The 57,671-nt window shown below is 60.5% G+C and carries 48 protein-coding genes and 4 tRNA genes (1 of these 52 running past the window's edge); 12 read left to right on the plus strand and 40 right to left on the minus strand.

The features are described 5' to 3' along the window. Positions 1-1,632: 1,632 nt before the first annotated feature. The 3 genes from VGF98_01530 to VGF98_01540 form a co-directional block, all read right to left on the minus strand. Positions 1,633-1,708 (minus strand) — tRNA-Phe (locus VGF98_01530). 4 nt (positions 1,709-1,712) lie between these two features. Next, positions 1,713-1,789 (minus strand) — tRNA-Asp (locus tag VGF98_01535). 61 nt (positions 1,790-1,850) lie between these two features. Further along, a tRNA-Val gene (locus tag VGF98_01540) sits at positions 1,851-1,925 on the minus strand. Positions 1,926-2,023: 98 nt separating this feature from the next. Here VGF98_01540 and VGF98_01545 point away from each other — a divergent pair. Next, positions 2,024-2,455, plus strand: coding sequence for a thioesterase family protein (locus VGF98_01545; GenBank protein HEY1680307.1), 432 nt, complete (start codon positions 2,024-2,026; stop codon positions 2,453-2,455). A gap of 1 nt (position 2,456) precedes the next feature. Here the strand turns inward: VGF98_01545 and VGF98_01550 are convergent, their stop codons facing one another. After that, entirely contained in the window at positions 2,457-2,657 is a 201-nt protein-coding gene (locus VGF98_01550; GenBank protein ID HEY1680308.1) for a hypothetical protein, read from the minus strand. Positions 2,658-2,980: 323 nt separating this feature from the next. On the opposite strand from VGF98_01550, the gene VGF98_01555 reads away from it, so the two are divergent. Continuing rightward, a tRNA-Val gene (locus VGF98_01555) sits at positions 2,981-3,055 on the plus strand. Between the two features lie 60 nt (positions 3,056-3,115). On the opposite strand, the gene VGF98_01560 is transcribed toward VGF98_01555, so the two are convergent. From VGF98_01560 to pstS, 11 genes are all read right to left on the minus strand, one after another. Further along, positions 3,116-4,108: an NHL repeat-containing protein gene (locus VGF98_01560; GenBank protein HEY1680309.1), complete on the minus strand. Its 993-nt coding sequence runs from the start codon at positions 4,106-4,108 to the stop codon at positions 3,116-3,118. Positions 4,109-4,201: 93 nt separating this feature from the next. Continuing rightward, positions 4,202-6,259 carry a S9 family peptidase gene (locus VGF98_01565; GenBank protein HEY1680310.1) on the minus strand — a complete coding sequence of 686 codons (2,058 nt, stop codon included), beginning with the start codon at positions 6,257-6,259 and terminating at the stop codon, positions 4,202-4,204. A gap of 131 nt (positions 6,260-6,390) precedes the next feature. Further along, entirely contained in the window at positions 6,391-6,753 is a 363-nt protein-coding gene (locus VGF98_01570) for a hypothetical protein (protein ID HEY1680311.1), read from the minus strand. 80 nt (positions 6,754-6,833) lie between these two features. Further along, entirely contained in the window at positions 6,834-7,238 is a 405-nt protein-coding gene (locus tag VGF98_01575) for a helix-turn-helix transcriptional regulator (GenBank protein HEY1680312.1), read from the minus strand. Continuing rightward, the gene (locus VGF98_01580) at positions 7,235-8,953 is read right to left on the minus strand and encodes an alpha/beta fold hydrolase (GenBank protein ID HEY1680313.1); all 1,719 of its coding nucleotides are present in this window, start codon (positions 8,951-8,953) and stop codon (positions 7,235-7,237) included. The genes VGF98_01575 and VGF98_01580 overlap by 4 nt, the downstream gene beginning before the upstream one ends. Next, positions 8,953-9,708, minus strand: a complete 756-nt coding sequence (locus VGF98_01585) for a beta-ketoacyl-ACP reductase (protein HEY1680314.1) — start codon at positions 9,706-9,708, stop codon at positions 8,953-8,955. Before VGF98_01585 ends, VGF98_01580 begins: the two co-directional genes overlap by 1 nt. A 43-nt stretch (positions 9,709-9,751) precedes the next feature. Beyond that, positions 9,752-10,495, minus strand: coding sequence for a 3-oxoacyl-[acyl-carrier-protein] reductase (gene fabG / locus VGF98_01590; GenBank protein HEY1680315.1), 744 nt, complete (start codon positions 10,493-10,495; stop codon positions 9,752-9,754). A gap of 57 nt (positions 10,496-10,552) precedes the next feature. Further along, entirely contained in the window at positions 10,553-11,332 is a 780-nt protein-coding gene (locus VGF98_01595; GenBank protein ID HEY1680316.1) for a phosphate ABC transporter ATP-binding protein, read from the minus strand. Next, complete coding sequence (gene pstA / locus VGF98_01600) at positions 11,329-12,171, minus strand: phosphate ABC transporter permease PstA (protein ID HEY1680317.1); 843 nt, start codon at positions 12,169-12,171, stop codon at positions 11,329-11,331. The genes VGF98_01595 and pstA overlap by 4 nt, the downstream gene beginning before the upstream one ends. Next, positions 12,168-13,121, minus strand: coding sequence for a phosphate ABC transporter permease subunit PstC (gene pstC, locus VGF98_01605; protein HEY1680318.1), 954 nt, complete (start codon positions 13,119-13,121; stop codon positions 12,168-12,170). The genes pstA and pstC overlap by 4 nt, the downstream gene beginning before the upstream one ends. 16 nt (positions 13,122-13,137) lie before the next feature. Beyond that, positions 13,138-14,163: a phosphate ABC transporter substrate-binding protein PstS gene (gene pstS / locus VGF98_01610; protein ID HEY1680319.1), complete on the minus strand. Its 1,026-nt coding sequence runs from the start codon at positions 14,161-14,163 to the stop codon at positions 13,138-13,140. A 172-nt stretch (positions 14,164-14,335) separates the two neighbouring features. Between pstS and thrS the strand changes: the two genes are divergently transcribed. Genes thrS through VGF98_01625 form a run of 3 tightly spaced genes read left to right on the plus strand, consistent with a single transcriptional unit; the run spans position 14,336 to position 18,277 of the window. Continuing rightward, positions 14,336-16,069: a threonine--tRNA ligase gene (gene thrS / locus VGF98_01615; protein ID HEY1680320.1), complete on the plus strand. Its 1,734-nt coding sequence runs from the start codon at positions 14,336-14,338 to the stop codon at positions 16,067-16,069. Then, complete coding sequence (locus VGF98_01620; GenBank protein HEY1680321.1) at positions 16,066-17,010, plus strand: hypothetical protein; 945 nt, start codon at positions 16,066-16,068, stop codon at positions 17,008-17,010. The genes thrS and VGF98_01620 overlap by 4 nt, the downstream gene beginning before the upstream one ends. Positions 17,011-17,014: 4 nt before the next feature. Continuing rightward, positions 17,015-18,277 (plus strand): MFS transporter, encoded by a 1,263-nt coding sequence (locus VGF98_01625; protein HEY1680322.1) that lies wholly within the window; start codon positions 17,015-17,017, stop codon positions 18,275-18,277. Between the two features lie 21 nt (positions 18,278-18,298). Here VGF98_01625 and VGF98_01630 read toward each other — a convergent pair whose 3' ends face one another. Further along, a complete protein-coding gene (locus VGF98_01630; protein HEY1680323.1) occupies positions 18,299-18,937 on the minus strand; it encodes a hypothetical protein in 639 nt (212 codons plus the stop codon). A 62-nt stretch (positions 18,938-18,999) separates the two neighbouring features. On the opposite strand from VGF98_01630, the gene tsaD reads away from it, so the two are divergent. The 3 genes from tsaD (at position 19,000) to VGF98_01645 (ending at position 22,366) form a co-directional block, all read left to right on the plus strand. After that, positions 19,000-20,010 carry a tRNA (adenosine(37)-N6)-threonylcarbamoyltransferase complex transferase subunit TsaD gene (gene tsaD / locus VGF98_01635; GenBank protein ID HEY1680324.1) on the plus strand — a complete coding sequence of 337 codons (1,011 nt, stop codon included), beginning with the start codon at positions 19,000-19,002 and terminating at the stop codon, positions 20,008-20,010. Between the two features lie 210 nt (positions 20,011-20,220). After that, positions 20,221-21,378: a homoserine dehydrogenase gene (locus tag VGF98_01640; GenBank protein HEY1680325.1), complete on the plus strand. Its 1,158-nt coding sequence runs from the start codon at positions 20,221-20,223 to the stop codon at positions 21,376-21,378. Between the two features lie 37 nt (positions 21,379-21,415). Further along, the gene (locus VGF98_01645; GenBank protein HEY1680326.1) at positions 21,416-22,366 is read left to right on the plus strand and encodes an alpha/beta fold hydrolase; all 951 of its coding nucleotides are present in this window, start codon (positions 21,416-21,418) and stop codon (positions 22,364-22,366) included. Positions 22,367-22,372: 6 nt separating this feature from the next. On the opposite strand, the gene VGF98_01650 is transcribed toward VGF98_01645, so the two are convergent. Genes VGF98_01650 through purM form a run of 4 tightly spaced genes read right to left on the minus strand, consistent with a single transcriptional unit; the run spans position 22,373 to position 27,509 of the window. Then, the gene (locus VGF98_01650) at positions 22,373-24,892 is read right to left on the minus strand and encodes an amylo-alpha-1,6-glucosidase (protein HEY1680327.1); all 2,520 of its coding nucleotides are present in this window, start codon (positions 24,890-24,892) and stop codon (positions 22,373-22,375) included. Positions 24,893-24,946: 54 nt separating this feature from the next. Beyond that, positions 24,947-26,074 carry a formyltransferase family protein gene (locus tag VGF98_01655; GenBank protein ID HEY1680328.1) on the minus strand — a complete coding sequence of 376 codons (1,128 nt, stop codon included), beginning with the start codon at positions 26,072-26,074 and terminating at the stop codon, positions 24,947-24,949. A gap of 8 nt (positions 26,075-26,082) precedes the next feature. Beyond that, complete coding sequence (locus tag VGF98_01660; GenBank protein ID HEY1680329.1) at positions 26,083-26,463, minus strand: hypothetical protein; 381 nt, start codon at positions 26,461-26,463, stop codon at positions 26,083-26,085. Further along, complete coding sequence (purM, locus tag VGF98_01665) at positions 26,460-27,509, minus strand: phosphoribosylformylglycinamidine cyclo-ligase (GenBank protein HEY1680330.1); 1,050 nt, start codon at positions 27,507-27,509, stop codon at positions 26,460-26,462. Before purM ends, VGF98_01660 begins: the two co-directional genes overlap by 4 nt. 94 nt (positions 27,510-27,603) lie before the next feature. On the opposite strand from purM, the gene VGF98_01670 reads away from it, so the two are divergent. Then, positions 27,604-29,145, plus strand: a complete 1,542-nt coding sequence (locus VGF98_01670; protein HEY1680331.1) for a leucyl aminopeptidase — start codon at positions 27,604-27,606, stop codon at positions 29,143-29,145. 7 nt (positions 29,146-29,152) lie between these two features. Beyond that, positions 29,153-30,007, plus strand: coding sequence for a 3-methyl-2-oxobutanoate hydroxymethyltransferase (gene panB, locus VGF98_01675; protein ID HEY1680332.1), 855 nt, complete (start codon positions 29,153-29,155; stop codon positions 30,005-30,007). Between the two features lie 9 nt (positions 30,008-30,016). Here panB and purF read toward each other — a convergent pair whose 3' ends face one another. Both purF and VGF98_01685 read right to left on the minus strand, forming a co-directional pair. Continuing rightward, on the minus strand, positions 30,017-31,402 hold the full coding sequence (gene purF, locus VGF98_01680) for an amidophosphoribosyltransferase (protein HEY1680333.1): 1,386 nt from the start codon (positions 31,400-31,402) through the stop codon (positions 30,017-30,019). A gap of 15 nt (positions 31,403-31,417) precedes the next feature. After that, a complete protein-coding gene (locus tag VGF98_01685) occupies positions 31,418-32,095 on the minus strand; it encodes a Bax inhibitor-1 family protein (GenBank protein HEY1680334.1) in 678 nt (225 codons plus the stop codon). Positions 32,096-32,196: 101 nt separating this feature from the next. Here VGF98_01685 and VGF98_01690 point away from each other — a divergent pair, with 101 nt between their 5' ends. Beyond that, positions 32,197-33,153: an alpha/beta hydrolase gene (locus VGF98_01690; GenBank protein ID HEY1680335.1), complete on the plus strand. Its 957-nt coding sequence runs from the start codon at positions 32,197-32,199 to the stop codon at positions 33,151-33,153. Positions 33,154-33,328: 175 nt separating this feature from the next. On the opposite strand, the gene VGF98_01695 is transcribed toward VGF98_01690, so the two are convergent. The 16 genes from VGF98_01695 to purB form a co-directional block, all read right to left on the minus strand. Then, positions 33,329-34,966 (minus strand): N-6 DNA methylase, encoded by a 1,638-nt coding sequence (locus VGF98_01695; protein HEY1680336.1) that lies wholly within the window; start codon positions 34,964-34,966, stop codon positions 33,329-33,331. Between the two features lie 1,008 nt (positions 34,967-35,974). Next, a complete protein-coding gene (locus tag VGF98_01700) occupies positions 35,975-37,705 on the minus strand; it encodes a DEAD/DEAH box helicase (GenBank protein ID HEY1680337.1) in 1,731 nt (576 codons plus the stop codon). A gap of 148 nt (positions 37,706-37,853) precedes the next feature. Next, the gene (locus tag VGF98_01705) at positions 37,854-39,242 is read right to left on the minus strand and encodes a hypothetical protein (GenBank protein HEY1680338.1); all 1,389 of its coding nucleotides are present in this window, start codon (positions 39,240-39,242) and stop codon (positions 37,854-37,856) included. A gap of 528 nt (positions 39,243-39,770) precedes the next feature. After that, positions 39,771-41,042: a phosphoribosylamine--glycine ligase gene (gene purD, locus VGF98_01710; GenBank protein HEY1680339.1), complete on the minus strand. Its 1,272-nt coding sequence runs from the start codon at positions 41,040-41,042 to the stop codon at positions 39,771-39,773. Between the two features lies 1 nt (position 41,043). After that, positions 41,044-42,585: a glutamine-hydrolyzing GMP synthase gene (gene guaA, locus VGF98_01715; GenBank protein ID HEY1680340.1), complete on the minus strand. Its 1,542-nt coding sequence runs from the start codon at positions 42,583-42,585 to the stop codon at positions 41,044-41,046. 8 nt (positions 42,586-42,593) lie between these two features. Then, complete coding sequence (gene tpx / locus VGF98_01720) at positions 42,594-43,136, minus strand: thiol peroxidase (GenBank protein ID HEY1680341.1); 543 nt, start codon at positions 43,134-43,136, stop codon at positions 42,594-42,596. 26 nt (positions 43,137-43,162) lie between these two features. Continuing rightward, complete coding sequence (locus VGF98_01725; protein HEY1680342.1) at positions 43,163-44,302, minus strand: DUF1297 domain-containing protein; 1,140 nt, start codon at positions 44,300-44,302, stop codon at positions 43,163-43,165. After that, on the minus strand, positions 44,299-45,294 hold the full coding sequence (gene cydB, locus VGF98_01730) for a cytochrome d ubiquinol oxidase subunit II (protein ID HEY1680343.1): 996 nt from the start codon (positions 45,292-45,294) through the stop codon (positions 44,299-44,301). Before cydB ends, VGF98_01725 begins: the two co-directional genes overlap by 4 nt. Further along, positions 45,294-46,625: a cytochrome ubiquinol oxidase subunit I gene (locus tag VGF98_01735; GenBank protein ID HEY1680344.1), complete on the minus strand. Its 1,332-nt coding sequence runs from the start codon at positions 46,623-46,625 to the stop codon at positions 45,294-45,296. The genes cydB and VGF98_01735 overlap by 1 nt, the downstream gene beginning before the upstream one ends. Positions 46,626-46,632: 7 nt before the next feature. Continuing rightward, positions 46,633-47,760, minus strand: a complete 1,128-nt coding sequence (locus VGF98_01740; GenBank protein HEY1680345.1) for a hypothetical protein — start codon at positions 47,758-47,760, stop codon at positions 46,633-46,635. Continuing rightward, positions 47,741-48,763, minus strand: coding sequence for a formate--phosphoribosylaminoimidazolecarboxamide ligase (locus VGF98_01745; protein HEY1680346.1), 1,023 nt, complete (start codon positions 48,761-48,763; stop codon positions 47,741-47,743). The genes VGF98_01740 and VGF98_01745 overlap by 20 nt, the downstream gene beginning before the upstream one ends. Further along, complete coding sequence (locus VGF98_01750) at positions 48,760-49,200, minus strand: hypothetical protein (protein ID HEY1680347.1); 441 nt, start codon at positions 49,198-49,200, stop codon at positions 48,760-48,762. Before VGF98_01750 ends, VGF98_01745 begins: the two co-directional genes overlap by 4 nt. Then, positions 49,197-49,964, minus strand: a complete 768-nt coding sequence (purQ, locus tag VGF98_01755; protein ID HEY1680348.1) for a phosphoribosylformylglycinamidine synthase I — start codon at positions 49,962-49,964, stop codon at positions 49,197-49,199. Before purQ ends, VGF98_01750 begins: the two co-directional genes overlap by 4 nt. Then, positions 49,961-52,162, minus strand: a complete 2,202-nt coding sequence (gene purL, locus VGF98_01760) for a phosphoribosylformylglycinamidine synthase subunit PurL (protein HEY1680349.1) — start codon at positions 52,160-52,162, stop codon at positions 49,961-49,963. The genes purQ and purL overlap by 4 nt, the downstream gene beginning before the upstream one ends. Further along, on the minus strand, positions 52,155-53,357 hold the full coding sequence (locus VGF98_01765) for a phosphoribosylaminoimidazolesuccinocarboxamide synthase (GenBank protein HEY1680350.1): 1,203 nt from the start codon (positions 53,355-53,357) through the stop codon (positions 52,155-52,157). The genes purL and VGF98_01765 overlap by 8 nt, the downstream gene beginning before the upstream one ends. Next, entirely contained in the window at positions 53,354-54,790 is a 1,437-nt protein-coding gene (purB, locus tag VGF98_01770) for an adenylosuccinate lyase (GenBank protein HEY1680351.1), read from the minus strand. Before purB ends, VGF98_01765 begins: the two co-directional genes overlap by 4 nt. Between purB and VGF98_01775 the strand changes: the two genes are divergently transcribed. Beyond that, on the plus strand, positions 54,789-56,519 hold the full coding sequence (locus VGF98_01775; GenBank protein HEY1680352.1) for a peptide ABC transporter substrate-binding protein: 1,731 nt from the start codon (positions 54,789-54,791) through the stop codon (positions 56,517-56,519). The two genes, purB and VGF98_01775, sit on opposite strands and share 2 nt — an antisense overlap. A gap of 9 nt (positions 56,520-56,528) precedes the next feature. Here the strand turns inward: VGF98_01775 and VGF98_01780 are convergent, their stop codons facing one another. Both VGF98_01780 and mtnA read right to left on the minus strand, forming a co-directional pair. Next, a complete protein-coding gene (locus tag VGF98_01780; protein ID HEY1680353.1) occupies positions 56,529-57,569 on the minus strand; it encodes a hypothetical protein in 1,041 nt (346 codons plus the stop codon). After that, on the minus strand, positions 57,566-57,671 hold the end of the coding sequence (mtnA, locus tag VGF98_01785) for an S-methyl-5-thioribose-1-phosphate isomerase (GenBank protein ID HEY1680354.1). Its footprint extends 872 nt past the window's final position; 106 of the gene's 978 nt are visible here — the last part of the coding sequence; the start codon falls outside the window, past its right edge — the gene reads right to left on this strand; the stop codon is at positions 57,566-57,568. Before mtnA ends, VGF98_01780 begins: the two co-directional genes overlap by 4 nt.

A 57,671-nucleotide genomic window follows, 5' to 3' on the forward strand; every position in this document is an offset into this window, starting at 1 on the left:
CGACGTCTGGAACGTCCATGCCGTTGTACTTCGATTTCCAAAGCCGAATCGTGTTCGCGTGGATGCCGTGTTGGCGAGCTAGCTCGCCAACCGAAGCTCCGGCGTCGTACTCACCAACGATGGCGACGATCTGCGCTTCCGTGAAGCGACTCTTGCGCATGCGTGGATCTCCTTACGTGCCCGTTTGGGCGGAAATCCACAGTAATCCCTGGCTCCCGATTCAGGGCCTATCCCATTGGCTTCCCTCGAAAAGTGGGAGATATCGAACGATCACTTTAATCGCGCATGCGAGCCGTACGGTTGAGTTTGAACCAAAACGCGCAGGTCCGCACAGCGTCGACATTTTCACCCAATGGACAACTGGCGAAGCAGATTGGCTTCAACGTAGTTTGATCGAAGGTTTCATATGTGGTTTTCGCCGGTGGGACAGGCTTGTGCCGCGCCACGAAGTGAAGCTTACAATTAGTCGGTATTCTTGATCCCTGGAAAAGCCTTTTTCGCGGTTAAGCAGAGAAATTTTGACGTACTTACGGCGAAGGGTCGATCTTCGAGCGCATACGCCGTGGAAAGGTCTACTTCGTCGCCACGATATCGTTGACGGAAAATGGACGCCGGCGACGCGAAATCTGGTGCGCCGACGAGACGGCCGCTCGTGAAGCGCTAAAAAGTCCCAAGGACGCGCGCGTGAAGGGCCGCAGGCCTTCGGCGAACGTCAGACCGTCGGGGAACGGCTGGAGCCTGGCTCGATCAACGCAAACCGAATCCAGCTCCATCGATCGGTATCCATTACGAGCGCGTTTTTCGACTGCATATCAAACCGTACGTCGGGCGCCTCAAGCTCGACGCCGTACGCCCGATCGATCTCTCCAACTTCTACGCGGAGCTTCGGCAGCGTTTCACCCTGCCAGCCACGGTGAAGCGCGTGCATATCATCCTGCACAAGGCGTTCTCAGATGCCGTGCGCGCCGAACTCGTCGATCGCAATCCGTAAACCGTGGACGAGCCCAAGCCGTTCATCGATGCCGATGCAATCGACCAGCTCGAGGCGCTCTGGATCGTTGCACTATTGTCGCAGGCCCGGGAAGCCGAGCTGCTCGCATTGCTCTAGACCGACGTCTACTTCGAGACGAATACGATCTACGTTCGTCGGGGGCTGCAAGACGTGACGTACAGCGAGCGCCGTGTGGCGCAGCCGGAGACGCCGAGTTACGCCGACGGATCTAACTGCCGGCGATGGCGATAGCGGCGCAGCGGCGCCAACGTAAGCGCGCAATGGAGACGCTGGTATTCCCAGGCACTCGCGGCGGCCATCTCAGGCGCCACAACCTCTCACGCCGACATATCTATCCGCTGATGGTCGGCGCCGGCCTTCGGCGCATTGCGTTGCATGCGCTCCGGCACCGCGGCGCCACGCTTCTCGCCGATCACGACGACGCGAACTTATACGTTCATCGATCAAGGTCGATGGGCACGGACGGTCGTCTTCGAGCAGCTGGAACAGCTTTTTTCGGCGTCCGAAAAGGCAGAAGTCTGGAAGACGGGTGGGACGGCTGAAAAACCGGGCTCCAACACAGAAACGAAAAAGCGCCTAAAACGCCTTATCCGATATAAGGGTTCTAGACGCTTAGCATTTGGTGCCAAGGGCCGGAATCGAACCGGCGACACCGCACTTTTCAGGCGCGTGCTCTACCGACTGAGCTACCTTGGCGGAATGGCGACGCTGATGGGGCTCGAACCCACGACCTCCGCCGTGACAGGGCGGCGCTCTAACCAACTGAGCTACAGCGCCAAGCGCCGGTGGGCGTGTTTGGCACTCGTCCGAGTCGTCACCTGCGGACGTCAATGCCGGATGGTGGGCACGGTTGGGATTGAACCAACGACCCCCCGCGTGTGAAGCGGATGCTCTCCCACTGAGCTACGCGCCCTCTCCGGCGAGGCCGAGTTTTAGACCACCGCGACGCGTTACCCTACCGAGCCTTCGCTTCGGCGCGGACTTCAAGGGTGCGCGGCGAAGCTGCGCTCGATGCTCGACGGATTTCCGCTCGTTTCGCGCTTCAGCATACCGTTTGCCGACATCGATATGATGCAGCACGCGAATAACGTCGCCTATATTCGCTGGGCGGAGATGATGCGCTCCGAATACTTCGCGCAGGTGATGAACGTACCGATCAACGGCCGTCACGGGATCATCCAAGCCACCATCGACTTTACGTACGAACGCCAACTGCACTATCGCGAAAAGATTGCGGTCGGTTGCCGCATCGGTCGCATCGGAACGAAATCGTGGGATTTCGAGTACGAGATTTGGAGCGAAAGCCACCAGCATCGTGCCGCTCGCGGAATCACGACCGTCGTCGCCTATGACTTCGGCGAACAGCAATCGATCGCGATCCCGCAGCATTGGCGCGATGCGATCGCGACCTATCAGGCCGGACCGCAACGCGAGTTCGTCTAGGTTATGCCGGGTCGCCGTCGCGCAGTGTGCGCGCCAGCGAAGCCAATGCTTCGCTCATCGCTTGAGCGCCGTTGGCGATTCGTCCACGGACGCCGGGACTTCGGCCACCCTCCGCAAGGCGCAACGAGCGACTGCGGTGAGCGGTTTCGATGGCGTCTTCGCGGCGAATCCGGGCTTCGGTTTGATACCAGAAATCCATCATCTGCCTTTCGTTGACGGTTTGAGAAATGAAAAGGCCTCCGGTCGTATCGCGGAGGCCTTCGAACATCAGAGGAACCGGCGATTGCGCTATGCCGGCCCGCAGTCCGAAGGTCTAAAGCGATTCGACCCGCCGCTCAAAAGCGGCGCGATCGTACCGAGACTGATTACAAGCTTCATCGTGCCTCCTTTTCTTGACGAGTTGATGGCGCGTACGAGCGCGCTCAGCGACTTTAGCACACCCGATAAAGGTCTGTCAAACCGCGTGCGTTGACGTTGCGAGGACGCACGCGCTATACTTCCGAAGTTCTCGAGTCCCAGAACCGCGGGCGGTTAGCTCAGTGGGAGAGCACTTCCCTGACACGGAAGGGGTCATTGGTTCAATCCCAATACCGCCCACCATTTGAAAAGCCTCGACGTTACCGTCAAGGCTTTTTTAAATTCGGATAACGGAGCGCGGCGCTAGAACGTCCACACGCCGTGCGGCTTTGAAATCAAGGTCTTGGAACCGGCGAGCGCAGTCTTCGGAGCGGCATTACCGGATGCGCTCGCGGCGTAACTGGTGATGGTGCTCGACAACGCATTCCCCGTGAATATCGTTCCGCCCGTTCCGAGCGCTACGCCGGACGGGCCGTCCAACTTCGTTTTGGTTCCGCCGATCGTACGCAGCGGTTTGGCATCGTTATTGGCCGTAGACTTGAATTCGAGGAGGCTGTCGCTGCCGTAGCTTGCGACGTAGATGTTTCCGCTCGTGTCGAATGTCACGCCGCCCGGCTGATCCAGCGTGGTCGCGGGACCGCTGATCATGGCAATCGGTGCAGCGTTGTTCTTCGCGCCGGCGGCGTAAACGGTGAGGGCATTGGATTCGACGTTTCCGACGACGAGTTGATCGGAAGTGTTTAGCGCTAATCCCGACGGCTCCAACAACTCGGTCAACCCTCCGCTCAACGTTCGCGATGGTTTCACGTTTCCGGTTGCGCCGGCAGCAAAAACTCCGATCGAATTCGTGTTGGAATTTGCGACGTAGATATCCCCTTTCGAGTCGACCCCGACGCCGACTGGGTTGCTCAGCATCGTTTTGTGTCCGAAAATGTTTTGTATGGGCTTTTGATTTCCGCTTGCGCCCGCAGCATACACTTCAATCGAGTTGTTTCCGAAAGAGGTCACATAGATTTTTCCAGCAGAATCGGTGTAGACGGCGGTAGGCTCGTTCAACTGTGTTGCGGATCCGACGATCGTTGCGGAAGGTGCTACGTTGCCGTTTGCCGTTTGAGCGAACGACAGGACCGAGTTGTTATCCGTATCCGCGATGAGTAGCGTACCGGTTTTGGCCGCGGGTGCCGGCGCCGAGCGGTCAGGCACGCTCAGAACGGCCGAGGCCGCCCCGTTCGAACTGCAGCCGGAAGCGAACGCCACGAGAAGAACGGCGGTGGAGGCGACGGGCGCTAAGCGCATGGCAAAGCCTTTCCTTGCGAAGAGGAACACCCAATGCGGACGCTTCGTCCCACCAGGGGCGGCCCCTTCCGGGAAACGCTCCGGCGAGGGCCGTTATGTTTTCAGATAACGAGCGAACCAGTCCGAGAGCAGATGCATGCGCTCGACGCGATGGATCGGCGATCCGGTTCGAGAGAGATCGTGTGTCTCGTTCGGAACGTCGACGTACGTTATCGTACGACCGAGAATCTTCATCGCCGTGAAGAACTGCAGGGTTTGATCGATCGGCGTGCGCGTGTCGTTATCGGAGTGCAGGATCAACAACGGCGTCTGAGCGTTCGCGACGTACGTTAACGGCGAGAATTTGGCATAGCTCGTGCTGGCCGGATCCCATGCGGGCCCCATCGAGTACTGGCCACCGGCCAGGCCGCCTTTGCCGGCGAAATCGGCGCCGAGGTTTTCGCTTTGCAAGAAGCTTACAACGCGCTCGGCGGCTGCGGCTTTATAACGATTCGTATGCGTGATCACCCATAGCGTCGCGTAGCCGCCGTACGAACCTCCGGTGACACCGAGCCGGTTCGGATCGACCTCAGGCCGTTTCACGGCCGCATCCATGACCGACTGCGTGTCTTGGAACATTGCGTCGCCATAGTCGCTTTCTAGCGCCTCGGTAAAGGCGTAGCCGTGACCGGTGCTGCCCGCCGGATCGCAAAACACGATGTTGTACCCGAGCCCCGCATAGTACTGAAACTCGAGGAAAAACGTGTCACCGAATTGCGTCTCGGGACCGCCGTGGATGTTCAGTAATGTCGGGTGCGGACCGCTCCCGCCGATCGCCGGCATAAACCACGCCTGCACCGTGCGGCCGGACGTGCTCTGCACGGAAAACTCTTGCGGGGTCGCGAGCGTGGCGTGTGCCAGCCACGCAGCGTTGACGTTCGTCACCTGCCGCGGCGTGCCGCCGCTCATACTCGAAATCCACACGTCGGCGGGATGCGTGAAATCGCTGTATAGGTACGCGACGGTCTTGCCGTCGAGCGTGGTGCTGCACGACCACGCTTCGCCGCGCGGCGGCGTTACGTTGCTGAACGTTCCGGTCTTGGTGTCGAGCGTGCGGATATTGGAGTAGCCGGGTCCGTCCACGTTCAGTACAAAGTTGCCGTCGGGAAGCGGCGCGCCGCACAAGCCTCCGCCTTCTTTCATATCAGCCAGAAGGCTATCGCCCCAACCGGTCGTGTTCTTTGCAACCGCCACGCGTTGGTTGCCGCTGGAATCGGAGATCACGAGCTCGGCCTGCTCGGCGTTGTCCTGAACGCCGCCGCGCAGCCATGCTAGTTGGCCGGTACTCAGATAGCTTAGCCCGTTGTTGGACTCTTGCGACGAAGCGATCTTTTGCGGCGTGCCGCCGGCGGATGAAACAATGTAGACATCTCCGGCGCCGCCGTCGACCGACTCGCGCTGCAGCGAGTTGAACGCGATCGTGCGATCGTCGGGCGACCACCCGACGATGCCTTCGCCCCAGCGTCCGGTTGTCAACTGCTTCGGATTGGAACCGTCGGCGTTGACGATCCAAATGTGCGGATGATCGCGATAGACGAATCCTGCTCCATTGCCTTCGAAGAACAGCTGATCGATCTGCTGGATATCGCTCTTCTTCTCGTCCGCGGTCGGCGTGAAGCCCGCTTTAGCAAAGTCGACATGCGCGTTGGGCGCCTCGTCCTGATCGTTAACCGACAGCGCGATCCGCCGGCCATCGTGCGACACCGTAGGACCCGATACGCCCTTGGCGATGTTGGTCAAACGGACAATTTTCTTGGTCGCCAGCGTATACCGGTAGAGCTGCGGCTTTTGCTTGGGCATGGTACGCACGAAGACGAACGTCGCGCCATCCGGCATCCACGCAAAATCGCCGTCGCCGGTACGCCCAGTAACGCTGGCCATCGTGCGGCCGGTCGCAACGTTCACCAAATCGATGGTGCGGTCGTAACGATTCTTCGGACCGTTGGAACGCGACGTTTGCGTCAATACGTAGGCGCCGTCGGGCGACAGCGCCGCCGAATCGATAAGCGTCAGGTGAAACAGATCTTCCGGAATGACCGGAGCGGCCGACGCGGGACCCGCGAGGGCCACCGAAAAGAGCAAGCCGGCTACAGCAACGAGCGGATACTTCATACGGCCAGCGTTCAATCGACGCTTCGTTGCGCCCCTTCCACGGTTTGCCGGGCGCGCCTCAAAAACTCATCAAAGAAAAAAGCCGCGCGATCTTTCGATCGCACGGCCTTTCCGTTCGAGGTTGGTGAGGACTACTTGCCGACGGGCTTGGCGGCCGGGGCCGTCATCGTGTTGCCGTTGGCAACCGTGTTCGTGGCCTGGCTGAAGCTGCTCTCGGCCTGCTTCTGCACATCGACGAACATCTGGGCGACCTTCAGCGTGTAGGCCTTGCGGAGCTCGAGCATCTGCGATGCGAAGCCGAACGACATCTCGACGAACTGGAACGGGGTCGGAACGTTCTCAAAGGTCGGGATCGTGCCGGGCTTAACGGCGAACTCGGTGCTCAGGGCGCGAAACTTGGTCATCGTCTCGATGTTCGCGTCTTGGCTCTGTTTGAGCGCCTCGAGGCCCTCTTGCTGAAACTTGGTGAAGTAGTCGGTAACGTTGATGGTCATTGTGTATCCCCTTCTCTTATCCCACTAATGCTTGGTTTGCGTCTCTCTGTGCTAAGTCTACCAAGCGATGAGCGAGGTTGTCAAGGACCTATGCCGAGAAAACTTCGGTAAATTCTGATGATCGTATCCTTCTGATCGACAGTCAGACGGGGATCGAGGCGGATCGCGGCTTCGACGTCGCGGGCGTCGCCCTCAGCGGGCGGGGTATCGTCGAGCAGCCCAGCCTGAACGTACATCGTCTCGGCCGAGAGGTGGAGAGCCCCGGCGATCTGCTTGAGGACGTCGGCCGACGGCTTGTACAATCCACGTTCGACCTGGCTGAGATAGGGGTTCGAAATCTTCGCGATTTCAGCCAACTGCCGCATGGACAGGTTGGCCAGCTCGCGCTGGGCACGAATGAACGTTCCCAGCCCGTTCCACCCTGGTGCCTGCTCGTTCGCCGGGCCGCCGGTCTCCGATTTGGGGCGTTCCGACTCGTCGCTCACGATGTTGCCGCCTTCGCGACGCCAAACGGTTCTCCGATTTCGTTACGGACGTATTTGCCAGGCGCAGCTTCGCCGGTAGGCAGCGCATAGGGAGCGACCTCCGGTCCGGCCCTCTCGCCCGACCAAACCGCCCAATCTTCCCACCAGCTGCCGGCGTGACGATCGGCGGTCGCCAGCCACTCATCGGCCGACTCGCCGCGGACGGCTTGCGGCTTCACGTAGTACATGCTCTTCTTGCCGCCGGGCGGGTTGACGATGCCGGCGATGTGACCGGCATTGGTCAACACATACTTCGACGGTCCGCCGACGTGCTGCGTCGTCAGATAGGTCGCGTGCCACGGAGCGATATGGTCGTTCTCCGCACCCAGCACGTACAACGGCGTTTCGATCTTCCCGAGGTCGATCGGCGTGCCGTCGATTGTGAACGCGCCGGGACGAACGATCGCGTTATGCAGATAGCACGAACGCAAATACTGCGAATGCATCTCGACCGGCATGCGCGTCGAATCGCCGTTCCACGCCAAAATGTCGAACGCTGGAGGCCGCTTGCCCTTGTACCAGCTGTTGATGACGTAGCTCCAGATAAGATCTTGCGATCGCATCCAATCGAACGTCTTGGCCATCTCGGCCGAATCGAGATATCCGCGCTTGCGCATGCGCTGCTCGAGTCGATCGATGGTCGCCTCATCAGTAAATATCCCCAGATCTCCCGGGATGCTGAAATCGATGAGCGTGTTGGTGACGGTCGCACTCTTGACGCGGTCGCCCTGGCCTTTCGCGGCCAAATACGCTAAACCGATGAGCGCTAGCGTGCCCCCCAAGCAGAGCGCACTCACATTGACCTGCTTGCTGCCGGTGATTTCTTGCACCGCATCGATCGCAGCGAGAAATCCCAAGCGCAAATAGTCGTCCATCTTGTAATGAGACATCGACGCATCGGGATTGCGATAGCTGATCGCAAACACCTGATGGCCGTGGCGCACGGCCCACTCGACGAACGACCGCCCCGGCGAAAGGTCCATGATGTAGTACTTATTGATCCACGGCGGGCTGAACAGCATGGGAACCGCGTGAACGTTCGGCGTCTGCGGCTCGTACGCGATCAATTCGATGAGATCGTTGCGCATCACGACGCGACCCGGAGTAGCGGCGATATTCTTACCGACTTCAAAGCCGGCGGCGTCGACTTGGCGTGGATAACCGCCGTTATCTCGCAAGTCGTCCATAAAGTTTTGCATGCCTTGCAACAGGCTCGCGCCGTTCGTATCCACGGCTTCTTTGATAACGCCCGGATTCAACCACGGAACGTTGCTCGGCGACGCAGCGTCCAGCATGAGCTGCATCGCGAATCGCGCCTTGCGACGCGTCGCTTCGGAAACTCGAGCGCCATCGATCAGCGCCATCGCCGCTTGCGAACGGATACGAAACTCTTCGACCACGCCGGCTAACATCGGATTGGAACGCCATTCCGCGTCGGAAAAGCGCTTGTCGGCGGGGTCGAGAACGACCGGCATGATCGGTTCCTGACCGCTGAAGCGACGCAGCATGTTCAAGCCGACGTTTTGCTCGGCTAAGGCAAATCCCGAAAGCCATGCGCTCAGGCGCATCGGATCGGAAAGCGCGTCGTTCATGACGTCGCGCAGCGCATCGCCCATCGACGCCGGGTCCACCCCGGTCATTTCGATTCCGTAACCTAGATCGTCGGCCGCAATCATCACATGTACCATCCGCCATTGACGTTATACACCGCGCCGGTAATGTACGCGGCTTTGTCATCGACCAGGAACCGTACGACGTGGGCAACCTCGTCGGGTTGTCCTAAGCGACGCTTGGGCGTTTGCGAGATCGCCATCTCGATCGCTTCCGACGGCATCGCCTTGGTCATCTCGGTTTCGATGAAGCCGGGCGCTACGGCATTCACCGTGATTTGACTCTTCGCAACTTCGAGCGCGACGGTTTTCGTGAGGCCGATCAAGCCGGCTTTCGCAGCAGCGTAGTTGGCCTGTCCAAAGTTTCCACTCTCGCCGACGACCGAACTGATGTTAACGATCCGGCCGAACTTTTGTGCGATCATCGGTTCGAGAACGGCTTTCGTCATGAAAAACGGCCCGGACAGATTGACCTGCAGAACCGTTTGCCATTCGTCTTCGGTCATCTTGCGCACGGTGTGATCGCGCGTGATGCCGGCGTTGTTGATCAGGTAGTCGATCCGGCCGTGCTGTGCGAGAATCCGCTCGATGGACTCGCGACAGGATGCGGGAACGCCGACATCTCCTTCGTAAAAATGAACTCGCGATGCGCTCCCGTTCAGGTGACTGCGCAAGGTGTCGGTCCGCTCGCGGTCGATCGGTAGACCAAGGACGGCGACCGTTGCGCCGTCAGACGCTAGGAGGCGGCTAATCGCTCCGCCGATGCCGCGAGAACCGCCCGTTACGACGGCGACGCGATGTTCGAGTGGTAAACTGCTCACGCGCTAGATTTACAAAGCGCGACTTCAATTTACCTTTAGTCGCCTACATATCCAGGCCGCCGTTGACGGCGAAGACGGCTCCAGTGATGTAGCTCGCGTCGTCCTCAAGCAAGAACTGAACGACCCGCGCGACTTCTTCGGGCTTGCCGAGACGGCGTTGCGGAATTTTCTCGATCACTTTTTCGAGCGCGGCTTCCGGAATCGCCTGAACCATCTCGGTAGCAATGAAACCGGGCGCGACGCAGTTGACGGTGATCCCTTTCGGAGCCATCTCGAGCGCAAGGCTTTTCGTGAATCCAAAAAGACCGGCTTTCGAGGCCGCATAATTGGCTTGGCCGATGTTTCCGGTTTCACCGATGACCGAGCTAATCATGACGATGCGCCCGGAACCGCGCGCAATCATGTGCTCGAGCACCGCCTTGGTCATATTGAATCCGCCCGACAGGTTAACGTCGAGCACTTGGTGCCAATCCTCGACGGTCATCTTCCGAACCGTTTTATCGATCGTGATGCCGGCATTATTGACGAGATAGTCGACGCGGCCGAACGTCTGCATGACTTCTTCGAACACGCGGTTACAGTCGGCTGCGTCGTCGACGCGCCCCTGATGAATCGAAATCTTTGCGCCATCGGCGGTCATCTCGTCTTTGAAACGACGAGCGCTCTCTTCGCCCCGGCTATATCCCGCTGCAACCGCCGCGCCATTGCGAGCGAGGTATTTGGTGATGGCGCCTCCGATACCGCGCGTTCCGCCCGTAACGAGTGCGACCCGGCCATCTAAAACCATGTGCATACCTCCGAGGCGCGTCGTTCGCCGCGGAACGGCGGTTCCCGTTCGACGCGATTAGCCGAATCGACCGGTGATGTAGTCTTCGGTGCGGCGGTCTACCGGCTTGGTAAAGATCCGGGATGTCTCGCCCATTTCGATCAGCCGTCCGATGCCGGTTTCGTCCGCCAGCATGAAGGCCGAATATTTCGAGACGCGAGCGGCTTGTTGCATGTTGTGCGTGACGACCACAATCGCGTACCGATCGGTCAGCGACGTCATCAGTTCTTCGATGCTCAGCGTTGAAATTGGATCGAGCGAGGATGTCGGCTCGTCCATCAGCAGCACCTCGGGTTCGACTGCCAGCGCTCGCGCGATGCACAATCGCTGCTGCTGGCCGCCCGAAAGCGTCGTCGCGGGCTTGTGCAGCTTGTCGCGCACCTCGTCCCACAACGCGGCGCCACGCAAGGCGTGCTCGGCGGCGTTCATGCGCTCGGCAGCCGACAGGGAACGGCTCAATCCGGCCGTGACGTTTCCTAAAATGGAGAGCGTCGGGAATGGATTGGCGCGTTGAAACACCATGCCGACGCGACGCCGCAGTTCGACGACGCTGATGTCCGAATCGTAGACGTCCCGGTCGCCCAACATCACTTTACCGTGCGCGTACGCTCCGGGGGCGATCTCGTGAATTCGGTTGAGACAGCGCAGTAGCGTGGTTTTTCCGCAGCCCGACGGCCCCATCAACGCGGTGACGGCGTTAGCCGCGAACGCCATGGTGACTCCGGCGACCGCTTCGCGCGAGCCGTAGAACGCGTTAAGGTCCTCGACGCGCATCGGCGGTGGCGCGGTGGCGTTCATCGCTCCGTCCTCGGAGTGAGCACGAGCCGGGCCAAGACGTTGAGGATAAACACTGCCGCGATCAAAAGCAGCGCTCCGGCCCACGCCTGGGCATGCCAGCTTTCGTACGGCGAAATAGCATAGGTAAAGACCTGTAACGGCAACTGCGCCATCGGCTGCGCCGGATTCAGCTCCCAGAACTGGCTGCCGAAGGCGGTAAACAGCAGCGGCGCCGTTTCGCCGGTAACGCGCGCGATCGCTAATAGTAATCCGGTCGTGATCGCTGGGCGAGCGGCCGGAACGACGATTCGCATCGTCGTCGCGAACTCGGAAAGTCCGAGTGCGAGCGCGCCTTCTCGAATCGACCGTGGCACGCTTCGAATGGCTTCTTCCGACGTTCGCAGGATAATCGGCAGCATCAGTATTGCGAACGCAACCGATGCGGACAATGCCGAAAAATGCCGGAACGGTGCGACCAATAGCGTGTACGCAAACAACCCGATGGCGATGCTCGGAATACCGGATAACACGTCCGAAAGAAAACGCACCGCTTCGGGAAGCCATCCACGGCCGAACAACGCTAAAAAGAGCGCGCAGAGCAAACCGATCGGCAACGCCAACAGCGTCGCGATGGCGACCGTGATCAGCGTGCCCACGATACCGTTGGCAACGCCGCCGCCGGGTTCGCCCACAGGCACCGGCAGTTGCGTGAGAAACGCCGGATTGATCGCTCGCGCTCCCGCAATCGCGACGTATCCGAGGATGAGAATTAAAATCGCAGCGCCGATCAACGCACAGAGCGCGGTGACGGTGCCGCCGATCCAACTGGCGGTATGGCGGGATGCGAGCGACCGGTTCACGAGCGCGTCCTCAAAACCACCCAGAGCAAGAGCCGGGCGATCGCGTTGACGACAAAGCTTACGATAAACAATATAAGACCGAGTTCGATCAAGGCGCTGATGTACACATTGCCGTTGGCTTCGGTGAATTCGTTGGCGATGACGCTCGCAAGCGTGTACGACGGCGCGAACAGCGACGCGGCGATTTGCGGACGATTACCGATAACCATCGTCGTCGCAATCGTTTCACCTAACGCGCGTCCGAGCGCGAGCACGATAGCGCCGAAAATCCCGGCGCGTGAAGCGGGCAACACGACGCGCGCAACGGTTTCCCATTTGGTCGCACCGAGCGACATCGACGCCTCGCGCAAATCGCCGCCGACCGCCACGATCACTTCGCGGCTTATCGCCGTGACCGTCGGTAAAATCATGAACGACAAGACCAATCCGGCAGTCAGCATACCGACGCCGCTGATCGGACCTTGGAAGATCGGCAAGAAGCCGAGATATTTTTGCAGCGCCGGACCGATAACCGTACGGACCAACGGCGCGAGTACGAACAGGCCCCACAAACCGAAGACCACGCTGGGAACCGCCGCCAGCAATTCGATAACGAAACCCAGTGGACGAGCCAACCATCGCGGCGCGAACTCGGCAAGAAACGTCGCAGCCAGAATACCGACCACGCCCGCGAGCACGATTGCAACCAGCGAGCTGACGAGGGTTCCGTAAATCAGCGGCAGCGCGCCGAACTGCTGCGTCACCGGATTCCATTGGGACGTCCAGAGAAACTTGAAGCCGAACTTGTGCAGGGACGGCCACGAACCCGCAACGAGTTCGATAAACAGCAACGCGACCACTAGGACGAACAGTCCCACGGCCGCGTTGACGACGAAAAGAAAGACTCGGTCTCCCGCAGCCGCGGTACGGTTGCGGCGGGGCGCGTCGCCCCGCGGCCGCGAAACGGACATCTCTAATTACGCGATGTTAGACATGCATCGAGGAAAGGGTCTTGCGCGCAGCGCTACCGACCGCGGGCGGTAGCGGGACGTAGTCCAAACCGCCTGCGATGCGTTGGGCGCCGGCCCCAACGAGCCATTCAAGAATTTGCTGCAACACTTTTCCTTTGGCTTTGTCTTGCGGGTTCTGGTACACGACCGCCCAACTGAAACCGGCGATCGGGTAACACGCCGCGCACTTGGCGTTGACAATCGAGAAATTTTCCGGGCTTACGTCGGGGCGGGTCTCCGCCGCGGCGTGCACCGCCGAAGGACTGTAAGTGACGAACTTGCCGGCCGCATTCTGCAGGACCGCTTGCGACATTTTGTTTTGCAACGCGTACGCGGCCTCGACATAACCGATGGCACCCGGATTGTTGGTGACTTGACCGGCCAAACCTTCGCTGCCCTTGCCGCCGATCGCGCTCTGTGCCGGCCACGTAACGCTCTTACCGGTTCCGACCTTCGACTTCCAATCGGACGAAACCACGCTCAGATAATCGGTGAAAATATACGTCGTTCCCGAACCATCGGAACGATGCACCACGACGACGGGCGTGCTCGGAAGCTTCTTGCCCGGATTGAGCTTGGCGATTCGCGGATCGTTCCAGTTCGCAATCGTACCGAGGAAGAGAGCCGACAGTACCGAGGGCGACAAGCGCACCCCATCAACGCCGGGAAGATTGTAGACCACCGAAACGCCGCCAAGCGCGACCGGCACTTGCAGGACGGCTCCGCCGCCGGCTGAGGCCGCTTTGACTTCGCCGGCATTCATCGGCACGTCGGTCGCTCCGAAGTCGACCGTGCGCTGCGTGAACTGCTGAATGCCGCCGCCGCTGCCGATCGATTGATAGTTGACTTGGACGTCCGAGTGGGTCTTGCCGTACTCAAAGAACGCCTTGGAAAAGAACGGATAGTCAAAGGTCGACCCGGCCCCGGTCAGCTGCGTCGCCGCCATCGCGGGAGCTACCGTCATAAAAAGCGCCGCTCCAAGCAGCGCCAAACTTTTTCGCATCTATGCTCCTCCGCACGAAGTGCAATCCAAAACTCCCCCCATTCTGTCGGCCCAAGAATAAGATTAGATTAAGACTACGTAGCGGAGGCGTTAAGGTATGGTTGGTGCGGACGGGGCCGCCGGGCGGCTCGCGGTAGGCCTGACGGGCGGCCACTGCCGAAAGCGGCGTGCGATGCCTTCCGATCTCAGACCTTCGCTCCCCGAACTGCGCCACACGGCCGCGCACGTGCTGGCGTACGCCGTCATGGACCTATTTCCGGACGCAAAGCCGACGATCGGCCCTTCGATCGAAAGCGGCTTCTACTACGATTTCGACAAGCCCGGCGGGTTCACGCCCGACGACTTGATTCGGCTCGAAGCCCGTATGCACGAGATCGTGGCTGCCGACTACCCGATGACCGGCCGGGCAGTGACCCGGGATGAAGCGCTCAGCTACTTCAAGGACAACCCATATAAAGTAGAGCTCGCTAGCGACATCCCGGAGGGCGAGCCGATCACGCTGTATACCATCGGTGAATTTACCGACCTCTGCCGGGGTGGACACGCCGATTCGACGGGGGCAATTGGAGCGCTCAAACTCACCGGCATCGCCGGAGCCTACTGGCGCGGCAACGAGGCCAATCCGATGCTCCAGCGGATCTACGGGACCGCCTGGTATGACCGCGACGAGCTGGCCGCGTATCTGCAGCAAGTCGAAGAAGCGCTCAAGCGCGACCATCGCAAACTCGGTGCCGAACTCGATCTGTATTCGATCGAGGACGACGCCGGCACGGGTTTGGTATTCTGGCATCCAAAGGGCGCGATCGTCCGCGGCTTGATCGAAGAGTTCATCCGCAAAGGTTTGCGCGAGCGCGGATACCAGCCGGTGGTCACGCCACATGTCGTTAGCGAGAAGCTCTACGAAATATCCGGTCATCTCGAAAACTACGCGACCAACATGTTCGGTCCGCTCGAGGTCGAGGAACAACGTTTCCGTCTCAAACCAATGAACTGCCCGGGTCACATTTTGATCTATCGGAGCCGTCCCCACAGTTACCGAGAACTTCCGATTCGCTACAGCGAATTCGGCACCGTCTACCGGTACGAACGTTCGGGCGTCGTGCACGGTTTAACGCGCGTGCGCGGTTTTACCCAAGACGACGCACATTTGTTCTGCACGCCGGAACAGTTGCAGGGCGAGTTCGAACGCACGCTCGACGAGGCAATGCGCTTGATGAAAGCGTTCGAGTTTCGCGACGTCGAGTACGTATTGTCGCGCCGAGAAACAGCCGAACGCGGCGACACGGATGCGATTGCCGAAGCGGCCATCCGCAACGCGCTCGAACGGTACGATCTACCGTACGAGGTCGACGAAACCGGCGGAGCGTTTTACGGACCAAAACTCGATATCAACGTGCGCGATGCGATCGGCCGAAAATGGCAACTCGGAACCGTGCAAGTCGATTTCGTGCTGCCGCACCGCTTCGACCTAAAATATCGTGCGTCGGACGGCCACGATCGTACGCCGGTTATGATCCATCGCGCGCTTGCGGGCTCGCTCGAACGGTTCTTCGGAATTCTAGTCGAGCACTACGGCGGAGCGTTTCCCGCCTGGCTCGCACCGGTGCAAGTCGCGATTTTGCCGATCGCCGAGCGCCACCTTGCATACGCGCGGGAGTGCGGCGCCGTCCTCGACGCGGCCGGGTTCCGCGTGGAAGTCGATGAGAGCAACGAAAAGCTCGGCTATAAAATACGACATTGGAAAACGTTAAAAATACCGTATGTTTTGGTCGTCGGCGATCAAGAGTCGCAGGACGCCACGGTCAACGTCAACGAACGCGGTATAGAAGCGAAACGTACGCTTTCGCTCGCTGCATTTTCTGACGAACTGCGCGCCGCGGTCGACAGTAAGAAGGGTCTTCGATGAGACTAGACGTTCGCGTGGCGTTCGCCGCCATCGCTCTAGGTTTGGCGGCGTGCCAAGGCGGTGGTTTGGATAGCGGCGGGATGGGGGGCGGCGGCATGATGGGACCGCCCGTTCAGCAGCCCGGTCCGATCGGCACCGGCGGCATCGCTGGCCCCCAGATGAACAGCAACGGTCAAGTCGAGTTGACGCAGCCGGGCGCGACGCTCTCGCCCAACGAGGTCCAATTTGCCGTTGGAACGGCGCCCAACGGTATCAAATGTCCGAGCATGCTCCACCAGCCGCAGCAGTTTCAGCAGTTCTCGTGCACGGTCGCCTTCAATATTCCGCCGCCGACGCCTGGCCCGTCGCCGGGCGCCAGCAGCAAGCCGACCCCGACTCCGACGCCGACGCCCACTCCGACCGCCACGCCCTCATCGGATGCCGACGATTCCGACGATTCCGACTCGACAAGCGCGTCCCCGACACCGCCTGGGACGATCACGATGTTGATGGAGCCGCTCCCGAAAGACATGCCGGCGATGAACAATCCCGACCCGCGCGCCATGCGCATCACGCCGATGGTTGCGCTACGTCTGCAGAGCGATACGAACTTCGCGCTCAATGGTTACGCATCGATTAGCTACACCATGCCGCAGCAACAAGTCATCGGACGCTCGTTTGCCATTCAGCTCTACAGCGAGTCGTCGCTTAACGGCCAGCGGACCGATCAAATCCTCGCCACCTATACGAAGTCGACGGTTTCGAACAACAACACTGTGCAGTTCCAGTTCCCGATGCCCAAGGTCACCGTTCCGCGCGGACAGGTATGGCTACTGGCGCTGTACGGGATGCAGTTCCCGCCGGGTATGACGCCGAGTCCGTCACCCAGCCCGTCGTCTTCGGCGTCGCCGTCCGCCTCCGGCTCGTCGTCTCCGACACCGTCGCCGGGCGCATCTCCGTAACAGCGTGCTGACGGCCTGGCGCGAGCTCGGCCGTAACGGCCGGCGGACGTTCACGGCCAGCTTCCTCGGTTGGTCGCTGGATGCGTTCGATTTCTTTCTCTTGACCTTCGTCATTTCGCGCGTAGCGACCGATTTCAATCACGCGGTCAAAGAGGTCGCATTTTCGGTCACATTGACGCTGTTCTGCCGCCCCGTCGGAGCATTGCTGTTCGGCTGGCTCGCCGACCGTTTCGGGCGCCGCACGCCACTGATGATCGACGTCGGCTGCTACTCCGTGCTGCAACTGCTGACGGCATTCTCGCCCAACTTCACGGTCTTCTTAGTGCTTCGCGCGTTGTACGGCATCGCGATGGGCGGCGAATGGGGCGTTGGCGCAGCGATTGCGATGGAAGCCGTCCCGGCCAAGCGGCGCGGTCTCTTCAGCGGCATTTTGCAAGAAGGCTACGCGGCCGGCTATCTTTTCGCCGCACTAGCCTATTTTGTCGTGTTCCATTTCGCGGCGACTGCCGGGTTACAGGCCATCGACTGGCGGATTCTTTTTGCGGTCGGATCGCTGCCGGCGTTTCTCGTTCTGTACATTCGAGCCTACGTACCGAACTCGCCGCCTGCGGCGGCGGGCGAAAAAAGCGCCTCAGTCGATGCGTTGCGCGAAATCGTGCGCCACTGGCCGCTCGCGATCTATGCAATCGCGTTCATGACCGCGATGAATTTCATGTCGCACGGTACGCAAGATTCGTACGCGACGTTCTTGCAAAAGCAACACGGCTTCGCGCCGGGGCAGGTATCCGCGCTGTCGATTATCGGCGCGATCGGCGCGATTACGGGCGGCGTCATTTTCGGAGCGCTGTCGCAACGAATCGGGCGGCGCGCGTCGGTCATCGCATGCGCCGCGATCGGGATCGGCGTCGTTCCGTTATGGGTTTTCAGCCATACCGTGGCGTTGCTGGCGTGCGGGGCGTTCGCGATGCAGTTTGCGGTGCAGGGAGCCTGGGGTGTCATTCCCGCGCACCTGAACGAACTTTCGCCGCCCAACGCGCGCGCGACGTTTCCCGGTTTCACCTATCAATTGGGCAATGCATTGAGCGCGGGCACGTTGCAGATCGAAGCTTGGCTCGCCGCCGGATTCCCTCTAGCCGACGGCGGGCCAAATTATGCAAAGGCGATGGCGTTGGTGGCAACGGTGACCTTTGCTGCGGTTATCGTACTGGCGCTCATCGGCTTTATCGTGCGGCCGGAGCGCCGAGATCGTGAGCTCGCCGTCGTCTAAGGACGCCGGTTCGAACGTTCGCTAGATCGTGAAGGCGACGATCTCGTTCCGTTCTCGGTGGTTGGTCCAAAAGCGAACGCCGTCGCAGGCAAGTCCGCGCGCTGCAAACGGCACGCGAGCGAGATCTTCGAAAGCACCGGTCTCCGCATCGATTTTTCCAAGAAAATACTGGTCGGAGTCTTCGACGTCGGTAGTGATCGCGTAGAACGCGCCCCCGCTGAAGCACTGTCCGCATACGCCCCGTGGCACGTCGATCGTGCGCACGACGTTCCCGCGTTCGTCGATCCCTACGATTCGCTTGTTGTACCACTGACTAACGTACAGACGTACGCCGTCGTAGCTCAGATGCGAGCCGGTGTCGTCGGGACACTGCAGCGAGTCTTGATCTTTGAACCCGTGCCCGGGGATAAAGCGCCGAATATATCGCGAATCGTCCGGACCTTCTCCGCAAATGACGCGTAACTCATCGCCCACGACCGTCATGCCCCACGGTTTACCGGGCGCTTTGTCTTCTTCTACGATCGTCCATTGATGTGAGTCGAGCGCGTAGATGCGATTGGTATCGATCGAGCCGATCCAAAGCTTTTCGCCATCGAGAGCAATCGCTTGCGGGTGCGGTGCCGGCGACGGCAACCGCATCGTTTCCGAAATATCGTGCATGTGCGGTCGCTTTTCACGCGCGGGACCCGGTTCCTGGCTCGCCTGCGTCGAATGACGCAGCCGTGGTAATTTTGGGAATCGAGACCTCGTGCGACGACACCGCTACGGCAGTCGTGCGCGACGGACACGACGTCCTCGCGAGCGTTTCGACCAACCAAGATGCATTTCACGAACGATACGGCGGCATCGTCCCGGAGATCGCCGGTCGTCGCCACGTCGCACTGTTATCGGCCGCGGTCGAGGACGCGCTAACTCGTTCGAACCTCGACTTCGCGCGCATCGACGGCATCGCGGTTACGCGGGGACCCGGCTTGGCCGGCAGCTTGGTCGTCGGCGTTGCAGCTGCCAAGGCGTTGGCGTACGCACGCAACAAGCCGCTGTACGGCATCAATCATCTGCACGGGCACATTTTCGCGCCGTTTCTCGACCGGCCCGAAGCGCTGCCCTATCCGTTCTTGACGTTGCTCGTTTCGGGAGGCCACTCGCAACTCGTCGCCGTCGGCTCGCCCACCCGTATGACGATTCTCGGACGCACTCGCGATGACGCCGCCGGCGAAGCGTTCGATAAAACGGCCCGCTTGTTGGGGTTGCCGTATCCGGGCGGGCCGGCTCTCGACCGTCTGGCACAGTCCGGCAATCCGACGGCGTATGCGTTCCCGCGCCACCGCCCGGCGGGCGATGCGCTTGACCTCTCCTTCTCCGGCCTCAAAACGTCGGTTCGGTATTTTCTCGAGAGCGCGGCCGGGCGCGACGCCTCGCCAAGCGATGTGGCGGCTTCGTTTCAGGCTGCGGTGATCGACGTCTTGATGGCACGTTTGCGATCGGCATTCGGTCGTGGCCATTATCGTGCGGTCGCACTTTCGGGTGGTGTGGCCGCCAACTCCGGATTGCAGTCCGCCCTGCGATCGTGGAGTGCGAGCAACGGCGTTACCGCCTTCGTCCCGCCTCCGGCCTATTGCACCGATAATGCGGCTATGATCGCGGCGGCGGCGTTTCATCAGCGAGAAGCGGTCGCCTTCGATCCTCTCGAGCTGTCGGCCGATCCCAACTTGCCGTTCCTAATTGCCTCTTGACCCACCAGGCCATGCGTGTTAGAGTTCGCTTCATGTTTGCGCCCGGACGTACATCCATGATGTGGCTCATGAGCCGGATGTGTTGTCATCCGGCGAGGGTCGTCGCGCAGCGTTAGGAACTTTCCCGCCATATCGCTTCGCACGCCCCTCGCCGAAACGGCGGGGGGCGTTTTGTTTCCCAGCTTTCCCATCGCACCAGGAGGCCGGAAAATGCACGTCACCATTGGAATTGGATTGCTCGGTTGCGGCACCGTCGGTTCGGCGGTTGCCGAACGTCTGGTCGGGCCGAATGCCAGCCGGCGCTATGCCGGCGCCTTTTGCGAATTGCGCGCGATCGCAGTGGCCGACCCGTTCAAGGTCCGCCCCACCTTCTTGCACCGCGATCTTTTTACTACCGACGCTCGGGCGGTGGTGGACGATCCGCAAGTGGACGTCGTCGTCGAATGCATCGGCGGAACCACCGATGCCGCCGAGTTGGTCGAACGCGCACTTGCTCGGGGCCGGCACGTCGTTACCGCCAACAAGGATCTCATCGCGACACAGGGGCCGCGACTGCGTGCGCTGGCCGCCGCCTTCTCCGCGCAGTTGCGATATGAGGCAGCGGTTGGCGGCGCCGTGCCGGTGGTTAGAACGGTCGTCGAGTCGCTCGCCGGCGACCGTATCGACGCGATCGCGGGCGTTCTCAACGGAACCTGCACCTCGATTCTGTCGTCGATGGAACGCGGTGTCTCATACGAGGCCGCGCTTGGGGCAGCCCAGGCTGCCGGATTCGCAGAAGCCGACCCGTCGAGCGATGTCGACGGCGTCGACGCCGCACACAAACTCGCAGTCCTAATGCAAGACGCATTCGGTTTAGCTATCGTCTCGCCGCGTATCCGTCGTCGCGGCATCGCAAACGTGACCGCTCGCGATGTCGCAGTAGCGGCGGAGCGCGGCTACCGCATACGGCTGGTCGCGGCCGCCGTTCGCAGCGGCGACCGCATCGCCGCCGAGGTCGGACCGGTTTGCGTGCCGATGGATCACGAGTTCGCGCGCACGGCCGGCGCTGAGAACGTCGTCATTCTGCGCGCCCGCGACGCCGGGCAGCTGGTGCTGCGCGGCACGGGCGCCGGCGGGCCGGCGACTGCTTCAGCGGTTCTCGGCGACGTGGCCTCGACGCTGCACGCTCTGGAACGCGCGCGTCCGGCGATCGTATCGGGCGTCCGTTCGCCCGCGCCGGCACTCGACGTAGCGCCCCTATTCCCCGCACTCGAACGGATGCGTGATCTCGCCGATTATCCGCTCTGGAACGAGGCATGCTTCGCCGACCCTCCGGCCGCTCAACCAGCGTTCGCCATCGCGTGGCCCGGAACGGAATATCGTTCGTGAACGCCTCGCGAGCCGTGCCGATCTAGCCGCCGTCCTCATGCGCGAAGAAACCGTCGACGTCGGAGCGTTGCGGCTCGAAAGCGGCGCGACGCTTCCGCGCGTCGAGCAACGCGTTACGATCTACGGCGACCCGATCGCGCACGCGGATCGTATCGTGCTCGTCAATCATGCATTGACGGGCTCGAGCCGGGTGGCCGAATGGTGGCCGGGAATCGCCGGAACGAATGGACTGTTCGATCCGGACGAGTGCTGTACGATCGGCGTCAACATGTTGGGCAGCGTCTACGGCAGCACCGGGCCGGTCGACGATCCGTTTCCGCGCGTCACGGTGCGCGATATCGTCGCGGCGCAACGTCTAGCGCTGGATGCGATCGGCATCGAGCGCATCTGGATCGCCATCGGCGCCTCGCTGGGCGGTATGCAGGCGTTGCAATGGGCGCTCGATGCCCCCGAGCGCGTCGGTCGTGCCGTCGTCATCGGAGCGCACGATCATCACACTGCGATGGGCATCGCGCTGAACGCCGTGCAGCGCGATGCGCTGGCGCTCGACCCCCAGCGCGGTTTGGGATTGGCACGCAAGATCGCGATGCTAACCTATAAGAGTGAGGCGCTCTTCACTTCGCGGCACGAACGGCGTCCGGACCGTCACGGACGCGCGTTCTACGATATCGAGGGCTATCTCGACCGTCAAGCCGACGCGTTTACCGCACGCATGAACGCTTATGCCTACGCCACGTTAACGCACGCAATGGATTCGTTCGACGTGCGTCCAGCCGCGCAAACCGCCCGCATCAAGCCGAAGCTGACGTTCGTCGGAATCAGTTCCGACTGGCTGTTTCGCCCGCAAGACGTACGAGCGGCAGTCAGCCGGTTTCGGAATGCCGGCTTCGACGCCGGCTATCTGGAACTCGCGAGCGACCACGGACACGACGCCTTTTTGGCCGAACCGGAAGCGCTGGCGCGCCTGCTTCGGCCGGTGCTCGCGTAACTTTCGTTACGAATCCCGTAACGCGCGAAATAGCAAGATGCGGTATCCTTTACTTTCGATCACGATCGACGTGACGCAAATTTCTTCCCGCGCCAGCACCGAATCGGCCTCCCAGTCGTCGCGTTCGCTATTATACATGCGCGTGTGATAGCGTACGCCCGGCTCGAGCAATGCCGAAAGGTCGATCGGAACGGCGGTCGTCGCGTCGCTAACGTTGCCCACCAGCACTGCGATCTCGCGTCCGCGTTGGAGCGCCACCACGCGTGCGATGCGCGAAAATAGCGGCACCTTGTCGGACACGTCGCTCTCGTAGAGCGAATGCGCGAACTTCGTATTTACTTCGCAGGTGGTAAACAGCGTCATCGATCCTTGCGTACGTACCGCAAAGTAGGAGATTTCGCTGCCGTGGAACGGCAACCGCCGCAACGCTACCCACTTCCAATTCGGCGGAATGAGCGGGTTGATTTCGGGACGATCGCCACTGAGCGTCAAGCCGCAGACGCCTTCAATCGCCGCCCAGAGAAAGCGGGGCGGCTCCCACGGACTTAAGCGCATACCTCGATTTACCAGCGAATCGCCATCGAACCATTCGCTGAACTGCCCGGGAACGGTGTTGTTGCCCCGTGGGTCGCGCGCGTAATGCTCGAACGATGCGCGCAACGCGTTGACCATGAACTCCGGATGATAGCGAGCCGCGGCGAACGCATACCACCACGTCAAACCCGGCCAAACCCCGCCAATCAGTCCGGCGAAGGCCGACGGATCGTAGCGCGGGTCGAGTTCGGATGCCGTGCGCAAGCCGGCTTCGGTCCAAAAGTCGGGTGAGTTGAGTCGCGAGATGATTCGAAATCCCGTCTCGTCATCGCAGACGTGAAACATGACCGGAAAGATCTCGTCTCCGGTAACGTCGGTTCGCGGGTTTCCATTCACGTCGATATTCAGATAGAACAAACCGTTGCGCGGATTGATCAGATGCGTTTGCATGGCCGTCGCAATCCGTGCCGAGACATCGCTGAAGCTCTGTATTTCGGAATCGTCGGAGTCGACGCGCTCGGCCAAATGCGCGAGTTCCCGTAACGCCGCGGAACATTCGGCATTGATCTCGGTTACGGCGCCGTTGATTGCGTAGTTCGCGATGATGTTGCGCCAGCTAGCGATCGCCCAGACGTTACCGCGCGGATCGTCGGCCGAGCAATACACCAAGTCGCGATCGTCCATTTGCGAGATGATGTAGCGTCCGGCTTTTGCGAGCGACGGGAAAATCTGCCGCAGCCACTCCTCATCTCCGGTGCAGCGGAAATGATGGGCAGCCGCCATGATAAACAGCGGAGTGTCGTCGTTGATGTTGAGGCCGTCGTCCTCGACGCGGCCGACCAGCGCGTCGACGTACTCGGGAAGCTTGCCATCGGGGTATTGTAGTGCGGCGGCCTTGTCGAGAAGCGATCGCGAGAATTGCGGCATGAAATAATCGCAGCCGTACACGAACCAGGCGCAGTCGCGAATCACGACGTTCGACATGACGCCCGGGTCGTTGGTGAAGAGCCAGCCGATTGGGTAGCGCGACATCACCCGCCGCATGTTGACTTTGCTCCACAACGCGCCGTCGTTGATCACTTCGTCGGGGGTAATCACCTCGCCGCGATGCAGCACGTCAGCCAACAACGAAAGCGTGGTTCCAAGCGCTTCGTACGGTGTTTTGTTTACGAAGTCGTGCAACGTCGCGGCGTCATCGTTTGGAAAGAGTCCGGTTTTAAATGCAAAACGGTAGGTCTCACCCGGCTTGACCGCTATGTCGAGCTGCAGGCTGCCTAAGATGTCCCCGGTCGCTTCGGTCGAGTTGCCCAGCGGCTCCGTCTTGGAGCGGCTGTACACGTTGCCGAAGTCGAAGCTCGTTTCGTAGGCGCTCGGCTCGCACGTCATTGCGAACACGCGAACCCCGCCTTCGCCCGAGCGATTGCGCGCGATCAGTCCGCCAACGCTCGCGTCATAGCGGGCCTCGACGTCGTCATCGGTGTCGCCGCGCAAGCGGGCGTAACCGTTCATGCGCAACTCTTGCTCGTGTTCTCCGCGGTTTTCGATCTCGATACCCTGATACAGGATCGGCGGATCTTCGTTTCCGTCTTCGTCGCCGAACGGCAAAAAAATCGTCTCGGTAATCCAAATCGAACCGCCCACATCGAAACGGCGGCGCTGGAACGCCGGGTGGATTTCGACGGCGACCTCACCAAGATCCAGCGACAGCGGCGTATACACTTTGAGCGATTTATCCGATGGCGTGCGCGCCGCATCGCGCAGCGGACGCCCGGCGATCGAACACCGGACGGCGATCGAACCGATCATCGTCTTGCCGGCCGCGATCGAAAAAACGCGCTCGATGTCGCCCGTATTTTTTGTATTCACCCAAATCCGGCTGTTACCGAAACTTGGGCCCATACCGAGATTTGCGGCCGTCGTGCGATAGTTCGGCAACCGTTCGACCGGATCGATCTGATAGGTCGACGAATGCGGCGTTGGCGAAAGGTTCATGCCCGCAACGTTATCCTCGCGAAGGCCAGGGCCTGGCGCTACAACGCCGGCGCGTCAACTTTCGTAAAGGCAGCGCAGAAGCGCGGTGACGACCAGCTCGTGCTCGAGCGGACGAATGCGCTCCAGCGCGCCGGCTTCATCGATCCCGCGTGCGAGGCGCACCGGCCTGCGTGCGAGCACGGGTCCTCGATCGGTATCGGGCGTAACATCGTGCATCGTAGCGCCGCCCCACGGTGAGCCGGATGCCACCGCGTCGCGAATCGCATGCGCGCCGCGAAACGCCGGAATCGATGTACCGTCCGGCATTTCCACGCGATCTAAACGAAAATCGAGCGGCAGATATGCCGGGTGCAGGTTGACGATTCGCGGAAACGCCCGGACGAAATTGTGGTCGAGCAAATGCATCCAACCGAGTAACGCCAGTACGTCGGGAGCCATCGCCGCCACGCTCTCGAGCAGGCGCAGATCGTACCGCTCGCGCGTCTCGTGCGACCGGTCCCAAACGACGAACGTTGCCGGCGTGCCCGCGCGCAGCATGCGTTCGGCAGCGAACGCCGACGTACGGTTCACGATCGCTCCGGCAAGGTCGACCGGCAGCCGGCCTTCATCGCGCGCGTCGAGCACCGCTTGTACGTTCGTTCCGCTACCGGATGCCAGCACGACCACCCGCTTTTGCGGCAGCAGCTGCGCCCGATCGTATCTTTCTACTACGGCCGCGCCGGAAACGGTAGCATAATATCGAATTAGCGATTCCGGCCCGACCGCTGCAATCAGCGCGCGACGATATCCGCGTTCCGAAAGATCCAGCAGCGCGCGCAGCAAGAGAAAACGCCCGAGCGACGTACCGCGATCGGCAACGGACACTCCAAACGGCCCGAACAGTCCGGTCCCGGGTTCGGATGCCGCACCGCGCAGCCAACGAAAACGTAGATCGCGTGCGGCCACGGTCGCGAACCCGACCGGATGCCCGTTGCGTCGGGCCAGCAAATTGTCTCCGGCGGCGGCTTCGGAACTCCAACTCCCGCCGAAGGTTTCGTCGATCCACGCTAAGGCATCGCCCGGTAATCCCACGCTGCGTTCGATGGTCGTTGCAGCATCGAGATGCAGGGTGCCGGCGATTGCAGCGGCGCGCGCTGAAAACGCATCGTCGAGGTCGACGGCGAGATTGCACAGGCCCGACACGTTTGGCTTTATTCGAAGAGGGCGATGACGATCGCCGCGCAACGTTCGAGCACGCCGCGCTCGCGATCGTCGATCGGGCCGGAACGATCGCGTTCGGTTGCCAACGCACCGATCGGTATCCCGCTCTCTGCGCCGAGAATCGGGACGATGGATCCGCGTTCGGTTAAAAGAAACGCATTCGACGCCAACGATTCGGGCGCGATCGAAGGCGGCTTCGAAGCAGTTCCGAATTCGCCCAGCAACGTGACACGGTCGTCGTCTACTTCGTAGATCGCGCTCCAAGAATAGCCGGCGCGGGCGATCGCCTCGGCCGCGGCACGAGCGCGATCGTCGCGCGAACCATCCGCTTCGCACGCCGCGGTGAGGTTTTGAAAGAGCGCCTCGTTCATACGTCCTCGCGGGCAGGATGCACCACGACGGAAGGTTCGTCGCCGGCGCGCGTCTCGGTCCACCCGGCGACGAACGCGCCGGGAGCCGCGGCAATGGCCGCGGCTGCGTCTTCCAACGGAACGATCATGGTGTACCCGATGCCCATGTTGAGGGTTCGATAGCGTTCGTCGAGATCGAGCCGCGCACGGCGGACGATTTCACGCTCGATCGGCGGTACGGTCCATCGCTGCTGTTCGAAGATTGCTTTGACGTTGGGCGGTAGCGTGCGCGGAACGTTTTCACGCAAGCCGCCCCCGGTGATGTGCGACATCGTTTTCACACGCGCCACCGCCTGCACGTCGCGCACCGCGCGATAGTACGACGGATGCGGCGCGAGCAGCGCGTCGCCGAACGTCGTTTGACTATCCGGCAGGGGCGATTCGTATTCACTGGGATCGATGACATCGCGGGCGAGCGAATATCCGTTCGTGTGCAATCCGATCGCCGGAAGCGCGACGATCGCGTCGCCGGCACCGACCGACAACGGGTCCGGAAGCGCGCCTCGATCGACGCGGCCGACGATCGTGCCGGCCAAATCGAAGTGATCTGGGGCGTATACGCCGGGCATTTCGGCGGTTTCACCGCCGAGCAGCGCACAATCGTGTTCGCGACAGGCGCGCGCGCAACCGCCGACGATCGCTCCGGCAATCTCTGGATCGAGCTTACCAACGGCGAGGTAGTCGAGAAAGAACATCGGCGTTGCATTCACGACCAAGATGTCGTTGACGCAATGGTTCACGAGATCGGCGCCGACTGTGTCGTACCGTCGCAACGCGATGGCGATCAGAATTTTGGTCCCGACGCCGTCGTTCGAAGCGACCAGCGCTTGCGTCGCATCACCGGGCATCTCGAAAACGCCGCCGAAGCCGCCGATCGCGTCGAGCTGGCCTGGGTGGCGCCAACCGGCGAGCAAATCGCGATATCGGTCGACCGCAGCATTTCCGGCTGCTATATCGACGCCGGCGCGCGCGTACGCGCTCGGGATCAGACTTCTGTCGCTCACCATCCTCCTTCGCAGGGCTGGAGCCGTCGCGCGCAGGAAAGAAACTGCTAGCCCTGCTCCGTTCTCGAGCAGTAGTTCACCGCGCGAAAGGTTCACCATGCAAATCCGTGTCGCATCCGGAGCGCCGATCGACGCGCGCACCGCCGCCCTGGTCGTGCCCGTCTTTTCAAACGAAGCGCTTGCGGGCGCCGCACAATTAGCCGACGGCGCCGTCGGCGGAGCACTCTCTGAAGCAATAGCGAGCGGAGAGTTCAAAGGCGCGTTCGGCGACACGGTCCTCGTGCATGCAATCGACCGGCCTTTCAAGCGAATGCTGGCCGTGGGATTAGGTGAACGCAAACGGTTCGAAGATTCGATGTTGGCGCGCTATGCGGGAGTGGCAGTGCGAGCGCTCGGCCGCCGAAACATTGCCGAGATTGCCGTGGCGCTTCCGCCCGAAGCGGCCGGCCGCGAAGCCGACGCCGCATCCTCGATTGCGCTAGGAGCGATCGCTTCGTCATTCGAGATTACGACCTATCAGCGCGAACCGGAGAAGCCGATCGCGGTTACGAGCGTAACGCTTTTATCCGATGGATTCGACAGCGACGCGCTCGAACGTGGCGTCGCGCGCGGAACGATCGTCGGCGACGCGGTGAACCTCGCTCGAAGACTGGCCGTCACACCGTCCAACGACATGACGCCGACGATTCTCGCGAACGAAGCCGAAGCGGCGGGACGCGCGGCCGGTGTTGAGGTCGAGATCCACGACGAAGCCTGGGCGCGCGACAAAGGCATGGGGTCGTTCCTGTCGGTCGCTCGCGGAAGTGCCGAACCGCCGAAATTTATCGTGATGCGGTATAACGGCGATCCTTCGAGTAAAGAGTTGCTCGCGCTCGTCGGAAAAGGAATCACGTTCGATACCGGCGGCATCTCGATTAAGCCGGCCGACCGCATGGAAGATATGAAATACGATATGTCGGGCGGCGCCGCGGTCATCGCATCGATGGTCGCGATCGGCAAGCTCCGTCCGAAGGTGAACGTCGTCGGCATCGTTCCCGCAACTGAAAACATGCCGGGTGGAAAGGCGACCAAACCCGGCGACATCGTGACGGCCATGAACGGCAAGACGATCGAAGTGATCAACACCGACGCCGAGGGGCGATTGATTTTGGCCGACGGGCTCTGCTACGCCAACGAACTCGGTGCGACGCGCATCGCCGAAACGGCCACCCTAACGGGCGCGGTCGTGATCGCGCTCGGTCACGCCGCCGCCGCGGTCGTTTCTAACGATGACGACTGGGCAGATCGCTTCGTTGCCGTCTCTAAGGCGACCGGCGAACGTTTCTGGCGCATGCCGTATTACGAAGAATACGCAAAACAGATGAAAAGCGACATCGCCGATCTCAAAAATACCGGCGGTCGCGCGGCCGGCACGTTGACGGCCGCGGCGTTCCTCAAGTCCTTCGTCGGCGAAACGCCGTGGGTACACGTCGATATCGCCGGCACCGCATATCTCGACGGCGAGTCGGGTTGGCAAGCGAAAGGACCCACCGGAATGCCGGTGCGCACGTTCGTTGCATTAGCCGAATCGCTGGCGTCCGGCAACGGCGCGTCTGCGTCGAACGGCGAGACGAACGCGGCGGCGGTATCGACGAGGTAGTTCCGGGATGTATTCGTCTGTTAAGAAACGCGCGAACGCTTCGTCGGAAGCGCGCCCGTACGAGCCGGAAAAAAATCCCGCCATTCGGCGGGTCACGGCCGGCGCGATTAAACGCCGAAAAGGCAAAACGATCTTTCCGGTAGCGACCGCATACGACGCGCCGTTCGGAAACTTCGTCGAAGAGGCTGGGATCGACGTCATCCTGGTCGGGGATAGCGTGGGAAATGTCGTGCTCGGGTACGACGAAACCACCCCGGTCACGCTAGACCAAATTATCCACCACACACAGGCGGTGGTGCGCGGCACGGCGCGCGCCCACATTATCGCCGATATGCCGTTCGGCTCGTACCAGGTCAGCAACGAGGACGCGCTGCGTTCGGCCATTCGATGCGTCAAAGAAGGCGGCGCTAGTTCGGTCAAACTGGAGGGCGGCGTTTACGAAGCCGACCGAGTACGCGCGATCGCGCGGTCGGGGATTCCAGTCGTGGGACACATCGGAGTAACGCCGCAAACGGCCGGCCTCGGACCGGGATTCAAGCGTCGTACGCATCGCGATCGATTGATCGACGACGCGCGCGCGGTCGAAGCCGCCGGCGCCTATGCGATCGTGCTGGAAGTTGTCGACTTCGAAATTTCGCGCGAAATCACCGAGTTGCTGACGATTCCTACGATCGGCATCGGAGCCGGACCGCACTGCGATTCGCAAGTGCTGGTGCTGCACGACATATTGGGGATGTATTCGCATTCGCCGCCCTTCGCAAAGCGGTACGCCGAGGTCGGACGTCTCGCGACCGAAGCGTTGCGGGAGTTTGCCGACGACGTTCGCGCCGGCACGTTTCCCGCGCCCGAACCTGAAACCTAAGCCGCCCGACTACGACGCCTTATCGGTCGTGACGAGCGCGCGACTTTCATGCCCGGCCGGAACGCTTGGATACGAGCCCGTCAGACAGCCGAGACACATTTCGCTACGATCGCGCCCGGTGGCGGCCAGCAAACCGTCGAGGCTCAGGTATCCAAGTGAGTCGGCGCCGGTCTTTTGCCGGATTTCTTCGACGGTGAAGTTGGCTGCCACCAATTCGTCATAGGTCGCCATGTCGACGCCTAAATAGCACGGATGTTTGATCGGGGGCGATGTGATGCGCAGATGCACTTCTGTCGCGCCGGCTTCTCGCAATAACGCCACGATGCGCGGGGTCGTCGTTCCGCGCACGATCGAATCGTCGACCACCACCACACGGTGACCTTTGAGATTCTCGACGACCGGATTGAATTTGAGATGCACGCCGCGCGCGCGCATCTTCTGATCTGGACTGATAAACGTACGTCCGATGTAGCGGTTCTTGATCAAGCCTTCGACGTACGGAAGCCCGCTCTCGGCCGCGTAGCCGATACCGCCCGGTATAGCCGAATCGGGAACGGCCATTACGACGTCGGCCTCGACGGCATGCTCGCGAGCCAAGCGCCGTCCCATTTCGTACCGCGCGACATAGATCGCGCGATCGCTGAGTTTGGAATCCGGACGCGCGAAATAGATGTACTCGAACATGCAAAAGGCCGACTGCATCGCTTCCACGTCGGTTTGAGTCGATTCCAATCCAGCTGCATTGATGCGCACGATCTCGCCGCGCCCGAGTTCGCGAACGTATTGAGCGCCCACCGTGCCGAATGCGCACGACTCCGAAGCCACCATGAAGCCGCCATCGGCCAGCGTACCCAAGCACAAAGGCTTGACGCCCCACGGGTCGCGGAACGCATAGAGTTCGTCGTCGGTAATCAGCACGATCGAATAGGCGCCGCGTGCGCGGCCCATCAGGCTTCGAATGCGATCGATCATCGACCCTTTCGCCTCGACCAAGAGTTTGGCCAAAACTTCGGAGTCGGAACTCGCCTGTAACACCGTTGTCGGCGATAGCGTGTCGCGCAGTTCGTCGGTGTTCGTCATGTTGCCGTTATGCGCGAACGCGAAATCGCCGATGTCGCTTCGCTCCAGCAACGGCTGCGCGTTGACGACCATCGACGAACCGCTCGTCGAATAGCGCGTGTGCCCGACCGCGATATGACCGCCGAGCGACGACAAAATCTCTTCGTCGAAGATCGCGCCCAACAATCCCATCTCTTTGTGCGATCGTATGGTACCGCCATCGGCGGCGGAGATGCCGGCCGATTCTTGCCCGCGATGCTGTAACGCGTATAGCCCGAAGTACGCGAGCCGGGCGGCGTCGCGTTGCGGAGCGAACACCCCCGTAATGCCGCACATTAACCGAGACCTCCGTCAGTCGCTGGAACGGCGGCCACCAAAGATTTGCAGCAAGGCGAGAAAGATGTTGATTGCGTCGAGATAGATGCTGACGGCCATCTGCACCGGCGTCAAGCCATCGCCGCCGGCGCGAAGCCGTGCGAAGTCGATCAACACGAGGCCGGCGAAAATTACCAGCGTGATCCACGCGTACGTCTCGGGATGGATGAAGCGAACGAACATCGAGACCACGCCGACCACGATCAATCCGAGCAACGCAATCGTCAGGATACCTTGAAAGCGGCGTAAGTCGAGGCCGGTCGCATAGACCACCGCAGCCAACGCGAACATTCCGAGCCCGGTCGTCAGCGCGGCGTTGAACACCACATCCGATCCGACCGTGCGAATGTATTGCCCGATAACCGGTGCGATTCCGACGCCTTCTAACGCCGTAAAAGCGTAAAACAACGTGAGCGAAAGCGCCGCATTACTTCGGACGGCGTTGATTGCGAAGAGCAGGATAAACCCGACGATCATCGCCGCCAAACCGACGCCGGCCGGAAACCCTTGGGTCGCAGACGCCGCGAGCGCCGTTACGCACAGGCCGAGCGCCGTGATGCCCAGCACCTGCGCGAGCAGCGAATGCGTAGCAACGGCCGGGACGGCCGGGCCGCCAAACTGATTTTGCGGTCTGCCCTGGTTTTGAAAGGCCATACGTTATTAATAACCTCCTCGCGCCGTCCGAGTTACACCTCCCGACGGCCGACCCCGCTCTCGAGCAAGCGGCACGTCCGCCCGAAGCGAATCTTCGGTGGATGAATCGCTCGACGTTTTTGGGTGCGGTGGCATCCGCTTCAGCCGCGACGGCCGTGCCCAGCCAGGCCCAGGCGGCATCTGACGTCCCGATCTCGTTGCAGACGGCGACCGGAACGCTGTACGGAACGCTAACGTTTCCGCCTCGAACTCCGGCACCGGTCGTTTTGATCGTGGCCGGCTCGGGTCCGACCGACCGCGACGGCAATTCTAGCCTGGGCGTTCGCAGCGATACTTATAAGCTGCTCGCGCAAGCGCTGGAAGCGCTCGGAATCGCGACGGTGCGTTACGACAAACGCGGGGTCGGCGCCAGTGCCACCGCCATGAAGTCCGAAAGCGACCTGCGGTTCGATACATACGTTCAAGACGCAGCCGCATGGATCGCTCTTCTGCACGGCGATGCGCGATTTTCGTCGGTCACGGTAGCCGGCCACAGCGAGGGTTCTCTGCTCGGAGTGCTGGCGTTGCAAAATGCAAGCGCCAATGGATTTGCCAGCCTCGAGGGCGCCGGGAGGCCCGCTCCGGCAGTGCTACGCGAACAATTCGCAGCTCAGCTGCCGGCAAAACTCTACGCGCAAGCCGACGCCGCTATCACGCAATTGCAGCAAGGCCATCTGGTAACGGACGCGCCGCCTGAATTAGCGGCACTGCTGCGACCATCGGTGCAACCGTACTTGATTTCGTGGTTCAAATACGATCCGGCGGCGGAGATCGCAAAGCTTCGCGTTCCCATCGCCATCGTTCAAGGAACGGCCGACGTCCAAGTCGGCATGGTGGATGCGCGAGCTCTTGCGCGCGGAGCTCCTCACGCGAAATTCGTCGTCGTCGACGGAATGAATCACGTGCTCAAGTACGCACCCGATACTTCGACGCAAGCGGCCATTCTGCACGGGTACGACGATCCGTCGTTGCCGATCGAACCGGAAGTAGTAGAGGCCATCCAAGCACTGAGTTTGTAGATGCTACGGCCCTACGCACGATGATATGCTATGTGGTGATGGCTACGGGCGGATTCTGAAAGTTGAAACAGCCGAAACGCACTTGAAGCTTTTGTAGTAAGCTTAGCTGGTTTGTCCATGGCGAAACTGGCTCACTCCTAGATTCTTGATCGGCCCAATTACGCTGGGAAACCCGTTACGCAGGCAGAAGGCCTCGTAGTACCGGCAACGCTTCCATCTCGCGAGGCTCGAACTTCTCCAGTCCGCCGAAATACGTTCGACCGCGCCCCACAAAAGATGCACGGGCCCTATTCAGATGTTCCGTCAGCCGCTGCAGTTCATCTTTATGCAATGGCAGCTTCGGCCAAAGGCCGTGGACAACGTTGACCGTTACCAGCCCATCGGGATTGAGGGCGAAAACAGGGGCCTGACGGGCCATGTAACTTGCTACGATAGGGGGCGCCGAGGGCCTAACGGCCCACCATGCTGGTCGGCCACGTGTGACGTACCGCTCCGACACGGGGGCTTTGCCCGCTAAAGAATGCTCGCCCTGACATAGGTATTCGTCGAGCGCTTTATCAGCTTTCCGATTAATGTCTGTCGGCGGGTCGAATAGCACAAGGCGCTGCCCGTTGTCTCGGATTACGCCTGCGCACTGAATGATTTCTTTCGCCGACGTAATCGCCGGCTTGCACCATTTTTCAATGCCTAGGGCTCGGGCTCTTTCTAATGTCATGATGAAGAAGCTATTCGCTCCGGTTACCTGCCCACGGGAAACGCGGACGATCGAACCGAGCGGCACGGCATCCTCGCTCAAATGAATTCGCTGGTTTAACAACGGAGACCAGCGCTCCGCGTCAAGTTCACTCCTACTGACGCGATTCCCACTGCGGCCCAGTCCCTTGGAGACCTTAACATTTTTGGAAACGGAAAAGGTAAGCCGTTTGTGCTCGACTCCCACTTCGAAATATGCGATTGCGGCCGTGGTCATCGCATCCTTAAACGCGATCGCTTGGGGGGCGATGAGATGTACTCCGGCGCAACCCAGTTGATTCAGCATTAGCTTACGCACGACACTCCCGTAGTTGACATCCAGCCACTCCGCGCTCGTCACAAAGCACCCAACGTCCCCATCGGTCACGAGTGACGCCGTCTGCAAAAAGAAGTGGGTATACAGTCCCGCCAAGCCAGACATATGGAGCCCTAATCGCGTGGCGAGCCTTATCGCTCGTTCCTTCGCATGGGTAGACAAGCCATGATGCCTAACATAAGGTGGGTTACCGATAAATCCGGTGCGGCCGTCGATGCGATCAAGGCGTAGCCTCATATAGTCGGAGTGCTGCACAATTGCGCTCTTAGCCTTAATCACGTGAAGCATTGCACGAGTCATCAGAGTAGCTACAGCATCAAGGTCGACGGCAACTGTCTTGAGCGAGCGATTAGACAAAAGGATTGCTTGAGTAAAACGTCCGCTCCCCGCCCCTGGATCGACAATTCGAGTCGGCTTGCGGTCAAGCAGCCACTTTATCATCGGCTGTATTAACGTCGACGGAGTGTAGAAGCTGCCCACTTGCCGTCGTCGGACCGGCGACCGCAACGCGCAGAATGCTTCTCCTAGAGGGTCGGCGCCGCCGAGTATCTGCTCGCGGAGCCCGCGGAGCAGCCGGGAAGATGTTCGAGGGACATCCTGGACTCGTTTCAGTAATTTCGCTTCCGTCATGGATAACGGGCCGCCCGCTAATGCGGCCCCAAGATCCAGAGTTGCTCGGATTAGCTGCTGTTCGCTTACGATCGATTCGGCGTGCGCAGTATCGCGAGCTGCCGATGATTTCAACGGCTCGCTCCCGCATGATCCGCAGAAAACATGCTCTCGGAATACTGGGGTATCAGAATATCCATGTCATCTGCCATATACGAGATCCGAAGCCTGACACAAATGTTGTGCGACAAATTCCTACGAAAAGTCAAGGACTCGGAAGTCCCGGTATGAGCGCTAGGCGGGGAAGATTTACAGAGGCTTGCTCCCAGCGGCCCGACACGGAGTCCTTCGGCAGCCGATCCCCAAGCTCCAACATCGTGCACCACCCGAGTATAGTTCCAGCTGCACTCTGAGAATCTTCGACCTCGCATACGACCAAAAACCAGTCCCGAACTGTAGCCCCAAACTCGGCCTCACCACGCGAAAGAAAAAACGTGATTTCATTCGTCATCGTCTTCGCCAACGTTGACTTCACCTCTATCAGCCGGCTGGGACCGTTTACTCGCGGCGCAGAGATGTCGTAACCTAGCTGATCAGAAAGAGCGCTGACTCGCCGGACCTCACGAGCTAGCTCTATGTAGCCTAGCGATTCAAGCTCGACACGAGCTTGATAAAGCACAACCCTTTCGCCAATGTCACCAATGAGACGCCGCTGACGATCATCGAAGCGACGACCCAAAGCGACTAGTAACTCCTCCCGCCTAGACGCATCTAGCCCCAATGACTCGGCAAACTCCTCATTAGGTGGCCGTAGCTCCTCTGCGTTCTTTTCTACTTGAGAAGCGAGGGTAAATATAGCTACCCTAGCATCCTCCAAGGTACCGTCAAGCAAGTCTGAAAGAAACCGACTAGGGAAGAGTACTTGCTCTGTTTCAGTCACTAAGCCGCAGTCAATTAACAGGCGTTCTCCCACACGCAAATCTGACGGAGAGAACGAACCTCCAAGCGCGTGGTTCCAATACGACGCCATTGCATCAATCCGCCTTAACCCGTCCTTATCTAAGACAGACGCAGCGTGTAGTGCTGCGTCGATGACGTACGACGTGACCCGGCCTCTCGCACCTATCGGCGGCTTCTCTTCGCTCAAGACTCTATCCCGAGATGAACAAACATCTCGTCCAGATCGCTGGTCTCGACCCACTGACCGTAATCATCGGGCTCGGGCAACGCCATAACGGTGAGGTTGGGGTCTGATAGCATTCGAGACAGACGTTCTGCCTTAAGACGTACTCTCTGATCAATTATTTCGTCGACGGTCCCTACGCTCACCAGAGATATGATTCTCGTTTCTGCTTCGATTGGCAGACCGAGTCTATGTATGCGATCGATCGATTGAAGGTATTGACCAGCATTGAATGTGCGGTCTAGGTACACTGCGTCATGACACTCATGATGCAAGCTGACGCCTTCCGACATAGCGGCGGGATTGGCCAGCAACACCCAACAATTCGGATCATACCGGAAACGCCTTAATTCGCTCTGCCGGGTTACGAAGTTAGTTTCTCGGGGGGAAGAGGGGATGGCGCCATAGATCAGCGCCGGCTCGTGGGGAGCTAGCACTCGATGAGCAAGCTCCTCAAGATTTGCCACAAAGTTAGACCATACTAAGGTCTTGCGCCCTGCGGCTGCGTTGGTGTCCACTATAGATGCTAGCTTCTGAAATTTGCTAGGCATCTCGTACTCATGGTAGCGCATGATCAAATCGACCAAAGACGAATCGTCCGGGACCGGCGCAGGTGGCCAAACCGTTGATGGAACAGCACCGTTCAGCGATTTAGCAAGCAACGCGGGATCCGTCGCGGCTTCCATAAGGTACATTACGACGTCGGCCATTCGTGACAACTGAGCACGAACTTGCAAGGTAAGATTTAACTGTCCTACCATGCGAGAACGGACGGCATTGTAGATCATTGACTGTAGCGGGCCCATATCGACGTATTCAACCCGAATCAGGGGAGGCACCAGACCTAACTCATCCTTCTTCGTACGGGCAAACAACGGCGCTATTCGGTCCGAAACTTCCTCCATGACATCATCCGGTGGATTCGCCTGTAACGCCGCAGACGGTAGGATACGCGTCGCTTGCTGCGGCCATAGGAAATCAAACAAAGCGACGAAGTCACTCGGGTGCTGCGGAGCGGGAGTCCCGGTTAAGATATCCCTGCGAGCCGCGAGATAGGCAAGATCAAGGCACGCGCTCCCCCATTCGCCGCTCCGCCCCCGCTTAATTCTGTGAGCCTCGTCCAATAAAACATGACAGGGCTTCGCCATAACCCAGGCTGAAACGTCTCTGAGGCGTGCCGCCAGCCGTTGGTAGTTAGTCAGCAAGATCTCGCAGGCTTCAGGAATTCGCTCGTCCAGCCAGGTCACGCAAGGAACGGGCTCCATCCACCGCTCCGCTTCTGTGAGCCACGAATCAAACGCTGAAAGCGGCGCTACAACTAATAGCCGCGCGACCCGTCCCCGCAGACGTTCGGCTTCGTAACAACCTAGTGCCACCGCCGTCTTCCCGGCACCGGGTACAGAAAAGTTGGCATAATGCGACATAGCCAAGACTCTGGCCAAATCGCGACGCTGGAAACGCCGCAGACCACCGAGTTGGAAGCGATTATCAGGCCTCCCAAATGTCATTTCGTCGATATCGTATTCTTGGCTCGACGATTGGCTCAGAGCGCACGTAATCTCTCGTTCTTCGTCCTCTTCTTTTTGCAGCATTGCAAGGATCGAGGAATCGAAGGACGCATCGCAGGAGTAAGCGATTAGAGTCTGCGCAATCCAATTTCGACGCGCAAGGAAGCTCTCAATGGGAATCACTAGCTGACCGTTGAGCACTCGTAGGTTACCCGGTGCCAGGTTGCGCTCAAGGGTCCGCCAAGCACTCTCCGCGACGTCCCCATCGCGCGCGATAAAAACGCGGGGCGGCGAGCCTGCGACAGTTAACGACAATGACCCGGGCACAGCTTTAATTATCTAGCAGTACGCCAGCTCTCACGAGAGCGACTTCCACTTCGCGGAAGCGTTTCTTTAGCTTTTTAAATGCCATTTCCATAAGTTTCTGCCTCCTGGTGTCAAAAGCCGGATCCTTCATCGCCACGGGCAGAGCATTAGAACATTTCACTAATTCATTCGCGGCCTTTTTGAGAAGATCTACCGGCGCGCTGAGTTTATCCTCGACGCGGTCAGCTCGTTTCTTCTCGTCGATTCCCACAATCATAGAAGTCTTCAGGGCATCCCGGACATTGTCGGCGCTGAGCGAGACTTTTTTGTCGCCAGCGACAATCGCCACATCCTTAGTCTTCTGATTAACAACGTCAATTAAGCGGCGTATATCCGGCCGCGCCGGTTCCGCTGGCTTTGAGCGCTTCATCAGCCTAGCCGCACCCGGGTTGGAATTGGGAAGTTGGTCCGGACTCGTTGCGGTCAGGAAGTCGGCAAAACGGCCGACGACCTCATCCTCTTCAAGATGAGGAACGAGATAGTCGCCAACGAATGCGTCATCAACTCTTCGAAGCTGGTGCACCGAAGTTATACCGAGCATTCCCGACAACAGTATAGTTTCTAGATATCGCTCCGCGGAGGCTGGGTCATCCTTCATCTTGGCATCGTATTCGCGCAATGTTTGTTTCAGCTGCTCGTACGCCAGATCGTCAAAGAAGCGCAAGGGTAATCGTTGAGCCGGTATGTTCTGCATCCTACGGATCAGGTCGAGCATGCGCAACCGCAATTCTACTTCCGATGCACCCTTTTTCGCATTATCGAGATGAATTCTCATCTCCGCCGCGATCTGTTCAGGAGAAAGCTTAAACTCTTCCTTCAGCTCCTCCACGAATAGCAGCTCATTAGTGAACGAATATTCACCCTTTAGCTGCTTTTGCATTTGGAGCCGAAGCTCGAGTAAATTTAGTTCTTGCGGTTTCACGGTTTGTGGCAATACAGCTACGCGAATGTACTCTTTGCTAGGGTCAGCGAATTCTCGGATAGCTACCGCACGCGTGTTACCATTGATAAGCACGCCGTCGTGCGTAATTATTCCCGGATCAGTTTGACCGTCTTGGGTTAGCGATTGCTGCAGCATTGCGAACGAGGCTTCGCCTCGGTCCTGGCGGATATGAAAAGCAATAATTGCTTGAGCGCCTTCACTATCGGGTTCATGGCTAAGTTCGCCCCACTGCGCATCGTCCTGAAGCTGAGCGCGAACGCGATGAGACTTGTGGTTTAGGAGAAGTTCATTAGCGCCGATCGAGATAACTGGACAGCTCATAGGATCCCCAAACCCGGCGATGCGCAAAACTTCACCCTTTTTAGCCGAAGACGTGTTCTGCGCGTCCACCAGGATCCGGATACGACTCATTCGCTCATTACGGCTTATTTGGGCCACGCGAGCTCCCTCCAAAGTCAATTGGCGGCATCACTTAAAAAGAGAAATATCGAGGATTTCTACGAAAACCATCGTGTTCAAACCTGCTTCAGGTCCGACTTTCAATGCGAATCGAGCAAAATAAAAACTTGCGTGGGTCGGCCTGCTGCTTGCTTCATCGGACCGTGATTGAGAATGCAGCGGTCGGAAGCCTAAATACGCAGTCCCGGGGTTAGGCTCGCCTGGGTGTCGCCGTCATTATGCGACTCTGAGCACCCTCATATTTCGTAAGAACCTTCGAATCTTAGATCTTCAAATGATCGTTCTTTACTTCCGGAGTCGGGGCCACTTACGGCTCGAGAAGGACGGGCAGACTTGATCAAGGTCGCCGCACTTATCCATAAATCGCAGTCGATTTGCGATTCGCCGTTTGGCTAGACGTGAGTCTTCAATAAGCTCAAACTCATTATGTTCCTTTCCTGCTTTCCCAAAGCGCCAATTCGCGCGACACCGCCAAATGCGCTATCCGGTCGAGGCCCCGATATCGCTACGGTACGTGAGGTTTGCATTGCCAAACCGCGACGACAACGTTCTCACTGCGGCGTACGCGCGAACGCGGGCGTCTTCGCGATCGCCACCGACGGCAGTGACGGTCAGCACTCGCCCACCGGAGGATCGGACGTGCCCGTTTTCGAGCGTACTGCTGCCCCAAAACGCTTGGCACCCTTCGGCCAACGAAACGTCTGGAAGGAGATCGTTCACCGGCGTGCTCGCAAACGGATACGACTCGGTCGCTAATACCACGCCTACGCAGTGCCGTGCCGACACCGTTGCAGCCGACGCCTCGGTTGCGCCGTCGGCGACGGATTTTAGTAACGCGGCAAAATCCCCATCGATGCGCGGCATCAACACTTGCGTCTCCGGGTCGCCAAACCGCACGTTGAATTCGATCACCGCCGGTCCCGCTTGGGTCCACATGAGACCACAGTACAAGACGCCGACATAACGTTCGTCGTCGGCCTGCAAACCACGCAGCACCGGATCGAGAATGCGTTCGCGCACAACGTCGAGCGCGTTTGCCGGGAGTTCATCGGCCGGGGAATATGCGCCCATGCCGCCCGTGTTCGGACCCGTATCGCCGTCGCCGGCACGTTTGTAATCGCGCGCATCGAGGAACGGCGTCAGCGAGGTGCCGTCAGCCAGCGCAAACACGCTGCATTCGCGACCTTCGAGCCGCTGTTCCAGCAAGACGCCGTTGCCGCCGCCGGGTATGCCTCCGGCTCCATACCAGTCGCGCAACACCGCGCGCGCCTCGTCTGCGTCTTTGGTGACAACGACGCCTTTGCCGGCGGCTAGACCATCGGCCTTGACGACCACGCCGCCGTCCCATTCGTTCAGCGCGCGAGCTGCCGCATCGAGCGAATGCACGACGGCGGCACGCGCGGTCGGGATGCGATGACGTTGCATAAACCGCTTCGAAAAAATCTTACTGGACTCCAGGCGGCCCGCCGATCGCGACGGCCCAAATACGGAAATGCCCGCCGCCGTCATCCGGTCGGCTACTCCGGCCGCGATGGTCGTTTCCGATCCGAGGACTGCGAAATCGATATTACGATGACGGCAGAGTTCGACCAGCGACGGTCCGTCGGTGGCCGAAATGCGGACGTTCTCGCCACGCGAGGCCGTGCCGGCGTTGCCTGGAGCGGCGACGATCGATTCGCACGATGGAGAACTCGCTAGGCGCCACGAGAGTGCATCCTCGCGCGCGCCGCTCCCGACAACGACTATGCGCACGCTATTCCCATTCCACGGTAGCCGGCGGCTTGGTCGTTATGTCGTATGCGATGCGATTGACGCCCGGGACTTCGTTGACGATACGCGACGAGATACGCGCCAGCAAATCGTGGGGCAGACGCGCCCAATCGGCGGTCATGCCGTCTTCGCTCGTGATCGCGCGAACCGCGACCAAGTTGGCATAGGTGCGTCCGTCGCCCATCACGCCGACGCTCTTTACCGGCGTCAGTACCGCGAAATATTGCCACGGCATCGCATCGAGATCGGCCTTTTCGATCTCTTCGCGCACGATGGCATCGGCTTCGCGAACCACGTTCAAGCGTTTTTTCGTGACGTCGCCAATAATACGCACCGCCAAACCCGGACCCGGAAATGGCTGGCGCTGAACGATGTGGTCCGGAAGTCCGAGCACCCGCCCGAGCGCGCGCACTTCGTCCTTGAAGAGCGCCCGCAACGGCTCGATCAACGCAAACCGCATCTTCTTGGGCAGGCCGCCGACGTTATGGTGCGATTTAATTTTGTGTCCGGCCCGGCTATCCGGCGTCTTTGACTCGATGACGTCGGGATACAGCGTGCCTTGCACGAGAAATTCCGCGCCTTCTATGCGTTTGGCCTCACGTTCGAACGTTCGAATAAACTCGTGCCCGATGATCCGCCGTTTCTTTTCGGGGTCGGAAACGCCGGAAAGCTTGTCGAGAAAACGAGCGCGGGCATCGACCACGCGTAGGTTGAGGTGCAGCACGTCGCGGAACGCGGCAACGACTTCTTTCGCCTCGCCCTTGCGCAACAATCCGTGATCGACGAAGACGCAGGTTAGCCGGTCTCCGATCGCGCGAGCGACGAGCGTCGCGGCAACCGCCGAATCGACGCCTCCGGACAGCGCGCAAATCACATTGGCCGAGCCGACCTGGGCGCGCACCCGTTCGATCTCCGGCTCCACGAACGACTCCATCTTCCACTCGTCGGCGATCCCGGCGACGTTGCGCAAAAAGTTGCGCAGCACCGACCGCCCGTGTTCGGTGTGCACGACCTCGGGATGGAACTGTACGCCGTATACCCGGCGCCCGGCATCCCCCATCGCCGCGACGTTGCAGCGGGGAGTCGATGCGATCGCTGCCAAGCCGGCAGGGAGGGCCACGACCGAATCGCCGTGCGACATCCAAACGCGCGAATGCTCGGGCACGTTCTCGAACAGCGGCGATTCGGGTGCGCTCACCGTTAGTTCGGCCGGACCGTACTCGGCGTGATCGAGCTTGACGAGTTGTGCGCCGAGTTCGCGAGCCAGCAGTTGCATGCCGTAGCAGATGCCGAGTATTGGAACGCCGCTGGCGGCGATCGCCGTATCCATCTGCGGCGCGCCGTCGACCATGGTGCTCTCCGGTCCGCCGGAAAGGATGAACGCGGCGGGCGACCGCGATTCCAAATCCTTCCATCGCACGTCGTAGGGCACGATCTCGCAGTACGCGCCAAGTTCGCGGGTGCGGCGCGCGATGAGCTGGCTGTACTGCGCGCCGAAGTCGAGGATGAATACCGTTTGCGGCAAGGTGTGTACTATGCCGCTTCCGTTGCGGCTTTCAGCGCATCGTCGTAGTTGGGCTGATCGGCAACTTCTTTGACGAGGCTGTAGTAGCGAACGGTTTTGTCTTTGCCGATGACGACGATAGCTCGGGCCAGCAATCCTAGTTCGGCGATGAGTAGCCCGTACGCCGGACCGAACGAATGGTCGCGGTAGTCGGAAAGCATGCCGAGTTGCACGGTGTCGTCTTGATTGTTCGACCAGCGCGCCATTGCGAACGGCAGGTCCATGCTCACGACGAACGGCGCTACTCCGGCCGGCAACTCGCCGAGACGCTTGTTGAACGTTTGCGACTCGAGCGAACAAACGGGCGTATCGAGCGATGGGACGACGATGAGCAATGCCGCGCGGCTTCCGCCATCGACTAACGTTTCAAGGGTCACGGGAGCCAGTTCGGCCCCGGTCAGCATAAAATCGGGAGCCGGAGCACCGACCGTCAACTCGGGTCCGACCAACGTCATCGGCGTACCCCGGAATGTTACGGCGCCGGCGCGGCGCGGCGCGTCTTGCGTAGCCATGAATCCTCCATCTGCGAGCGTGATTGTCAGGTTAAAACGCTTTCGAGCGAATTGGTCTCGTTTGCCATCACGATCTCCATCGCGATGCGTTCGCCGACCGAAACGTCACGCCCCCAGCGATACGACGAATAGGGGGTAAAGCGAGTTCCAGGCGATCCCGGAATGCGTAACGATACGTCGTAGCAGACGAACTCTTTGGGTGGGCCGGCAACGACGATGCATTGCAACGCGAAGGGGCCGATGACGCCCGGCGGATTCGCTTCGCGCGCTGCCGCAACGAAGCGCTCGCCCATGTCGAAGGCTTTTTCCAACATCGACTCGGTTAGCGTCGCCGCGATGTGCCCGGCTTCTTCCATCCGCATCGGGACGTCGCGTAATGCGTCCAGCGCCGACGGTGGCACGTTGCGAAACCCCTCAAGGTTCGTTTGACGCCGCGTGTCGGTTCCGCTCAACTCCAGCTCCCCGAGCACGGGCGAATAAAAGAAATTCAAATTAACGGACGGGCCGAGGGCATATTCCTCGATCACGGCGTTTTGTAAACCGGCTTCGTCGAGGATCCCTTCGCGCATGAGGCGCTGCGCGGTGTCGTAGTAGTTTTCGCGTGACGTCGCCAAAAAGAACGCCCGTTCGAACGAAACGCGGGCGTGCGGGGCTTTCACCATGACGATGCGATCGATTTCGTCCGGCCCGTTGCAGCGGCGAGGGTAACGGATGCCGGCACGCTCGAGCAGTGCGTACTGATTGTTTTCCTCGTCACGTTCCTCGGCACGCAGCAGGCGTCGATTTCCAAAAAACGGGACCAACATGCGCCGCTCGATCTCGTCGTACGAATACTGCTGGTGCAGATAGACCTCGAACGAGCGATTCGCGACGAACACGACATTTCGTTCGAGCAAACGTCGTTGTACGTCGTCGTTGAGAATGTCGGGAAAGCGCGCCAGCTCGAGAACGTCATCGACGCACCCGCGCGCCGGGCCGGGCGGACCGGTTTTCCGAAAATACTGCGTATACGTGCGCTCTCGGCTGGCCGCCGTGACGACGAGATTGCGCAGTCCGGCCGAGCGCGCGCCCGCGGCGACTTCGAGCGCCGAATGGCTGCCGATCGAACAGAGCGTCAAGGCGTTGCGGTCGTACCGCGCGAGGGCGGAGCGCACTAGCTCGCTCATCGTACGACGTCCTCAACGCGCAACTTTCCGGCCATACGACGAAATACCAGCGAACCGTACGCGACAACAGCGATGCCACCACCGATCGTAACGGTCAACGCCGTCGTCATCGCCGCCACCGACGGCGCAGCGGCGTCGATCGACAGACCTCCGGATCCAGGCGGGTAACCGGGAAGGATGTACGGATACATGGTCGCCGCCGCGGCACCCATCAAAGCGATGAGGAACAGGCTGGACGCTGCAAACGCTCCCACATCGGACTTACCGAGCGCGAGACGCATCGCAATCAACGCAGCCAGCGCAATCGCGCCGCACGCGTACGTGGCCCAATGCCCGCCGAATCCGCGCAGATACAGCGTCGCGGCGCTAACGATTACGTACAGCGCGGCAACGCACCACCACAACGCCGTTAATGCCGACGCTGCCCGCACGGCTGGAGGTCCGTCGATCCGCAAGCGCGCAAACGCGGCGCCGTGAAAGCCGAGCACGCAAACCGCCAGCAAAGCGACCGCGATGGCATACGGATTGAGTAAGAACGAGAAGCTGCCTTGGAAATAGCCGGATGCGTCGAGCGGTACCCCGCGTATCAGATTGCCGAGCGCGACTCCGAATAAAACGACTAACAGCGTGCTCGAGGCCCAAAACGCCACGTCCCAAAATTGGTGCCACAATTCCGATGACAAGTGTTCGCGCAGTTCCAACGAGATGCCGCGGAACATCAGTAGCCATAGCACGACCATGAACGGCAGATAGAACCCGGAGAACGAAGCGGCATAGGCGGTTGGGAACAGCGCGAACAGCGCGGCGCCGGCGGCAATCAAACACACCTCGTTGCCGTTCCAGAACGGTCCGATGCTTTCCATCGCGATGCGACGTTCGGCGTCGTTGCGCGCGATGAACGGTGCGATCGTCGCGATCCCCAAGTCGAAGCCGTCGGACAACACATAGGCGGTGAGCATCAGCGCGATCACGCAGTACCCGACCGTCGGCATCAGACCGCGACCTCTGGCGCGTGCGACGGGCCAAGCCCGATTTCCCGAAGCACGAGCGATAAGAACAGCACGCCGAGCAAGAAATACAATCCGGTAAAGCCGATGATCGTAAACAGCGTTTCGCCGCCACTCACCGTCGGCGAACTTCCGGCGGCCGTACGCATCAATCCGTATACGATCCAAGGTTGACGCCCGACTTCGCTCACCACCCAGCCGGCTTCGTTTGCGATGTATGGAAACGGCACGAGCAGCATAAGTACCCATAACATCAACGGTGTCGAGTAGAGCCGGCGCATCACCAGCAGCAGCATTGCCAGTGCGGTGATGCCGCCGAAGATCGTGCCCAACCCGACCATCACGTGGTACGCATAGTACGTCAGCTCGACCGGCGGCCAGAACTCGCGCGGATAGGCTTCGAGCCCGTTCACGTTGGCGCCAAAGTTCCCGTACGCCAGATAACTCAGAATGCCGGGAACGAAGACCGGATCGAGCAGCGTCCGGCTTTTCGAGTCCGGCATGCCGATAATCGCCAGCGGCGCGCCGTGCGTCGATTGAAACAGGCCCTCCATCGCCGCCAGCTTCACCGGCTGGTATTTCGTAACGTCGTCGGCGTTGATGTCTCCCGTCGGGAACGCCGCCAGGATCGAAAGCACGAAGGCGGCGATGATACCGGATCGCACGAAACGTTTTGCCAGCGCCGTCTCGCGCTTGGCCAACAGATAGTATGCACCGACGCCGGCAACGATCAAGCTGCCCGTCAATAACGCCCCGATAAAGACGTGGGCGAACTGCCAGCGTGCCCACGACGAGAGCACGACGGCCCAAATGTCGGTGAGTTGATACGTGCCGTTCGGCCCCGCGACATAGCCGACGGGATGCTGCATCCACGCATCGGTGACGACGATAAAATAACCGGAGAGCCAGGATCCGAGGCAAACCATTACCGCCGCCCACGCCATAAACCGCGTCGGCTTTCCGCGCCGGCCGTACAGTAGCGCGCCGAGGAAAATCGACTCGAGGAAGAACGCGAACATGCCCTCCATCGCAAGCGGCTGTCCTACGACCGAACCGCTGGAACGCGAAAAGGCCGCCCAGTTCGTTCCGAATTGAAACTCCATCGGGATCCCCGTGACGACGCCGGCCGCGAAGTTAACGGCGAAGATCGTCGTCCAGAAACGCGCTGCCGCCGCGTCTTCTGGGTCGCCGCCGTGCGCGGCTTTCCAGGTGTAGGCCACGACGAAGGGTGCCAGGCCGATCGTTCCGATCGGAAACAGATAGTGAAACATGACCGTGAACGCAAACTGTAGGCGATCGGCCAGCACTGTTTCCATATCGCTCCTAGCTACTCGAGCCCGATAGCAACTTGCGTGCTTGCGGGCTATCCTGATATTCGACGGTCAAAATCGCGCGCAGGTGCGAAGCGGCAGCTCGCGCTCGCCAATCATCTATTCGCTGCAGCGTGGTATAGCACCACAGCAACAGCATCGGGAGGTCGCGGTCGCGCGGATAGACCTTGTGCATGTCGTCGATCGACTCTGCCACAAACGCCGTTTCAGAGAATTCGCGGTCGCCGTAATTGTAATCGAGCATATAGTTGATGTGTTTGAGTTGATTCTCGATGCCGAGAATCGAAAATCCCATGCGACCGAAGTACTCGTCGGCCGGCGCCAGCGTACCCATGTACGCATCGTGCGGCATCGACGTCACCGTCGTGATCACGCGAATCGGCGCGACCGCCTGCAATCTCGTGAGGAACGCTTTAGCATTTCGGACATCGCTCGCGGTCACGTTATCGACGCCGGGCGTTAAAACGTTCATCGCCGCGACGAACGCCGGACCCCAGGTCGTCGGCAAGTGCGCGATCGGAAAATCCGGTTGGGCCGCCCGTGCGATCGCTAAAGATCGCCATTGGGGATCGCCGGTCAAGAGCCAGGCGCGCCAATTCGCTTCGACGCGCGCTAGCAGCGCGTCGGTATCGCCCGGATACGCCCGTACGTTCGCGCCGGCATCGTCATCGGCCATGCGCGCCAACGCTTTCACGTCGTCTTCGGAGTCCACGCGGAGCAAGACTCGATTGGCTTGCTCGACCAAGCTCCGGTCTTTCGAATTTTTCTGCACCCATACGGCCGCTTCGCGAACCCACCACGCGGCGGCATCGTGATTGATCAGCGGGTTGTAGTTGAGCCCGGCACCGATCTGGACGGTCAACGTGGCGAGTTCGCCGTAGGCCGGGTCGTTCGGATACTGCAGCGAGTACGCGCGACCCGCGTTGAAGATGGTCGATAAGTAATATTGTTGCGAGCGATAGCTCCAGCCGGCGTCTCCGTCTTTTGCGTACGCATCCTTCATCTGTTGGTACAGGATCGACGGGTCGGCGACCAGGGCTGCGCGCGCCGAAGCGGGCGGCAGCGCGATGCACGCCGCCAACATGAGTAGCGCCAGCCGCTTACAGAACGCTCGAATCATCCAGCACCAGACGAAGGTTATTCGTCAGCAACGCGTTCTTTAATTCGCGCGCGATTCGTCGCCCCGTCGACATCGGCTCGGAGTAGTTCAGATACGAATACGGCGATCCGTCGATGAACAGATTCGTGCCGGCAACGATTCTGGCGGAAATTTCCATGATGTAAAACTGCATGTCGGGCGTGATGATGGTTTCGATGCAGAACGCGCCGAACAGGCCTTTAGGGCCGCAGATTTCTTGACTGACGCGAACGACGTCGTCGCCCATACGCAAGGCCTCGGCGAGCATCGACTCGCGCAGCGATACCGGCTGGTTGCCGACGACTACGTAGGACGGGCTGACGTCCATACTTCCCTGTGCGGCCGCCGGAATACGCCCCAGCGAGTCGACGTTGGTTTCGTAGCGCCGGTCCATCGACATGATCTCCAACGTGCCGTCGAGCGGCGAATAGAAATAATGTATGTAGAGCGGAACGCCGATGATATATTCCTGAATGATGTGCTCTTGCTGCAGGTGCGCAGCGCGCGATTCGAAGTCGGCCGCGTCCTGAATGAACATGTAGCCCTTGCCGCCCTGCGCACCGTACAGTTTCACGATAACCGGACGGTCGATTTCGGCGCCGCTGCGAAACTGTCGCGGCAATTGCAGGCCGGCGCGCGACAACCATTGCCGCTGCAACTCGCGGCTGGCTTCCCAGTCGAGAACGGCCTTGTTCCCGAAATAGGGAATCGTCATCTTCTTCTGCTCCTCGAGCGAAAGATAGGCGACGAACGATCCGTGCGGGACGATGATCATTTTCCGACTCGTGAGGTCGTCGATCAGGCTGGAGAATTCCGAGTAGTCGTTGAGCGTAATCACTTCATCGACAAATTTGAAGGATCGATACAGACGCTCGGTCACGCGATTGGAGATCGCGAGCGTTTTGAATCCTTCGTCGTGCGCTCCCTTGAGGATCTGCAGCGCGGAATGCGATCCGAGCGTCGCGATAGTATAGGGTTTATTCATCGTTCGTAGAGCGCCTCATCAATCGCAGGGTTACAGAGCAAGAGTCGCACCGCATCGTCGAGTACCGGGCGGTGCACCGGTGCGCCATTTTGGTCGAATAAGCGCCAGCCGACGTAGCGGCGAGCCGATGCGACTTCGGGAATGGGCTTTCCAAGGCGCTTGGCGTCGCGCGGATCGCGACGCCCGATCCAGACCTCACCATGACGCGGATGGCCTTCTGCCAGCACAGTGAGGCGATGCTTGTTGGGGTTAAAGATCGATTCATTTGCCGCCACGCGACGGGCGAACGTTTCGGCTTCGCCGCCGTCCTCGCAGCTCCAAATTTCAGTGCGCTCGACGCGACTCAACACGAGACCCAGGCGTTTCAGCGCCTGAGCTGCGGTAAACGCCGCATTATCGGGAATTTTTAGTGCGATCGCGGCGACGCGTTGGGTCATCGATCGACCGCTTCGACAAAACTACGAAAGAGCACCGCTCCGCCGGACGGCGCCAAGACATCGTCGCCGATACGCCGGTCGAGATGCTGAAAGTTCCAGCCGTCGCGTTCCGGGTGGGGCATGAGGGCCAAGACATTTCCCTCCACGTTGAGCAAGCCGGCGCATCCGAGTGCCGATCCGTTCGGAACTGCGGCGTCGTCGACCGTACCGTCCGCCTGCGAGTACAGAAAGGCTACGTGGCCGCCACCGATCAGTTCGCGCAGATGCTCGGGCGGCGCGGCCAAACAGCCTTCGCCGTTTGACGCGTACGCCGGGAACGTCGCATCCGGCGGCAGTGCGGCGGTGATCGGCGACCGCCCGGGATCCACCGCGAGCTTGACGTAAATTTGTCGGCAGATGAAATGCCCGGACGGTCGATTATCCGTGAAGGCAGCGGTCGGACGGCGCAGTTCGCCCGTGCCCGGCACGAGGCCGGCCTCGAGAAGAATCTGCGCGCCGTTGCAGATACCCAGAATCAGCTTTCCACGTCGTGCGCCGTCGATCACGTAATCCATCACTGGATCGAACGCCGCGACAGCCCCGGCGCGGATTCGGTCCTCGTACGCAAAGCCGCCGGGTAGAACGTATGCATCGTATTGCGCCAGCATATCGGCGCGCGACCAGTGCACCAGATGCGCGTCGCCGCCGCAGTCGCGCAGCAAACGCACCGTTTCGTCTTCGGAGTTCGTCCCGGGAAACGTTAACACGGCAATCCGGCGCTTCACGGATACAGCTCCTCGAGCGGACGGCTCCAGATTTGGTGCAAGCCGGAGATCCCGAACGAAGATCCGTTGACGATCAACTGCGGTCGAGCGATCGTCTCGCCGATTTTGAGGATACCGGTAAGGTTGAGTTCGCTGTCGTCGCTGACTTCGCATAAAAACCCACCCGCTTCGCAAAATGGGTTGCCGAAATCTAATTCCGCCCCCAGCTCCCGTCCGGCGGCACGCGCATCGAACGCGAGGCGTGCCAGCGCGACCAGCATTCCGCCGTCCGTAATTGCGCGGCACGACAGCAGCACGCCGGTAGCCATCGCGCTACGCACGATGTCGATCGCGGTGCGTTCGGCGTCGTACGAGATTTCGGGCAGCGATGCGTGTACGCCGAGCACGTCGGCCAGCACCGAACCGCCGGCGGCCAGTTCGCGACTGCCAACCCACAAAAGCGCCGAGCCGGGGCGCTTGAGCCCGGGCAAGATCGCCGTCCCGACGTCGTCGGTGACGCCGATGCACGACACGATGGCCGACGCCGGAACGCTGCGGCCACCGGCGGATGCGTTGTAAAGGCTGACGTTTCCGGATACGAATGCCAACCCGAGTTCGCGAGCCGAGCGCGCCAGCCCGTCGACCGCGGAAACCAGCGCACCATATTGTTCGGGATTACGCGGATTTCCGAAGTTCAAACAATCGGTGAGCGCGACCGGGCGCGCACCGACTGCGATGACGCGGCGCACTGCCTCGAGGACGGCGGCTTCGGCCGCGTATGCCGGATCGATCGCCCCGTAGCGCGGGTTGCCCGCGACGGCTAACGCGACACCCAGTCGAGATCCCGGCACCGGCGCAAGGATACCGGCGTCTGCGGCGCCGCGCGGCAGAACCGTGGTTCCGCGTACGACCCAATCGTAGCGGCGATAGAGCGGCTCGCGCGAGCACACGTCACGGTGCGCGAGAATCTTCGGGAAAAGGCTATCGACATCGACCGCCGGCAACTCGGGGCTTGCAGCTTCGTGACGGATACATTCGACATACGGCAGATCGTCGACGATCTTGCCCGTCAATACATCGATGTCGACGTCCATGACGGTTTTGCCGCCTTGGCGTAGCACGTACTTCTTTTCCGTCGTCAGACGCCCGACGATCGAAGCGCGCGCGTTATGCGAGATCGACGGCAGCGAATACTCTTCGTTGTAGATGCGCAGCACTTCGGCGGCCGCTTCGTGCGGCAACGCCCACAAGAGCCGCTCCTGCGCTTCACCGATGGCCGCAACGTACGGCGGTAGCCCGTCGATCGCGACGTTGACGCGGTCGAGATCGATTTCCGCTCCGTATCCGCCGGCCGAAGCCAGCTCGGCCGAGCAACCCATCAATCCGCCGGCGCCGAGATCTTTGCACGCCGCCACGATGCCGCGTTCGCGCAACGCTTCGAAGACGCGATAGGTCGCGCGCATCAACACGTTTTTGAGAAACGGGTCGGGAACTTGCACGGCGCCTTTATTAGCGTCTTCGTCGGCTTCGTCCAACGTTACCGACGAGAACGATGCACCGCCGAAGCCGCTTTCGTCGGTGGCTTTTCCGACGAGCACCAAATCCCACCCGGCCGCTCCCGGGGGCGCAGCCGAATGCACGATCTCAGACTCTTTCAAGACCCCCAGAGCGACGACGTTCACCAAACAATTGTCGTCGAAGCCTTCTTCGAAGTAGACGTCGCCCGCGATATTCGGAACGCCGATCGCATTGCCGTATGCGCCGATTCCATCGACGACGCTGCGAGCCACATACCGTTGGTGCGAGTCGGCTACGTCGATGCGACCAAAACGCAGCGGATCGGCAACGCCGATCACGCGGGCACCCATGCATAATACGTCGCGAACGATACCGCCGATGCCCGTCGCCGCGCCTTCGAACGGAACGACTTGCGACGGATGGTTATGCGACTCGTGCGCGACCACGATGGCGTACGTTTCGCCGGCGTGCTCTCCGAGTCGAACGATACCCGCGTCTTCGCCGGGACCTAGAATGACATCGGGACCGCTTGACGGCAATCGCGATAGGAACGGCCGGCTCGACTTGTAGCTGCAATGCTCGCTCCATTGCGCGTCGAACGCGTACAACTCGACGTCGGTCGGTTCGCGTCCGAGCCGCTCCACAATGCGTTCGATTTCGTCGGACCGTAGCGCGACATTGGGACGGGTTCCGTCAGGCAAGATGTACGCCGGGGGACCCGGTCTGCAGTTGTTGTTGGAGCGACGCATCGAATGCGATCACGCTCGAGCGTGCGTTGGCCTGCATGAGCAACGTCCGTCCGAACAAGACCGTGTCTTCCAAGCCGAAGATCTTCGCGCATTGCAGCGCCAACTGGTCGGGCGGACGGGTTCCGTGGAATACGGGAGCGGACGAGGCCGATTCGAGCATCGAGTGCAGCGCCGAGTGTTCCCCGACGGCCACGAACGCGAGACGAGCAAAGGCAGCTTCGAGCTGCGATACGAGTTGGAGTACGTAGTTCGGTGTCGTCGCCGGACTGGCGACGTGGCGTACGGCCGGCAGACCGAATTGTCCGAACGCTCCCGCGATTTCGTTCGAGCGATCGACGCTCTGCGGACCATCGGCGATGATCGCCACCATGCCGGGGCGCATGACCGGAAACGAGCCGGCCATTTCGGCGACGCGTTCGTACGCTTGTTTTACGCGCGCGAGCGCCGCATCGTCGACTACCGGCAGATTGCGATACATCTGCTTGTCGAGCATTAAATCTTCACGCCCCTGCGGCCAAATGCGCCACGAGTCGTTATCGATCACGTCGGCGATGGCGAGCTGCCCTTGATTCTCGCCGCTTGCCAAACGTCCGAATTCGATCTTGCAGTCTACCAATAGCACGTCGCGACGCCGCCACGCGTGCGCCAAGATGTCGAACGTCAGACGGGCCATCTCGGTCATCGCCGCAATTTCATGCGGTCCGGCGATGTTGGAGGCAACGATCTGGTCGGGACTAATGAGCGGATCGTGATTGGCGTCGTCCTTCACGAAAAACTCGACCACCCGCGGAGCAAGCAGCATCCCGCGCGTGATCGACGGATTGCGTTTGACGAACGAGCCGGCCGCGACGCCGCGAACGACGACTTCGAGCGGCAGCATGTTACAACGACGTACGACCATCTCGTTGTCGTCGTCGTCTTCACCGCCGTTGAGATAGTGCGTCGGTAATCCACAGAGGTTGAGCAAGCGGAATACGCGCGCGGTCGTTTGCGCGGCTAGGCGTCCCTTGCCGGGGATTTCGTTCCGTCGCGCTCCGTCGCCGGCCGAAATGGAATCGGTTTGCTCGACGACGACCTGTGCCGGCTGTCCCGGCACCTCGTATAGAATTTTGGTCTTGCCACGTGCGATCTCGATGCCTTTGTTCACGAACGCTCCTCGTCGTCGACGCGCACTTCCAGTTGCGCCGGAAACGGCGGCAGTGTATCGATCCGAGCGGCCAGTTCGCGCGCTCGCTGGGGAGCCGTTCCAACGTGTTTCGACGGATCGAGCAGACGCCGAATCTCTGCCGGATCCAAAAGCGTCGTGAGCGCTCCTTCTTGGGACAGGAGCTGCGAAAGCGGATTGTCGCGGCCTTCGCTCAACGCGTCCCACGAGGTCATGCACGCTTCGCGAATCGATTCGTGCAACTCCTGACGGTTGCCACCGGAACGGACCGCCTCCATCAACACCGACTCGGTGCCCGCGAACGGCCCGTAGGTGCGGAGGTTGGCGGCGATGCGGCGCTCGTCGACTTTGAGTCCGGCGATGACCCGGTGCGCGAGCGACACGATTTCGTCGGTGCACAGCAACGCTTCGGGAAGAATCGTTCGGCGGTTAGCGCTGTCGTCGAGCGTTCGTTCCAACATATTGGTAGCGGCGTTTTGCCAGGCGGCGTCCGCGTAACCGGGCAGCAGTCGCGACAGCGAACCGATCCGTTCGCACACGATCGGGTTGCGTTTGAACGGCATCGCCGAACTGCCGACTTGCTTGCGCCCGAACGGTTCGGCGACCTCGCCGAACTCGGGCGTGCTGAGCACGCGAACGTCGGCCGCAAACTTCGACAGCGATGCGCCGACGCCGGCGAGCCCGGACAACAAGAGATAATCGAGCTTGCGGGGATACGTTTGGGTTGCGATCTCGCGTGCCGTCAACCCGAAACGTTGCAGCACGTGCGCCTCGAAATCGGCGGAGCGTCCCGAGCCACCGGCTAACTGCTCGTACGAAGCCGCCGTTCCGACCGCTCCCCGCAGCCCTTTGGCCGTTAGATTATCGAAAACGAACTGCAAATTATCGCGGTCGATCGTCAGGTCTTGTGCGTACACGGCCAAGCGATAGCCGAGCGTCGTCGGTTCGGCCGGTTGCAAGTGGGTTGCGCCCATACACACCAAGTCGGCATAGCGACCGATCTGCGTAGAAAATACGTGCAGAAGGCCATCGATCGAAGCGCCGATCCACGAGAGCGCCAACCGCAACCGGTACGTCTCGACGGTATCCTCGATATCCATGGAGGTGGCACCCAGATGCAGCTTACCGCCGCCGACGTTCGCCTGGGAAGCGAAGACGCGGATCTCGGCCATCAGATCGTGATGAATCTCGCGTTCGATTTCCAAGGCCGCGTCGACATCGACGCGGCTCGCGTTGGCACGTAGATCGGCGAGCTCGGCGTCGGAGATCAACTCGCCGGCGGCGTGCTGCGCCTCGGCAAGCGCGACCCACACCGCACGCCACAACCGGCGTCGCGTATCTTCGGAAAAAAGTGAGCGAAGCTCAGCGCGGCCGTATCTCCAGGAGAACGGCGAGGCGTACGTACGATAGTCCATGGGTGCACGGATTCCGTTCGCGCCAATGCGGCGCGCGCCTGTCGCGCTGGAACGCGCGCGGAGGGTACGGCTACATTTGTCCGGTAGTTCGGATGCGATGAAATTCGCCGCGCTCGCATGCACCGTCGTCATTGTGCTCGCCGCTTGCTCGAAGACCGACGGGACGGCGACAAAAGCGGGACGCCATGCATGGACGCAGCCGGGCGTTCTGCGCGTCGCAGTCGTCGAAGAACCGAAGAGCCTGAACCCTCTGCTGGCGTCGACCAGCGTCGACGGCTTCATCGACCGTTTCCTCTTTACCGGGCTACTCTCGGCCGACGTCCGCGGGAACCCGATTCCGATGCTCGCCGACCGGGTTCCGACGCAAGCCAACGGCGGCATCAGTCGCGACGGACTGACCATAACCTACAAGCTGCGCCGCGACGCCCGCTGGTCGGACGGGGTGCCCGTGGGTGCCGACGACGTGGCCTGGTCGTGGCGTGCCATCATGAACCCCCGCAACAACATCATCTCCCGCCACGGCTACGACATCATCCGCAGCGTCTCGACGCCCGACGCTCATACCGTCGTAGTCCGGCTAGGGCAACGATTCGCGCCCTTCGTCAACACGTTCTTCGCCGAAAGCGATCAGCCGTATTCGATCGCTCCAGCCCACGCATTGCGTGCATTTGGCGACATCAATCGCATTCAGTTCAACGACACACCGTCGGTCAGTGACGGGCCGTTCCGGTTCGTTTCGTGGACCCACGGGGACCGGATCGTGCTCGTTCGCAACGCGGGTTTCTTCAAAGGTACCCCGCAGTTATCGCGCGTCGTCGTGCAGTTCGTACCCGACGAGAATACGGCCGTCAATCTGCTACGGACACATTCGATCGACTACGTCTATCAGCCATCGATCGAAACGTATTCGGCACTGTCGGCGTTGCCGGACGCGCACATTGTGTGGAGCGACATGAACGGATACGAGGCAGTCGAGTTCAATCTCGCGCACCGGCAAACCCGCGACCCACACGTGCGCCGCGCGATCGCGCGAGCGATCGACAAAGCGAGTCTCGTCGAACGGCTGACCCACGGCCAAGAAAAGGTCGCGACGGAAGATATTCCGGATTGGATGTGGGCATTCGACCCATCGGTTCGTTCGTATCCGTTCGACATCGCGGCGGCACGGCGCGAACTCACCGCGGACGGCTACACCTTCGGTTCCGACGGACTTGCTCGTAAGGCCGGCTCGCCGCTACAGCTTCTACTCGTCACCGATACGTCGGACGTCACCCATCGCGAAGAAAGCGTTCTGCTGCAAAGTGCGTTACGCTCGATCGGCATCGACATCACCATCAAGACCTATCCGCAGGCGACGCTCTTCGAGGCTGCGGCCAGCGGCGGCATCGTGCAGGGCGGCAAGTTCGACATCACGCTCGCGCCCTGGTACGCAGGCATCGATCCCGACGACTCATCGCAGTTCCTGTGCGCGAACATGCCACCCAACGGCTATAATACGTCTCGCTATTGCAATCCAGAGATGGAAGCCGCGCAAGCCGACGCGTTGACGCACTACGATCAAGCGCTTCGAGCGGTTGCGTACGGACGGGTTCAGCGACTGCTAGCGCGCGACGTGCCGTACGTCTTCTTGTGGTGGAAGCGGCAGATGGAGCCCATCAGCGTCGATTTCAAAGGTTTCGCACCCAACGCGTCCACCGAGTCGTGGAACGCGTGGCAGTGGAGTATATAACGCTCTGTGTTATTTGCGCGCGCGGCTCGAAGGCGAGCGACGACTGGCGAGATCGCCAAAGCCGATCGTAATGCGTTCGACGAGCGTTCGTTGTTCGTCCGAGTCGCTGCCCGCTTTTCCGGTGACGATGGATTCGAACGCGCCGACCGCGATCTCGTAGGCCATCCGCGCGCGCCGTTGGCCCATCGCAGATCCGATCGATCGCAGCTTGGCTTCGCGCCATTCTTTGACTCCGTCGGGTAACCGCCCATTGGGACGCGACATTTCCCAAACGGCCAGACACTCGCGCGCGAGCGCCGAAAGCATCGGGATCGCGACCCGTGGATTGTCGTCGAAGCATTCGGCGACCACCTGAAGGGCGCGCGCGGTTTGCCCGCCGACCGCTGCCGCTGAGAATTCATACATCTTCGGGTCTTCCGCCGACAACGATTCTCGCTGGAACGCGGCGTACGTGATGCGCTTTTCGCCGACGGCCAATTTCTCTAAGTCGTTTCGAATCGATGAAAGGTCGTAGTCGGCGCGCACGAGCTCGGATACGACGCGCGCTTCGGCCGTGACACCGAGTTCTTGGAGTAGTTCCTCGACGAAGCGTTTTCGCACGTCTGACGGCGGTGCCGAACGGCCCTTTGCAGGGGTCGCTGACGTATCGATCCGCAACGCGTTTTTACCGGCACCGGCCCCGATGGGCTGCGTCTTCTTGCCGCTAGGAGCTACCAGATCGACGATCACCAGCGTATTCCCCTCGGGCACGCCTTGCGCAATCGAGAGCAGTTGCCGGCGAGGTTCGGCCTTCAGCAAATGCGCGCCGGTAACGATAACGACTCGCCGGCCGCCTAAAAACGGCATCGCTTGGACGGCATCGGCTATCGCATGAAAATCGACGATCGAGTCGGCATCGAAGCGCTGTAAGTTAAAGTCGCGCTCTTCCGGCGGTAGCAGGCGGTCGATCAGCGTGACGATCGTTCGATCGGCGAGTTCGCGTTGCGTTCCCTCGATAAAAACCAGCGTCCCGATTTCGGGTTCGCGATCGACGAACTCGTAGTATTTCACGCGAACAGTTCCGCAATCGCTTCCTCATACGGCGAACGAAGTACGCCGCACTCGGTGACGATGCCGGCGATCAACGTCGCGGGAGTGACGTCGAATGCCGGG

The organism is Candidatus Tumulicola sp., assembly GCA_036490475.1.
Classification (GTDB): Bacteria; Vulcanimicrobiota; Vulcanimicrobiia; order Vulcanimicrobiales; family Vulcanimicrobiaceae; genus Tumulicola.

What these genes read in the sequence shown, in the direction of transcription:
- VGF98_01545 (HEY1680307.1), top strand. Translation starts at nt 2,024, where the DNA reads ATGCTCGACGGATTTCCGCTCGTTTCGCGCTTCAGCATACCGTTTGCC.
- VGF98_01550 (HEY1680308.1), bottom strand. Translation starts at nt 2,657, where the DNA reads ATGATGGATTTCTGGTATCAAACCGAAGCCCGGATTCGCCGCGAAGAC.
- VGF98_01560 (HEY1680309.1), bottom strand. Translation starts at nt 4,108, where the DNA reads ATGCGCTTAGCGCCCGTCGCCTCCACCGCCGTTCTTCTCGTGGCGTTC.
- VGF98_01565 (HEY1680310.1), bottom strand. Translation starts at nt 6,259, where the DNA reads ATGAAGTATCCGCTCGTTGCTGTAGCCGGCTTGCTCTTTTCGGTGGCC.
- VGF98_01570 (HEY1680311.1), bottom strand. Translation starts at nt 6,753, where the DNA reads ATGACCATCAACGTTACCGACTACTTCACCAAGTTTCAGCAAGAGGGC.
- VGF98_01580 (HEY1680313.1), bottom strand. Translation starts at nt 8,953, where the DNA reads ATGATTGCGGCCGACGATCTAGGTTACGGAATCGAAATGACCGGGGTG.
- fabG (HEY1680315.1), bottom strand. Translation starts at nt 10,495, where the DNA reads ATGGTTTTAGATGGCCGGGTCGCACTCGTTACGGGCGGAACGCGCGGT.
- VGF98_01595 (HEY1680316.1), bottom strand. Translation starts at nt 11,332, where the DNA reads ATGAACGCCACCGCGCCACCGCCGATGCGCGTCGAGGACCTTAACGCG.
- pstC (HEY1680318.1), bottom strand. Translation starts at nt 13,121, where the DNA reads ATGTCCGTTTCGCGGCCGCGGGGCGACGCGCCCCGCCGCAACCGTACC.
- pstS (HEY1680319.1), bottom strand. Translation starts at nt 14,163, where the DNA reads ATGCGAAAAAGTTTGGCGCTGCTTGGAGCGGCGCTTTTTATGACGGTA.
- thrS (HEY1680320.1), top strand. Translation starts at nt 14,336, where the DNA reads ATGCCTTCCGATCTCAGACCTTCGCTCCCCGAACTGCGCCACACGGCC.
- VGF98_01620 (HEY1680321.1), top strand. Translation starts at nt 16,066, where the DNA reads ATGAGACTAGACGTTCGCGTGGCGTTCGCCGCCATCGCTCTAGGTTTG.
- VGF98_01630 (HEY1680323.1), bottom strand. Translation starts at nt 18,937, where the DNA reads ATGCACGATATTTCGGAAACGATGCGGTTGCCGTCGCCGGCACCGCAC.
- VGF98_01640 (HEY1680325.1), top strand. Translation starts at nt 20,221, where the DNA reads ATGCACGTCACCATTGGAATTGGATTGCTCGGTTGCGGCACCGTCGGT.
- VGF98_01645 (HEY1680326.1), top strand. Translation starts at nt 21,416, where the DNA reads ATGCGCGAAGAAACCGTCGACGTCGGAGCGTTGCGGCTCGAAAGCGGC.
- VGF98_01650 (HEY1680327.1), bottom strand. Translation starts at nt 24,892, where the DNA reads ATGAACCTTTCGCCAACGCCGCATTCGTCGACCTATCAGATCGATCCG.
- VGF98_01660 (HEY1680329.1), bottom strand. Translation starts at nt 26,463, where the DNA reads ATGAACGAGGCGCTCTTTCAAAACCTCACCGCGGCGTGCGAAGCGGAT.
- purM (HEY1680330.1), bottom strand. Translation starts at nt 27,509, where the DNA reads ATGGTGAGCGACAGAAGTCTGATCCCGAGCGCGTACGCGCGCGCCGGC.
- VGF98_01670 (HEY1680331.1), top strand. Translation starts at nt 27,604, where the DNA reads ATGCAAATCCGTGTCGCATCCGGAGCGCCGATCGACGCGCGCACCGCC.
- panB (HEY1680332.1), top strand. Translation starts at nt 29,153, where the DNA reads ATGTATTCGTCTGTTAAGAAACGCGCGAACGCTTCGTCGGAAGCGCGC.
- purF (HEY1680333.1), bottom strand. Translation starts at nt 31,402, where the DNA reads ATGTGCGGCATTACGGGGGTGTTCGCTCCGCAACGCGACGCCGCCCGG.
- VGF98_01685 (HEY1680334.1), bottom strand. Translation starts at nt 32,095, where the DNA reads ATGGCCTTTCAAAACCAGGGCAGACCGCAAAATCAGTTTGGCGGCCCG.
- VGF98_01690 (HEY1680335.1), top strand. Translation starts at nt 32,197, where the DNA reads ATGAATCGCTCGACGTTTTTGGGTGCGGTGGCATCCGCTTCAGCCGCG.
- VGF98_01705 (HEY1680338.1), bottom strand. Translation starts at nt 39,242, where the DNA reads ATGAGTCGTATCCGGATCCTGGTGGACGCGCAGAACACGTCTTCGGCT.
- tpx (HEY1680341.1), bottom strand. Translation starts at nt 43,136, where the DNA reads ATGGCTACGCAAGACGCGCCGCGCCGCGCCGGCGCCGTAACATTCCGG.
- VGF98_01725 (HEY1680342.1), bottom strand. Translation starts at nt 44,302, where the DNA reads ATGAGCGAGCTAGTGCGCTCCGCCCTCGCGCGGTACGACCGCAACGCC.
- cydB (HEY1680343.1), bottom strand. Translation starts at nt 45,294, where the DNA reads ATGCCGACGGTCGGGTACTGCGTGATCGCGCTGATGCTCACCGCCTAT.
- VGF98_01735 (HEY1680344.1), bottom strand. Translation starts at nt 46,625, where the DNA reads ATGGAAACAGTGCTGGCCGATCGCCTACAGTTTGCGTTCACGGTCATG.
- VGF98_01740 (HEY1680345.1), bottom strand. Translation starts at nt 47,760, where the DNA reads ATGATTCGAGCGTTCTGTAAGCGGCTGGCGCTACTCATGTTGGCGGCG.
- VGF98_01745 (HEY1680346.1), bottom strand. Translation starts at nt 48,763, where the DNA reads ATGAATAAACCCTATACTATCGCGACGCTCGGATCGCATTCCGCGCTG.
- VGF98_01750 (HEY1680347.1), bottom strand. Translation starts at nt 49,200, where the DNA reads ATGACCCAACGCGTCGCCGCGATCGCACTAAAAATTCCCGATAATGCG.
- VGF98_01775 (HEY1680352.1), top strand. Translation starts at nt 54,789, where the DNA reads ATGGGTGCACGGATTCCGTTCGCGCCAATGCGGCGCGCGCCTGTCGCG.
- purB (HEY1680351.1), bottom strand. Translation starts at nt 54,790, where the DNA reads ATGGACTATCGTACGTACGCCTCGCCGTTCTCCTGGAGATACGGCCGC.